The organism is Bacillus cereus group sp. N11 (genome assembly GCF_016483605.1).
Classification (GTDB): Bacteria; Bacillota; Bacilli; order Bacillales; family Bacillaceae_G; genus Bacillus_A; species Bacillus_A toyonensis.
Genome location: NZ_JAEHBN010000012.1, coordinates 57672 through 115342 on the forward strand (window position 1 = coordinate 57672; position 57671 = coordinate 115342).

Below are 57671 nucleotides of genomic sequence, written 5' to 3' on the forward strand. Positions count from 1 at the left end.
TATGTAACCTTTTTAAGCGAATAAAAAAGTGCAGATTTTCATCTGCACTTTTTTTATTCTTTCACTTCAGCTTCTGCACTACTATTTTCAAGATTCTCTTTCTGAGCTTCTTCTTCTATCTCAGCTGAAATCATTCCATAATAAAGTTCTGGATACAATCCAAATATTTGATATACACTTCCTAAAAACGGCATCAGAATCCCTCTTTTCTAAAGTTGTATTGCCACTTTTAAGGATTCCCTTTTCATTCATTATACATTCGTTTTTGGCGTTTCTTCTTCATCTTGAACACTTAATAAATTTTGCCACTTTTTATAAGGAGCACTATTCGGATCCACATACCCTTTTGCATACGAACGATCCCACAATTGTTTAATAAACATTTCTTTCTCTTTCTTCGCAACCATATCGGCACCTGTACCGTAATAGTTTTGAAAGTATAGTTCGATTTCATCAAGGAATAATCTTAATAATTCATCTGACGTTTCTTCTAACGTCGGATCATACTTCGCTTCACGGTCATACATTAAAATCATATCTAAAAGATTGTGAACATGTTCTTTTCTAAGCCATCTTACATCTTGAGCTCCTAATACGAACGGATGTGTATATAAATGTCCACCTTGAATCATTGCCTTTTCTTGCTCTTCTTCAAATCTGGACAAGATGTTTTCATAAATAAACGGATTATGAAGTAATGCTCTGTGTAATTTATAACTTTCACTTGAAATATTTTTCCCCATCGACTGAATTAAGAAGCTACGTCCAACGCCGTTATATTGATACACAAACTGCCCATCAACAGCAACTAAACTAATCCAGCGATACATATACGCATATAGAAGGGCACGATTACATTTATCGTAGTCTAACTTCGTTTGAGTCGCATTCAAGTCGGGCATAAAGGCTGGTAAGTGCCAATACTTATCTAAATGCGGCGTTAAACTAGATTTTTTACTATTTAATTTGTTCACACGGCGATAATATGATTGGAAGTAGTCACCTTTATCATTCATAAAACCGTTCGCAATGTGTCCTGATGATAATTTAGGAAAATCTTGCAATGATAAACCGTAATGTGCCCGGTAACAGATCACTTCAAATGGTGAAAAAGCTTCATGTACTGTATCTTTTTCTTTAAACATTTCTTGAATTAATTCTTCTTGCAGTTCTTTCTTTAAAGTTGGATGTATACCCCAATATTGTAATTCCCTATGGTGAGAAACTTTCGGCACGAATGGACTAGCTAAATGGAACAGATCTTCAATTTTTTCACGAACGTATTCATCACGATCACGCTTCTTATAATCCGCTTCTTTTCGCAATGCCTCTATAATATTAAGTTCTAATTTATCACGATAACGTACTTGTAATTCATCATAACAATAGCTCAATATATGTTCACGATAAAAATCTTCTACCTTTTTCGATTGAATCTCTTCCGTTTTCGCATCCCGACAATATTCCCCATACAAACTCATATAAATTTCTGCTGATATATCTTTCGGCAATACACCTAAATTTAAATGTTGCTGCATATCTTGCCATATTTTTTCTTGCAACTTCTCTTCCGCTAATACGTATACATTCGTTGGGTTTGTTTTCCCTTCAAACTCCTTACTTCTTTTTTGAATTTCAAACAATAAATTTTCACGTGTTTCATGTAAATTATCAAAAAACCTTTCCCAATATTGAATCATTTTATTAACCGCTTGATATAACGATTGATAAACGAGTTCTAACAGCATTTCTTTTCTGTACTCATTTAATTTGTGTACATATTGAGTTACGATATCTTCAAATTCTTTTTTAAATAAACGTTGTTGATTATTCACCATTTTTCCAAACCAACCTTGTTGCTGAGCGATTTCAACGCGGCGTACAGCAGTTACCGTTCCATCTATATTACCTACATTAAATTTTTTATCATAATTTTGAATTACATTACGCTTCTGTTCATTATTTTCATGTAGTCGATTCATTTTTTCTACTAACTGCTTTCGAATTTCATATAACATAAAACGCGCTGCTACTGGATGAACAGGGTCTGTTTTCTTTAAAAACCATGTATTTAATTGATAGGACTGTCCTTCAGACCCACTTGGTGAAAAACGGTCTGATTCAATCATGTCATATAAAAGTGTCGTTACATGTTCATGTACACGGCTCGGAATCGCATACGCATATAAACGAACCGCATGATCTACTCTCGCTACTTCTCCTTTCATTTGTTCCATCATTTTTAGTTTCGCAGCTGAAATTTTACACTCGTGCTGCAAACGATTTAATTCCTCATCTTTTTGCACTGTGCGCTGTACATAGCTTTCTACAGCTTCTAAAAACAGTTTAGATTTCGCAACTCCGAGCTTACCGCCCTCTGCTCCTTCACGCGTTTCATTGTACATTTGTCTATAGAAAATATGGGCTTGTTCTGGACGGGTAGCAAGATGTTCTAAATCCTCTAAATAACTTTTGCCACGCTCTGGCTTTTCACGCTGCATACCACGTTTTACATCTTGGTCGTACCTTTGCTTCTTTTCTTGAAAGAGTTGATCCAAATGAAGCCACGATTCGTCTAAACCTTGCACAGCCCATTTTAAAGCACAATATTTTAACACATGTTCATATGGATAAATGAGCTTTGCTGTTCCTGCCCCGCAATATCGTCCTTTCCCGCTTGATTCTGCCAATTGCTGAATTTGATTATCTTCCTGTGCAAAATGACTTGTGGACATCGGACTAAATAACTGTAAATAAATCGTATTTGCCATCTGCTCCATATAATCCGATAAATTGTGTAAATGGTGTCCATGTAAGTTTTCGTAATCGTATAAGAAACAATAATTGTACGGTAAATGATGTTGTTTAATCGTATGATTCGTTCTTCCATCCTCATCTACTTGATCCGGACGGTATTCTAATTCAATCGTTACACCACCGCGTTTTGATAATTCTCCAGTTGAACCGAGCGTAATGGCATGCAATTCTTTTAAAGACGCATAACCATTTGCTTGCACCGTTTCAAATTCTTTCGCACTAACCGTTCTCGTCTTCACTAACACATCAGGCATTAAAAATGCACCGCGTATTAAAATGTTATGATGCTGCAGTTTTTTCCGAAGCATTTCACGTAAATATAATGCAATTTGCAGAAACATCCCCGAACCTGTTCCGCCTGCTAGTGATGTTACAATAATAACTCGCACACCATATTCCGTTTGATCACTTGTAACCGGAAAAATCTTCTCAATTTCTTGCCAAAAGGACGTCAATTTATCTTCTTTCATCGCAGCACGTAACGCTAAACGTGAAATGACGCGTAACTGTCCTGCTCCTTCTGTTAATGGTTTATCAAGTATAGTTGGATCCATTGGAAACCACTCTGGAATCGTTGGATCTCCTGCAATATACTCTCTAGGCGTTTTACTTGAACTCGTTTGTGTCTTAAACTTTCGAATATGATCAAATTTACTCAATGTATTCACATCTGTATCAAATACGTGCATCGCTACCTTTTTTCGGCGCTCTTCAGGCAGTTTTTCATATATTTGATGCGTCACAGTACTACCGATTCCACCTAATCCAATTAATATCGTTGGAACTTGTAATGTCATGTGAACCACCTTCCTATTCTTGCTTGTTTAAAAAGAAAGGGAAAGAAAGCTAAGACTCCCCTCTTATCCCTACCTACTATTCACATTCATATTTGTAAATCTCCTTACCATATCCTCTATCAATTAATAAAAGTTCATTTGGATATAGTGTCTTATGCTCCATTCCTACTTCTTCCTCTGTTATAAACATCCCATCAATAATCATTCCTACTACTTGTGACTCTTTCGCTACAAAGACAGATTTCGAACCTTTCTTGGCTATAAACGTAACGGATTGCACAGTTTTTCTTTCTGCTCGAAATGGGATACCAAAATAATGTTTCCACCATTTATTTCGAAGTAATTCTGGTTCAGATTGATATAACCAATCTTTCGCTACTTCTTGATCCCATTCGTAATACAATAGCGCTTTCCGGTGAAATCTTGGACGAACAATCCATCCTAAAACGATTATGCCTACTACTAGCAGCAATAAAGTGATAGGAATGACAAACTTAAAAATAAGCGCATACTTTTCATAAAACGGCGCACTTTGAATATGGAGTGATATTTGCTTCTTTACTTCTTGTAATTTCGCATCTTGTATAACGATGGTAGCTTCTACGGTGCCAGTATCTGTGAAATTGAATGTGTCGGAGTAATAAGGACGAGGATAAACGTAAATTTGATTACCACGTTGTTTTATTTCATAGTTGATTGATTGTTTAGATGTGACACCAGTAGATTTTAATAGTTTCTTTACAGCCCCTTCTGTCATCGGCTTACCATCTAACTTTGGTTGTAAAATAAACGGTTTACTATTCTCTAAATTCGTTACTTTTTCTTCATAATCTTTCGTAACAGTTTGAAGTGATAATTTTGGCTTTTCTGTTGTTTCAATTTTGAATTCTTTCGTCTGTCTGTAAAATCCCTTTATATTCATATGAACTTTTCCACGTACTAACCCTTTACCAATCTTCGTTTCGTAATAAAACACATGCCTCTTATCGTTCCACTTCATCGGATATTGTTTTCCGTCTATTTCTACTTCTGCTTGAAAGTAAGAAGACTGAATTGGTAACTCAGTAGGCTTTGCTTCAATAACAGCAGTAACACCTTCGTACATTTGTTCAACATTTTTTTGACTATTATCATCTTTGTCATAAGTAGAAACCGTATAGTTAAGCGCTGGTTCAACAAGTACTTGCAATCCTTCTTTCTCAATATCCCGATCCACTTCTATCGTATATGTTCCTGGTTTAATGACTTCCTGATTTTCCGTGCTTATATGAGCTATATTTCCGAATAATTTCGCTTCTCCGGGTGCATGTATGGAAAAAGAAGACTGTAACTGTAATGGTTTCGAAATTTGTGTGACCTGATAATTAGACAGCGAAGGCGATTGTCGTACAAGCGTCATACGCTTTAATGGGAACGGCGTTGTAATCTCTACTTTCTTTCCTACTACTTTCGTTTTTACAATCGATTCAACGGAGGAGAATGGATCACGATTCGCAACTAATGCTGCCACTTGATTTACACTTTTTACAATGCCATCCTCTCCGCTTGACGGCATCGTAACTCCGTTTATCTCTTTCTTCCATATTTCTTTAAACGTATTTAATTGTTCTTTTTCTTGCTGCCCTAAATCCTCTTCCATCGTAATTAAGATAGGATGTAAAGATATCTTTTTTACATCCATTTCTTTCTTAAAGTCTGTTAGTTTCTTTGTAATTTGTTCTTTTCCGCCAACTTTATCTTTTTCTAGATCATTAAATGCCCCGTCAGTTAATACAATAAGCCAAAATTCACGTTTTCCATCTATATCTGCTTCCTTTTTTATAGATTGCATCGCCGTCTCTACTGCGCTAAAAGGAGTATTTAAATACGTTTTCCACGCTCCAATTCCTTCAATTTCTGTTTGCCTTTTATCCTTCGTTAACGAAATGTTTAACGGATTATTCGGCTTGCTCATTGGAACATAAGAAAATGTATCTTTTTCATCTAATAGCGCAACTAAACTTTGCAAAGCGTAATTGGCATATTTCCAGCGATCGTTATTTCTCATGCTGCCCGAATCATCATATACAAGTGAAACGACCCTTTCCTTTGCCTCCTCTCCTTTTGCAAAAGTCCAATAAGGATGTAACCATATAAATAGAAACAACATGAATGTGGCACAAATTCGAATTTTCATGATGAGGCTTCGCCACCTTTGTAGACAAATTCCTATGTTTAAATTTATGAGAGGAAACAAGATATATGACTTGTATTTTAGGACAACTAACCCACCATAACTTTATTATGTAAACATATATACACACTTGGTAATATTCTTTATAGCATTTTCTATCCAATTATATAGGCAAAAAAGCCTGTCTAAGCTCCATACTTAAAACAGACTTTTCCTACTTTTCATATTAAAAACACACAACAAAAAGTTTGATTTTTTAATTAGCACATTACTTCAATTGTAAATCCACCAGGCGCTTCAACATAAAACGTATACGCATGTGCATGTTTAGGAGGTTCAACCAAAAATCCATCTTCCTTCAATCTTTGATTCATTTTATTTATTAGTTCCTCATTTTCTTGCGGAAATCCTACATGAAATGTTTTAGGATACTGAACTTCTTTCCCTTTCATTAAATTTAGTATAAACCCATCCTTATCACGCATAACTGCAAAGCCATTTCCCCTCGTTCCACTTCAAATTAATCCAAAATATTTTTCTAAAAATTCTCTAGTAGCTACTACATCTGTAACCGTTAAATTAAGATGCCTAATTTTCTAATACTTTATCATATAAAGTAAAACTTTGATCAGTGGGGCGTTTACGGACAGTCTGGCTCCCCCTATTTTTTTTGCTCCAGCCAAATTTTTTGGTAGGAGTTTTACTGCCCAAAAATAGCGGGATAAATAAAAAACACGCCTTTCACAGCGTGTTTCATTGCTTCACATATACTTCAACAATTGGATTATCTTTGTTATCTGCATGTAAGCGTATATTCGCTTCACTCGTATTATAAATGCTGGCTAATAGCATAATCGTTAACAAATTAGGAGTCTTAGCATCACTTCCGTATTTTCTTTCAAGCGCTTCTTTATATTCAAACTCTAAATCCCCCTGTATATATGTATACACTTCAAATCCATCTTCTAAATTGCAAACTACTGTATCAATAATATCCGCTCCTACTTGTTTCTTCATTTCATCTCGCAATGCTTCTATAAATTCTTTCCACGGTACTTCGTATGTTTGAAACTGATCTGTAGATTTCATTGCCTTTCCCTCCTTACTATATCCTTTCTTTATATTTCCCCTTTCATATAACAATTATGATAGGTAGGTCATTCGTACAAGCCGCACTTGTCCCCCTTACATATCGTATTACTGTAAGGGGGAAGGAGGACAGAACATGCATAGACAAAGATGTTATGATACGTGCCGACGTTATTTCGGTAAAGTTGTTCGAATTGAAGATCGTGATGGTCGCATTCATTTAGGCAAAATAATCGATGTGACAAATGAATCTGTATGGATCGAACCAATGCAACAGCGCTCATCTTTTGATACAGGATTCGGATACTATGACGCATATACAAACGGTGGTTGTGATCTTTGCGGCGGCATTAGCAGATGTGATAGTTGCGGATTCGGTTGCGGTGGTGGATTCAGTAGCTGTGGATGTGGCGGTCGTGGTTGCGGTAATTGTGGTGGCGGCGGCTGGGGTGGCGGTTGTGGCTGGGGCGTTGAACTTGGATTTGGTTTCATCTTCGGAATTACTTTAGCTGCATTATTTTTCATTTAACATAGTAAAGAGTTGACTACCTTTAGCCAACTCTTTTTCTCTACTTTTCACATATAAATATACGGTGTCCTAAAACATGTTGGTACATACGTCGTACGTTTTCATGTTGTACCCATGCCTCATATAACTCATTCGGAATATATGTTGATACATTCCATTCCGGCTCTTCTATATAGCTAGATATCGTTTCTGCAATCGTACCACCGCCAGCAATTGTAATTCTTTTGAAATTTGCTTTCTGAAATAGTTGTACCCACTCATTCTCAGTTAATAATTCTTTCATGCCATATAATTGGGCAATTTTTTCTTCCTCACTCTTCTCAATATGTGTATTAATAATCATTTCAATGACAACAAGCTTACCATCCTTCTGTAATACACGATAGCACTCTGATATAACCCTTTCTTTATCTGTAAAAGCGAGTATCGATTCCCCAAGCACAAACTCAAATGAATCATTTAAACAAGGTAATCGCTCTGCATCACCTTGAATCAATTGTACATTCAATCTTTCAAACAACCATCTATCTTTCGCTTTTTGAATCATAATTTCATTCTTTTCAATCGCTGTTACTTTATAACCGAATTCTTTTGTCATGTAAGCCGCTGTTTTCCCCGTACCACAACCTATCTCAAGGACATCCGCTCCTTGTCTAAGAGGCAGTTGTGCTAGCAATTGTTTTGTTAACGTAAAACCACCAGGATGAGCACTTCCTATTCCGTAATAAGCTAAGAAATCGATGTAAGTATTTCGTTCCATGGGATTCTCCCTTTTTTATTTTATATATTCAAGGAAGAATGAAAAGTGCATAAAAAAAGGGCGCATCACGCGCCCCCTCAGCTTATTTTTCCTCACCGATATATGCCCATTTGTAGCTGTAATCTCCACCAACTGGGTGGTGAACAATTCCTTTTACTTTTGCTCTTTGAACAATTGCATCACCACGTTGATATAATGGTGCAATTGCCGCATCTTCAAGTAACATTTTCTCAGCTTTCAGTAAGCTATCCCAACGCTCTTTCGTTTTCGTTAATAGCTCACCTTTACCTTTTTCTACAATTTCATCATATTTCTTATTTGAGTAACCAGTTTGGTTATGAGGTCCATCTGTAACGAACATATCAATGAATGTCATTGGATCTAAGTAGTCAGGTCCCCAACCAGCGTAAGATAAATCATAATCTAGATCTGATTCTAATTTTAATTTTTGTTTAAACGGCTGGTTTTTCAAGTTCACTGTTAAGCCTGGTAAGTTTTTCTCAAGCTCTCCTTTTAAGAACTCCCCTACTTTTTTCGCATTATCGCTATCATAGTTTAGCAGCTCAATTGTTACTTGATCTTTTCCAAGCTCTTTTTTCGCTTTGTCCCAATGCTCTTTTGCCTTTTTCACATCCGTTTTTAAAATATCTCCATTTTCTTTACGGAAGTCTTTTCCATCCGGACTCTTAGCAAATTCTTTTGGTACTAAGTAATCTGCAGGTGTAGATCCGTCATTTAAAATAACATTCGTTAAACCTTTTTTATCATACGCCTTTGCAATTGCTAAACGTAAATCTTTGTTCTTTAACACCGTATCTTGACCACCACGTTTTTGATTTAAACGTAAGAAGAACGTTGATGGTGTTTTTTGTGTATAGAAATCTGGATTCGATTTATATTTGTCAACAAATTCAGATACTAATCCTGAACGGTCAATCTGTCCACTTTCATATAAGTTGACACGTGTACCGCTATCTTTTACTACGTTAAAGTTGATTTCTTCTAACTTAACTGTTTTATTATCCCAGTACTGTGCGTTTTTCTTTAATTTCCAACCTTCTTCATGTTTCCAGTCTGTTAATGTAAATGGTCCGTTGTATAATGTTGTATCTGCTTCTAAACCGAATTTTGCACCTTTTTCATTTACGAATTTTTCATTTTGTGGATAGAATGTTCCGAATGAAGTTAATTCAACAAAGTAAGGAACTGCATTTTCTAATTCTACTTCTAACGTATAGTCATCTACAGCTTTTACACCTAACGTATCAAGCGCTGCTTTTCCTTCATTAATTGCTTTTGCATTTTTTACATCGAACATAATGTATGCATATTCCGCTGCTGTATTTTTATCTACAGCACGTTTCCAAGAAAATACGAAATCTTTCGCTGTTACAGGCTCTCCATTTGACCATTTTGCATTTTTATTTAATGTAAATGTATACTTCTTACCATCATCACTCTTTTTATATGATTCAGCAACCCCTGGTGTTGCTTTATTATCTTTATCCAGTCGATATAAACCTTCCATTACGTTGTTTAAAGCAAGAAACGATACTTGGTCTGTCGCTTTAACAGAATCCATAGATGGAATCTCTTGGCTCTCTGTTAAATTCAACACTTGCTTCGCTGCTAATTTTCCGCCTTCTTTTTCACCGCTTTTTGGTGTTGTGCTTGCCTTATCTTTTTCCCCTGATCCAGAGCAAGCTGTTAATGCCATACTCATTACTAAAACTGGTGCTACGACCGCTGTCAATTTTTTCATCTTTTTTCTCTTCATTTTCTTGTACCCTCCCCAATTATATGTACGATATTAACATTTAGAAATTCTCTATTAACTTTCGTTATCAGAAAATTCTTATTAATTAATATTCTACTATTTTTCTGAGTTTTGTAAAGTATTTTTGTAAATTTTCTAAATATTTATTTTTTTGTGATAGTAACTTGTTGTTTTAACTACTTTATGAATTATCCCCCGTCTACTATATGTAAACATCCCTCCCCTTATTCCACTCTATTACTACGTTCTATATTTTTCTTATTAGCATGAGATCTCTTACTATCATTCATCTGTCTTACTACTTACTGAACTCTCTCTAATGTCCTCCGATAGAATCTTCCTAATTCCCTACCCGTTTCTCAATAGGCTAACGAGATATATTTCCCTTATACATACTAAAAAGCATTTCAAAAGCAGCTCAGCCACTTTTGAAATGCTTTCACTTTATTTTTTTCCGCCATCCTCAGTTACATACGCCCACTTAAAGCTATATTCTGGACTGATGTTATGTTTCACGATTCCTTTTACATTCGGTTTCATTACGTACGATCTTCCTGTTTGATATAAAGGAACTAATCCTGCATCTTCTTCAAGGAATAATTTTTCAGCTTTCCCTAACGTTTCCCAGCGTTTTTTCGCATCACTCATTAATTCATTACCTGCTTTTCCTACCATTTCATCGTATTTTGGATTTGAATAACTCATTTGGTTATACGGGCTCTTCGATTCAAACATATCAATAAATGTCATTGGATCCGCATAATCTGGACTCCAACCTGCATAAGAGATTTCATAATCTTGTGCAGTCTCTAATTTTAATTTTTGTTTGAACGGCTGAATTTTCGTATTAATCGTTACACCTTTTAAATTTTTCTCAATTTGATCTTTAACATAATCAGCAATCTTTTTCGCAGTTCCATCATCATAGCTTAGTAATTCAATTGTAACTTGATCTTTTCCAAGTTCTTTTTTCGCTTCTTCCCAAGCTGCTGCACCTTTTTTCGGATCATATTTCAGACCATTTTTAAATGTATCTTGATAATCTTTTCCATCAGGTCCTGTCGCAAGCCCTTTCGGAACCAATTGATCCGTTGCTTTTGATCCATTATTTAAAATTACATTCGCCAATCCTTTTTTATCGACTGATAATGCAATTGCTTCACGAAGCTTTTTGCTCTTTAATGGCGTATCTTGTCCGTTACGTTTTTGATTTAAACGTAAGAAGAATGTACTTGATTCTGCATACTCACCGTACTCATCTTTATTCGATTTATATTTATCTACAAATTCTCCTGATAGTAATGTAAAGTCAATTGATCCTGTATCATATAAATTTACTTTTGTAGCTACTTCTTTTACAACACTATAATTAATTTCTTCTAATTTCACAGTCTTTTTATCCCAGTACTTATCATTTTTCTTCAGCTGCCAACCTTGTTCATGTTTCCATGAAGACATAACAAATGGCCCATTATACACAGTTGTATCTGCTTCTAAACCGTACTTATCGCCTTTTTCTTTTACGAATTTTTCATTTAATGGATAATATGATGGGAATGCTAATAAATTTAAGAAATACGGTACCGGTTTTTCTAATTCTACTTCTAGCGTGTAATCATCTACCGCCTTCGCTCCTAATTCAGTTACAGGTTTTTCTCCTTTATTAATCGCTTCTGCATTTTTAATATAGTAAGCAATAAACGCATATTCTGCCGCAGTATTTTTATCAAGTAAGCGCTGCCATGCGAAAACAAAATCTTTCGCTGTTACAGGATCACCATTCGACCATTTTGCATCTTTTCGCAGTTTAAAAGTATACTTTTTACCATCTTCACTTTTCGTACTAGATTCTGCCGCAGCAGGAATTGGCTTATTATCTTTATCAAGACGATATAGGCCTTCCATCGTATTTCCTAAAATTTGTGCCCCTAACGTATCAGTAGATTTAGAAGTATCCATCGTCGGAATTTCTTGATTTTCCGTACGATTTAATACTTGCTTCGCTGCATATTTAATATCAGATGTTTTTTCTTCCCCACTATTAGATGTAGTAGTCGTTTTCTTTTCTCCACCTGAACTAGAACACGCTGTCAATGCAACACTCATCGCTAAAACTGGTACTACAACTGCTGTTAGTTTTTTCATTTTTTTTCTCTTCATTTTTTAACCCTCCCTAATTATATGTACATTACCACCCTTGAGAGACTCCTTGTTAAATATTTTTCAGAAAATTACAACTAATGTTATTCTACTCTTTTTTTCACATTTGTAAATAGTTTTATTTTAAATATTCTGATTTTAAACTTCGTAATTTAGTATGATTTATCCCCCATCTACCATATGTACATACTTTACTCCTTATTCTTCTCTATTTTGCTATACTACAAATTTACATTTTAATTTCCAATATACAAAAAAGCATTTCAAGGTAACTAAGCTACTTTGAAATGCTTTTTCAACTCTTTTATTTTTCAGTTACATATGCCCATTTAAAGCTAAATTCTGGACTAATATTATGTTTTACTACACCTTTTACATTTGGTTGTAAAACATAAGAATCTCCACGTTGATATAAAGGTACAATCGCTACATCTTCTTCGAGTAACGTTTTTTCAGCTTTTCCTAACTCTTCCCAACGTTTCTTCGCATCGCTCATTAATTCCGTTCCAGCTTTTTTCACCATGCCGTCATATTTAGGGTCAGAGAAGCTCATTTGGTTATGAGAATGTCCAGTCTCAAACATATCTAAGAACGTCATTGGATCTGCATAATCTGGATTCCATCCGCCATACGAAATATCATATTGTTGCTCAGTTTCTAATTTTAGTTTTTGCTTAAATGGTTGAAGTTTAATATTAACTGTTACACCTTTTAAGTTTTTCTCAATCTGGTCCTTAATATATTCTCCAACTTTTTTCGCATTACCAGTATCATAGTTTAAGAATTCAATTGTAACTTGGTCTTTACCTAGCTCTTTTTTCGCTTCTTCCCAAGCTGCAGCAGCTTTTTTAGCATTTGGTTTTAAACCATTTTTAAACGTTTCTTGGAAATCTTTACCGTCCGGTCCAGTTGCTAAACCTTTTGGCACTAAGAAGTCCGCTTCTTTTGATCCATCATTTAAAATTACGTTTGCTAAATTCTTTTTATCAACTGATAGCGCAATTGCTTCACGTAATTTTTTACTCTTTAATGGTGTATCTTGTCCATCACGTTTTTGGTTCATACGAATGAAATACGTGCTCACTTGTGAATATGTTCCGAATTCACCTTTCTTACTTCTGTATTTATCAACGAACTCTCCATTTAATAATGCAAAGTCAACTTGACCGCTGTCATATAAATTGACTAAAGTCGCAGCCTCTTTAACAACACTGAAGTTAACTTCTTCAAGTTTTACAGTCTTTTTATCCCAATATTGATCATTTTTCTTTAATTGCCATCCTTGTTCATGCTTCCAATCTTTAAGAACGAATGGTCCATTATAAACTGTTGTATCAGACTCTAAACCGAATTTCTCGCCTTTTTCTTTTACGAACTTTTCGTTTAATGGATAGTATGATGGGAATGCTACTAAGTTTAAGAAGTACGGCACCGCTTGCTCTAATTCAACTTCAAGCGTAAGATCATCTACCGCTTTCACTCCTAATTCAGTTACAGGTTTTTCTCCTTTATTAACCACTTCTGCATTTTTAATCGGGAATGCGATAAATGCATACTCAGCAGCTGTTTTTGGATCTAATAGACGTTGCCAAGCATATACGAAATCTTTCGCAGTTACTGGATCACCATTTGACCATTTTGCATCTTTACGTAGTTTAAATGTATATTTTTTACCATCTTCACTTTTCGTACTAGATTCTGCAGCAGCTGGAATAGGCTTATTATCTTTATCAAGACGATATAACCCTTCCATTGTATTCCCTAGCATTTGTGAAGATACTGTATCTGTTGATTTTGAAGAATCCATCGTTGGAATCTCTTGCGTTACTGTACGATTTAGCACTTGTTTCGCTGCTAGTTTTCCTTCAGATTTACTATCTCCACTAGAGCTAGAGTTTGTGCTTGTCTTCTTATCTCCACCTGATGTAGAACATGCTGTTAACGCCATGCTCATTGCTAAAACTGGTGCTACAACTGCTGTTAGTTTTTTAATTTGTTTCTTTTTCATTTTGTACCCTCCCTAATTCTTAACGATAGCTATTAAAGAATTTTCTGATAATTCTGTTTTTCTCTATATATTTATCAGACGATTCTTACTACTTCTTATTCTACTAATTTTTTAATTTTTGTAAAGTATTATTATTGAAAATTTTTAAAAAATTATTTTTTTACAGTAATATTCATAAAAATGCCATATGTTGTTCAAACCTTATTTCTCATTTATACACATTCGTTGATTTAATCACTTTCATCTCATTTACCGCTTGAATACTTGTTAATTATTGCTAATAAATAATGCATATATCTAAAAACATCTTTTCTACAAAAATAAAAAAGTCAGCTAAACTGACTTTTTTTACCCGGCAATTTTTTCTCTTTTCATTTCCTCTACCACTCTCTTATACTTCTCATCATCAAACTCATTTTCACTTTTTGCAACAACTACAGTCGCAATACCGTTACCAATTAAATTAACGATAGCACGTGCTTCTGACATGAAACGATCTCCCCCAAGTAGTAGCGCTAACCCTTCTAATGAGATAACATTCATTACAGATAGAATAGATGCTAATAAAAAAGCAGACATTTCGTCTGCTTTAATTCTCCTCAATCTGCTTCGCACTTAATCCTAGATGTGTTCTAAGAGTATCACTCAAACTTTGTAGGTCTTTTTTATTAGGATTATAGTAATAGACACGTTGTCCATTTGGGCCATTAGGTAAATAAAGATCATCACCAGCTAATTGAGTCTTTTCAACTGAACCATTTAAACCATATTTATAAAAAGATAAAATATCATCCATGGCTAAATTTGTTTTAAAATCACCATCAACCGCCTCAACCATTTTCTCTAGTTTTGTAATCGAACCTGCGCTTTTTAATTTATTTAACATCGCTTCAATAACAAGTTGTTGACGTTGCCCTCTCATTGCATCACTGTCAATATGACGCGTTCTTGCCAGCGCAAGTGCTTCTTCTCCCGTTAATTTTTGTAGTCCTTTTTTCAAATGAATCGCATCAGGTTCATCTTTACTATTTTGTTCTGTAAATTCAACTGGGACATCTATTTCAATACCATCTAATCCATCAACAATTTTAATAAATGAGCTAAAATTAAACTTCACAAAATAATCAACGGGGACTTGTAACAATTTTTCTACTGCTTCAACAGATGCTTGTGGCCCTCCATCTTTACCATTTTTAACAAGCCCTCTTCCATATGCATGCGTTATTTTATCCTTTTTCTTTTCAATCGGGACATATGTATACGTATCACGTGGTATACTTGTTAATTTCACTGTCTTATCATCTTTATTAAAAGTTGCCAGCAATAACGCATCTGTATGAAATGCACCACTATACTCCTTTTGACGTTCTTGATTTTCATCAATGCCCATAATTAAAAGTGAAACATTGTTTGCAATTGGTTTTACTGCTTTCTCACGTAAATTTGATTTTTCACCACGCGCTAAATTCAAATTAGATTTTTGTACAAGATTAGAAGTTTTTATATATACATAGGTGCCATATCCAACCCCGCCAAATAGTAATACTCCTAGTAGTAAACTTATTATCGTTGTCTTTTTATATTTCCGCTTATTTTTCGCTTCTCTTGAAGACGAATGATTCCCCATTTATTCTCCTCCTGTTTCTATTCATCCAATATATTTTTCATTTTTTCATATTTCGTGCTATCCTTTTGAAACATACTTTCTTTCAGCCCTTTATCTATTTGTATCCATTCGGTAGTAACTGAATATTGAATCATACCTTCATGAAAACTAAGAAACTTTAACATAACCCCTGTGTTTTTCTCCACAACCATTTCAAATTTCCCTCTTACATCTTCAGAGGCGCTAATAGGCATCTCTATATTAATTACCCCTTCAATTTTGTAACAATCGAGTCCTAGATATTTCGTTTCTTTATAATTCCAATCTTTATATCGAATTAACAAATCTGCGAATTCTGATTGAATACTATGCTTAGCCAATCCCACATATTCGCCATCATACCGTTTCCTCTCACCTGATTTTCTCAACAATCTTTCCGTAGGATTTAGTTTTAATAGTTCATTATTTCTTTCCTCTGGGCTCCATTTTGTCTCTTTATATGTATAGTTCTCATCATCAAACTCTTTTTTTCTACCCTCGTTATATATAATCGTTCTTTTTTTCAATCGTTTATCTTCTTGAGATGCAATGCCTCTTTGTTTCTCCGTATCAATCGCATACTTGTATGTTGTAGCCATTCTTGTAGAGCTAGAATATTCCTCAAATTGTCCTGAAATATTTTTAAAATGATCAATTGAATCCAACATCTTTATATGAATTTTTTCCTTATCTGGATAATTTACATTCAATTTTATTTCTTCTTCATTTTCATAATCAGAAAACGCCTTTTTCTTCACATATTCAAATACTCCACCATTTTGTGCAAAGCTTTGTATAGAAAATTCAGACATAGAAACAATAGAAAGCGCTAGAACCGCGGCACTAATTACCATCATATGAACTCTGTAACTCTTCTTTTTTACTGGAAGATTACGCAGTGTATCATTAATCTTTCCATTTAACTTTGGCGGTAAAATAACATTTTCATCTTTTATTCTCTTTTTTAATTTCTCATCAAATGATTTTTCACTATCCATTCTATACACCCCCTATTCCATCCTTAATCGCTCTTCTAATAGTTCCCTTGCACGTGACAACCTTGACTTAACCGTCCCTTTTGGAATTTCTAAAAGGGACGCAATACTCTCTTGATTCATATCTTCATAATAATAAAGTACAGTTACAGCTCTTAATTCTTCCGTTAAAGACTGAATGGCATTACAAAGATCAATATCTTTATATCGGTCGAACGCTACCATACTACTATCATGATCCTCGATTATAATTAGTTTTTTATATGACTTAATTATATTGTTACACTCATTTATTAAAATTCGAATTAACCAAGTTTGAAAAAACGCTTCTTTTTTTAGTTTTTTTATATTTTCATAAGCTTTTAAAATTGTTGTCTGTATCGCATCCTCTATGTTTGTCTCATCATGTAACATCGCCTTTGCAATGCGATACATCTTCACTTTCTCCGTATGTATAAGCGCCATAAAGGCTTCATGATCACCTTTTTTCGCTAAGGAAACATCCGTTTCTTCTTTTACAATCATTTTATATAAAGGGATTACTTTCACAATTGCTCCTCCTGTTTCATCCTCACTTCAAATTTAACTTTACACGTATTAGACTGCGTAGCCTATAAAAAGGTTCATTTTTTTGAATATTTTTGTAAATAAAAAGATAAATATCCTTTTTATGGTGGCACACAATGAACATATCGGTTCAAATTTACAAACAAAAAAGTCCACTTTCACAGTGGACTTGCTACTTTATAACGGTAAATCTCTCTTTCTAAACATAACTATTGCTAACAAAAAGATGCAAACTGCCCCAACGGTTAAACCTAAACTTACCGGCCATATATTATATGTTCCTTCAGCAATTTCTTTCGGACGAAACAGCGTAAATAAAGATAGGCTTTTCATCCACTCTAACTTATCACTTAATTTCCCTACCATATCTAGTACGAAAAATAATATAGTTAAACTTGCTGAATAACTAAGTGCCTTTCTTTCATCATTACATATACAAGAAAAGAAAAATGAATACGCACTAACGACTAAAAATATGAGCCCTCCGACTACATTAATCTTCAAAAATAATTCTTTATTTAAATTATTATCTTTTAAAAACCATTCTGCTCCTACTATACCTGCTACATACGTGACAATTACAATGATAAGTAGCCCCAATATGAGAACAATAGCTTGCGTAATGGCAATTTTCACTCTGGATACAGGCGTTGCTAGCAAGTATGCCATCGCTCCTTTATCTACATGACGCGCAATTAAATGTGTCGCAACTGTTACGCAAAAAATTGTTAAAATGATAATAAACAATAGACTGTAATACTCCCCAGCTAAAAAATCCATTACGTTTTGAATCGGACTTTCCATACCAACAATTTTTTTCACACTATCAGGCATAGCACTTATTAATTCATTTAACCCTTTCGCTGATACCATTGATGGGAATATCCAAATTAATAACCATAAATAGAGAGCCGCACCAATCGCATAACTAAAAATACTTTTTTGTGTTTCTTTCAAACTAGCTAAAAACAATTGCTTATTCATGCGTTACCCCTTCTTTCTTATCGTAATAATGCATAAATAAATGTTCTAAATCCATCGCTCTCGTTTGAAGTGCCGTTACATTATAGTTTGAAAGTGTTTGTAAAACAGTTTGATAGTTTCCTTGTACAATAATAGATGCCTCTCTGCCTTTTACCGCTTCAAATTGCAAATTACACTTTGTAAGAGATTCAATTTCTTCTTGCGATGATACAGTTACATCTATTACCTGTCGTCTCATACTTTGTAAATCATGAATATTTTCAACTGTTACGAGTCGACCATCTTTAATAATAGCTACTCTGTCACAAGTTCTCTCAATTTCAGTAAAAATATGTGAAGACATAAGAATCGTTTTTCCTCTTTGTTTTTCCTCTACTATTAGTTCTATAAATACTTGCTGCATCAGTGGATCAAGTCCAGATGTTGGTTCATCTAAAATTAACACCTCTGGATCGTGCATAAATGCAGCGACTATCCCTACTTTTTGCTTCATTCCTTTAGACATTTTGCGAATCGGTGTTTTCACATCAAATTGCAGACGATCTATCAGTTCATCTCGTCTTTTCGTATCCTTTAATCCACGCATTCCTTGCATTAATTTTAAAAACTCTAATCCGTTCATTCCTTCAATAAAAGAAATTTCACCCGGTAAATAACCAACTTCCCTTTGAATTTTCGCTGCTTCATTCCAACAATCTAATCCAAAAATTGTCGCTTTACCAGCTGTCGGTTTTATAAATCCCATTAAATTACGAATTGTCGTTGATTTTCCGGCACCATTCGGTCCTAAATAACCAAATACTTCTCCCTCTTTTACATCAAATGTAATATGAAACAAACCTTTTCCATTCGAAAACTGTTTTGTAACATCTTGAACTGAAATCATAAGTCCACCTCATTTTTTGAAATATTTAATATATGATATTTCAAAATCATTGTACTCCTCATCTTTCATATTCGCAACAACTTTTTGAAATATTCATTAGTCCATATTTCAAAAATATTGTTTTCCATTATTTTTTCTTGTATATTTTAAGTGAGGTGATTACATTGAACGGCTTTGAAAAAGTGAAAGAAAAGAAAAAACGCGCCATTAAAGAGGCGGCCTTCGTATTATTTTCAGAACGTGGATTTAATGAAGTAAAAATAGAACATATTGCAAAAGAAGCAAACGTTTCTCAAGTTACAATTTATAATCATTTCGGAAGTAAAGATGCGTTATTTAGGGAGCTTATACAAGAATTTATCATATCTGAATTTCAATATTATAAAGGGCTTGAAGAAGAAAAATTACCTTTTCATGATATGATGCAAAAAATGATTGTAAGAAAAATGAATACTGGCGGGTTATTTCAACCTGATATGTTACTACAAATGATGCAAAGGGACGAAGAACTCCGTAAGTTTATTTATAGTTATCAAAATGAAAAAATCCTTCCCTGGTATTTAGAAATATTAGAACGAGCTCAGCGCAAAAACGAAATTAATCCACACCTTACGAAAGAAATGATGTTACTTTACATTCAAATGTTTACTAAGTTAGGTGATGATTTCGGGGCACAGCTTCTTGAAGGAGATCGAGAAAAACATATACAAGATATCGTTACGATGTTCTTTTACGGCCTTTCTGTTCCAACAAAATAAAAAAGACACGAAATTCGTGTCTTTTTTATTTTACCGAAATGACTCTACCCGTTTCACTACTTTCAACCGCTAATTGAATTAGTTTAATAACATTTAAACCATCTTGCGCTGTTACAGGTAGTTTCTCACCATTTAATATACTATCTCTTACACCTTTATAGTACATGTCATAGCAACCGACTTCTGTTGAAATACGATTTAAAGTTTCTTCTGTTTCTAAAGTAGCAAAATTCTCTTCAGCATCTACTCCATAACCTATATCGCCTGGCTTCATTCCATTTTTTAATTGTTCTTCCTGCGAATCCATACCGTATTTCACGATAGAACCTTTGTCCCCATGTAATGTAAAATGCGGTCCTGCTTGTTTCACGTAACTGCTACTACGTAAAATGACACGCTTAACTCCATAATGAAGTACTACGTGGAAATAGTCATCAATCTCCGCACCTGGCCTTTGTTTTATTACATCTGCGCTTATCGCATCTGGTTTTCCGAATAATGATAGCGCTTGGTCAATTAAATGCGATCCTAAATCATATAATATACCTGAACCTGGTAAATTCTTTTCTCTCCATCGATCGCGTACATGTGGACGGAAACGATCAAAATGCGCTTCATATGCGTATACATTTCCTATTCTATTTTCTTCTAACAATTTCTTAATTGTTAGGAAATCATTATCAAAACGACGATTATGATATACACTTAACATCACATTATGCTGCTTTGCTAATGAGATAAGTTCTTCCCCTTCTTCAATTGAAACAACAAATGGTTTTTCCACTACAACATGCTTACCATGTAAAATCGCTTCTTTTACATATAGAAAATGAGTTGTATTCGGTGAAGTAATGACAACTAGTTCAATATCAGATCGCTTTACTAATTCATCAATCGTGTCAACAACAGCAGCATTTGGTAAAGTTTGTTTCACTACTTCTTCTTTTGAAGATAAAATAGCTCGAATATCATATTCTTCTATCGTTTGTAATAGCGGGATGTGAAATGTTGTACTAGAAAATCCAAATCCTACAATCCCTACACCTATTTTTTTCATGTTGCCCCTCCAATTATCCCGCACTAACGGACAGTAAGATCCCTCCTCAAAATTCAGCGAAAACTAAGAAGTTAGGTGAGGGCCTTACTGTCCGTAAAAGCCCGATTAGTTCAACTAATAATCAGTAGGGAATAAAGCCCCCCACTGATTAAAGTTTCACTTTATGAGAACGATTTCATTTCACTATTATAACAAGATTATTTTCATATACATAATAATTCGCTTAGAAAAAAGCATCTCGCTATTATTCATAGCAAGATGCTTCCTTTATTCCGGTCTTTTCTTCGTCCACGTTTCTACTACTTCACCAGTATCATTAACATCTAGTACTAAACTACCATTACTATACCGGTCTTTGTTTCGATACGCTTTCGGATCAACCTCTTCTACAATATTTTTCTCTGTCTTCATGTAAACTAGTTCATCGTCTCGTACAATTTCAATACCTACAATACGGTATGGATTACGTTTTAACTCTTTGAAAATAACAAGACCTCGCTTCGCTCTCGTTGACTTTTCAATTTCTGATGCTTTTAAACGCTTTATAGCACCGCGTTGCGTTACGAGAATAAGTTGATCTTTGTCACCATTTAACGGTTTACCAGAAGCGACATAGTCATCTTCTTTTAAATTAATCGCTTTTACACCAGCAGCTCTTACACCAACTGGACTTACTTCATCTTCATGGAAAATCAGTGCATATGCACCATGTGTCGCAAGAACGATATCACTCGTTCCATCTGTCGCAAATATATCAACAACTTCATCATCTTTTTTCAAGTTTACAGCAACGAATGCCCTTGAATAACGCTGAACTTTATATTGATTTAATTCTGTTTTCTTTATCATACCATTTCGCGTTACAAATACGATAAATCGTTTTTCTTCCTCAAAGTTCGGTACAACCGTTGCCCAAATGATTGTTTCATCTCGGTCAAGTGAAACGATATTTGCAACGTGCTGACCTAAATCTTTCCAACGAATATCTGGCATTTCGTATACTGGAAGATATATATAGTTTCCTTTACTTGTGAATAAAAGAACTGTTTCAGTCGTATTCGTATCGAATCGTTCAAGTAAGATGTCACCCTCTTTCATACCGAAGTCTTTGCCGTTTGATGCATTATGTGAGCGCCATCCAGTACGTTTCACATATCCTTCTTTCGTTACAGTAACGATGACATCTTCTTGTGGAATCATCACTTCTACGTCTATTTTAATTTCTTCAATTTGTTCTTCAATAATAGCGCGACGATCATCACTATATGTTTTCTTCACTCTCTTCAAATCAGTTTTAATGACTTGAAGTAATCTTTTTTCACTTTGTAAAATTGACTGTAGCTCTAGAATTTTCTTATTAAGCTCATCGGCTTCTTCTTGTAACGCCGTAATGTCTGTATTCGTTAAGCGATATAATTGCAAGGATACAATTGCTTCTGCTTGTGCTTCTGTAAAGCCAAATTTTGCACTTAAATTATCTTTCGCATTACGTTTATCTTTTGAAGCTCGAATTGTCTCGATTACTTGGTCTAAAATCGATAATGCTTTCTTTAAACCTTCTACAATATGTTGACGATTTTCTGCTTTTCTTAATTCATATTGCGAACGTCTCGTAATAACCTCTTTTTGATGTCCAATATAAGCATCCAAAATTTTCGGTAATGTCATAAGTGTTGGACGGCGTTTATTGATCGCTACCATATTAAAGTTATATGGAATTTGTAAATCTGTATTTTTATATAAATAATTTAAAATACCTTCGGCGTTTACTTCTTTCTTTAATTCAACAACGATTCGTAAACCAGTACGATCTGTCTCATCACGTACTTCAGCAATGCCATCTAACTTTTTATCTAGACGTAATTCATCCATTTTCTTTACAAGGTTTGCCTTATTCACTTCGTAAGGAATTTCAGTGATTACAATTTGTTGTTTCCCACCGCGCACTGTTTCAATTTCTGCTTTTCCGCGAATAATAATTTTACCTTTTCCTGTTTCATACGCCTTTTTAATACCATCAATCCCTTGAATAATACCGCCTGTTGGGAAATCTGGTCCTTTCATAACTGTTAATAAATCATCAACAGTACTATTTGGCTTATCAATACGCATCATTGTAGCGTCAATAACTTCTCCAAGATGATGCGGAGGAATTTCTGTTGCATAACCAGCGGAAATTCCTGTAGATCCGTTTACTAATAAATTCGGGAACGCTGCTGGTAATACAACCGGTTCTTCACTCGTATCATCAAAGTTTGACACGAATTCAACTGTTTCTTTATCAAGATCACGTAATAATTCAGATGCGATTGGTGATAAACGAGCTTCTGTATAACGCATTGCCGCTGCTGGATCACCATCAACACTACCATTATTACCATGCATTTCAACTAAAACATTACGTACTTTCCAAGTTTGACTTAAACGTACCATCGCCTCATATACAGAAGAATCACCATGTGGATGGTAATTACCAATAACGTTACCAACTGTTTTAGCTGATTTACGAAACGCTTTATCATGTACGTTTCCTTCTACATACATAGAATATAATATACGTCTTTGTACTGGCTTTAAACCGTCACGCGCATCTGGAAGCGCGCGGTCTTGGATTATATATTTACTATAACGTGCAAAGCGGTCACCTAACACGTCTTCAAGCGGGAGGTCATGAAACTTCTCTGCCTGCATGTTATTCCACCTCCGTCTCCATAATCATTTCGTTTTCTAAAATATTTCCTTCTTCTTGCATACCAAATTGTACATTACGCTCAATCCATTTACGGCGCGGTTCTACTTTATCGCCCATTAATGTAGTTACACGGCGCTCTGCTCTTGCTGCATCATCAATTTTCACTCGGATTAATGTACGCGTTTCAGGGTTCATCGTCGTTTCCCATAACTGATCTGCATTCATTTCACCAAGTCCTTTATAGCGCTGCAACATATAACCTTTACCGACCTTTTTCGTTACACCATCTAATTCTTCATCAGACCATGCATATTCAATTACTTCACTTTTCCCTTTCCCTTTACTTACTTTATATAAAGGTGGAAGTGCAATAAATACTTTACCAGCTTCGATAAGTGGTTTCATATATCTGTAGAAGAAAGTTAATAACAATACTTGAATATGAGCTCCATCCGTATCTGCATCGGTCATAATAACAACTTTATCGTAGTTAATATCTTCAACAGCGAATTCATTTCCTACACCGCCGCCAATTGCATAAATAATTGTATTAATCTCTTCATTCTTAAAAATATCAGCAAGCTTTGCTTTCTCCGTGTTAATTACTTTACCACGCAATGGTAGTACCGCTTGAAAACGACGATCTCGCCCTTGCTTTGCTGAACCGCCGGCCGAGTCACCCTCTACTAAATACAATTCGTTTTTTTGAGGGTTACGTGATTGTGCAGGTGTTAACTTCCCGCTTAAAGTACCTTCTGATTTTTTCTTTTTCTTACCACTACGTGCTTCTTCTCTCGCTTTACGAGCAGCCTCACGTGCTTGCGCTGCTTTAACTGCCTTTCTCACAAGAAGTGTAGCTACATCCGGGTTTTCTTCTAAAAAGTAAGCTAAATGCTCTGATACAATTGCATCAATAGAAGAACGGGCTTCACTTGTACCAAGTTTCCCTTTTGTTTGTCCTTCAAACTGCAGTACTTCTTCTGGTACACGTACAGAAACGATAGCCGCTACACCTTCACGAATATCTGTACCTTCTAAGTTTTTATCTTTTTCTTTTAATAATGAAACTTTACGAGCATACTCATTAAACACACGTGTCATCGCTGTTTTAAATCCAGCTTCGTGTGTTCCACCATCTTTTGTACGTACGTTGTTTACAAACGAAAGAATATTTTCTGAGTAACCATCATTAAACTGGAATGCTAGTTCTGCTTCAATCCCGTTTTGTTCACCAGTGAAATATACAACTGGATGAATTGAATCTTTTTCTTCGTTTAAGTATGAAACGAAAGCTTCAATTCCTGTTTCATAATGAAATATATCTTCTAAATCATTACGTTCGTCTTTTATCGAGATTTTCATTCCTTTTAATAAGAATGCAGATTCACGTAATCTCTCACATAATGTTTCATAATTGTAATTTGTCGTACTGAAAATCGTTGTATCTGGTTTGAAGTGCATTGTCGTACCAGACTCTTTTGTTTTCCCGATTTTTTCTAACGTCGTTGCAGGAACGCCACCATTTTCAAAGCGTTGTTCATAAATGTTACCATCACGTTTAATTGTTACTACTAACCATTCTGACAAGGCGTTTACAACTGATGCCCCAACACCATGTAAACCACCACTCGTTTTATAGCCACCTTGACCAAACTTACCACCTGCATGAAGTACAGTTAAAATAACTTCAGGTGTAGGTTTCCCAAGTTTATGCATTCCCGTAGGCATTCCTCGCCCTTTATCAATAACGCTAATACTATTATCTTTATGTATTACGACAGAAATTTCGTCGCCAAATCCCGCTAACGCTTCGTCAACGGAGTTATCTACTATTTCATATACTAAATGATGCAATCCACGGCTATCCGTACTCCCGATATACATACCCGGGCGTTTTCGAACGGCTTCAAGTCCTTCTAACACTTGAATTGCATCTTCATTGTATTGGAACTGATGCTTCGCCAAACTCCTTGCCCCTTTCCTAATCAAATCAGAACATATGTTTCTATTATAGAATAACGCCTCGACTATAGTTTTGGCAAGTTATCTTATCTCTTTTATATACCATTTTCAATAGAAAAATCCTTGTTTTTTCACAAGGATTCCTCTAGGCTACTATTTCAGAAAAATAATCGTTTGTCAACGAGAAATGGATATGTATTCCAAGATTACACATTCCAAACCTTTATCATGATCCAAATGATCAATATCCAAAACGGGATAACAAGTAACAATCCCCAAAAACAGCCTTTAAAAAATCTCATGATGAACACCTCGTTCATCGGCCCTACTTATCTATAACGAGGGCTGAATCAATCTTTCTATCTTTAAAATCTATACTATTTTGTCATCGCATGTTCTACTTTAATACAACGGTCCATTATTACAGTATAGTCTTTTTCTTTTAAAAGTTTATATGTATCTTCATCTTGTACTCCTAGTTGTGCCCAAAAAACATCTGCATCAATCTCTACAAACTCTTTCGCAACACCCATTAAAAATTCTGAACGGCGGAATACGTTTACGATATCAACATGTTCTTTAATATCCGCCAGTGAAGGAACTGCCTTTTCTCCAAGTACTTCATCAACTGTTGGATTTACCGGTATAATGCGGTACCCTGCATCTTGCATCGCTTTTGAAACCATATACGATGTACGTTCTGGTTTATCTGATAATCCAACAACCGCAATCGTTTTACTTTTCTTCAATACTTCACCAATTTCCGTACGAGTTGGGTTTTCAATTGTCATAATTAGTCCCTCCTATTCCTTTAGTATATCCGATAAAGAAAGTCTCTTTCAACATGAAAGAGACTTTCTTTTATTCCGATTATTGATTCTTAGTAGCTGAATTATCTGCTAACGTAGCTGATTTCGTCATTTTTTGACCATTGCGATAGAATGTAACTTCTACTTTCTCGCCAACTTTTTTCTTTTCATATAAATATTTACGGAATTGAAGAGCATTCTCTACCTTTTGATTATCTAATGCTACTACAAGATCATATTGCTCTAAACCTGCTTTTTCTGCCGGTGATATTGGATAGATTTTACCTAATACAACGCCATTTGTGACTTCTTTTGGCACTTTCAGCTGATTTACTGCATATGTTTGCACATCTTCTAATGAAACGACACCTACTCCAAGCGCTGGACGTTTCACTACTCCATCTTTTTCAAGCGATTCGATGACTGGTTTTGCAATATTAATCGGAATTGCAAATCCGATTCCTTCAACTTCTTGCTGCGCAATTTTACTCGAGTTAATACCGATTACTTCACCGTTTTGGTTAAATAATGCACCACCACTATTGCCAGGGTTAATCGCTGCATCTGTTTGAATAACTTGTGCTTGCCAATCTGGGCGTTTGTCCCCATCAATATCAACTGGAATTTCGCGTTCTTTACTACTGATTATACCTTCCGTTACACTGCCATCAAATCCAAGTGGGTTTCCGATTGCAATCGCTTTTTCACCAGCACGAAGTTTACTGGAGTCACCTAGACTTGCAACTTTATTTACATTAGATCCGTCAATTTCAACAACAGCTAAGTCTAACCAAGGATCCTTACCAACTAATTTTGCATCAACTTGCTTTCCATCACTTAGTTTCACAGCAAGTTTATTCGCTCCATCTACTACGTGGTTGTTCGTTACGATATATGCTTTATTTCCTGCTTTTTTATAAATAACACCTGATCCTGAACCAGCTTGTTGTTCTTGACCTGTCGGTTGCATTGCAAATGGATCGACACTTTGTTGCATATTAATAACACCTACAACAACATCTTTCGCACCTTCAACCATACCTGGCAAATCAGTTTCGTTTTTTGATTTATTGACAACAGGAACTACAGTACCTTCTACTTGTTTATTAGAATTGAATGATGAAACTGCCGCTCCATTATTTTGCACCCATGGCATATAAGGTGCTGCAAAACTAATCGAAACCGCCCCGACTACAGCTCCCACTAAACCTGTGAAGAAATAACCTTTTTTACTTCCTGATTTTTTCACTTCTCTCGTTTCACTATGCTCTTCATTCAAATTTGGTCCGTCGTAATATCCCATTTTTTATTTCCCCTCTCTGGTGAATTCGTATTTTCAGTATAGTCACGTTTTGTGTCCTTCTTGTGAACTCATCGTGAAATCCAATTAAAAAAATACTCCTATCTACCATTGTAGACAAGAAAATTATTTTTTGAACATTCTACCTTCAAAAAGAGGATATAAAATTGCTAAATTCCCGGGCTAAAGTGCACAATTCATTCCAGATTATTCTTCGAATTTATAACCAACTCGAATAACAGTACCGATATGCTTCGCTTTATCTCCTAGCTTATTTCGCAATTTTTTAATATGCGTATCAACCGTTCGGTCATCACCGTAGTAATCATATCCCCATAACTGATCTAATAAATGTTGACGTGACAACACAATTCCTTTGTTCTCCATTAAATAAACGAGAAGTTCAAATTCTTTATGCGTCAATATAATTTCTTCTCCATCTACTAAAACAGTTCTAGATAGACGATTCACTTCTATTCCAGCTAAAGACATAGCATTTTCTTCCGCTACTCCTACCGCACCATCCGCACGTTTCAATAACGTCTTCGCGCGAGCTACTAACACTTTCGGGCTAAATGGTTTCGTTACATACTCGTCTGCACCTAATTCGAAACCTAGCAATGTATCATCCTCATCCGAACGTGCTGTTAGCATAATAATTGGTACTGCTGATTCTTTTCTAATTCGTCTACAAACAGACCATCCATCTATTTCTGGTAACATAATATCTAACATAATTAAATCAATTTCATGCTCTGCAAATAACTCTAGCGCTTTTTTTCCATCTTCTGCTTCGATTACTTCAAAGCCTTCATTACGAAAATAATCACTAACAATTTCACGTAATCTTCTTTCGTCTTCAACAAGTAATACTGTTTTATTCATATAATCTATCCCGCCTTTTTACTCTTTCAATCGAATAATACATTGATTGGAGCTTCCGCGAAATGGAAGTGTTAAATCTCTTTTCTCGATTTCAAATCTTCCATCGACTAAAACATCCCCATAGTGTAACAACTCTATCATATCATTATTTTGAGAACTCTGTATCTCTTCTAACGTATAACCTGTATACATCCATAGATTTTTTTTCAAATCTTTCACGGCTTTTGCTACTTTTTTCACTTCAACAGCTTGAAAAAACGGATCTCCACCTGAAAATGTTACATCAGTTAATGGATTACTTGCAATCTCTTTCACAACTTCTTCTACCGTCATTTCAGTTCCATTGCAAATATTCCAAGATTTCGGGTTATGACACCCGAAACAACGATGCGGACAGCCCGCAAAAAACACGACTGTCCGCAACCCTTCTCCATCTACTACACTATCATGAATGATATTCATCACTTTCATTTATGCTTCACCCGATCCATCTCTTCGCTACGTTTCGCACTATTCCACTTCGACATATCTCCCACAAGATAGCCAGTTATACGGCGAATTCTTTCTATATTGGCCTCGTCTTCATTTCCGCAGCTTGGACATTCATTTCCAATAACTCCGTGATAGCTGCAGCATGTACAACGATCAACAGGATGATTAATTGAACCGTACCCAACGCCATGCTCTGCCATCGCTTGTACAATTTGTTTTAACGCCTTTTGATTATGCATCGCTGCTCCGTCTAATTCAATATACGTAATATGCCCCCCATTACATAGAGCATGAAAAGGTCCTTCTAAACGGATTTTATTTATCGCTTGAATGTTATAATAAACTGGAATATGGAATGAATTCGTATAGTAATTATTGTTCGTTATACCGCTAATCTCACCAAATTCCTCTCTATCTTTTTTCACAAACTTCCCTGATAAACCTTCTGCAGGAGTTGCAATTATTGAGAAATTCAGTTGATGTTCTTCCGTCGCCTTATCCATTCTCTCCCTCATAAAGGAAATAATTTCATATCCAAGTTTCCATGACTCTTCATCTTCCCCATGATGCTTTCCTGTTAAAGCTACTAAACATTCCGCAAGACCGATAAAACCAATACTTAACGTCCCTTGCTTTAAAATAGGTGCTACAGAATCTTCAGGCTGTAATGTTTCTCCGCCACGCCATACACCTTGTGAATATAAAAATCGAAAATCTCTCGCTCGCTTCGTACATTGATACGCGAATCTCTCTAATAATTGCTTAATTCCTAAATCCAAGTAATAATTTAGCGCTTCAAAAAACGCTTCTTTCGATCCACTAATTAGCCCTAATTTCACTAAATTAATAGAAGTAAACGACAAATTACCTCTTCCTATTGCCGTTTCTTCTCCATGTATATTAGACATAACACGAGTGCGACATCCCATGTAACATACTTCACTTTCAGGTCGTCCATCATAGTGCACTGCATTAAACGACGCATCTAAAAATGAAAAATTAGGGAATAATCGCTCTGCTGTCGTCTCTAGTGCTAATTCAAACAAATCATAGTTCGGGTCACATTCTTCAAAGTTTACACCTTTTTTCATTTTAAAAATTTGAATAGGGAAAATCGGTGTTTCTCCTTTTCCAAGTCCAGCTTGCGTTGCTTTTAACAGCTGTTTAATTAAAAGCCTTCCCTCTCTCGATGTGTCTGTTCCGTAATTAATAGAAATAAACGGTACTTGTCCCCCGCCCCTACTATGCATACTATTTGAATTATGAACGAAAGCTTCACACGCCTGATACGTATCGCTTTCTGTTTCTTTCCATGCGAATTCCTCAATTTGTTCTTTCGTAAGCGGATATGATTGTAGTCGCTTTTTATGTCTCAGTACGGTTTTTCTCACATAGGGAGCTAAATCAATATCAAAGAGTGCAAACGATTGACCACCGTGCTGCATATTTTGATTCGCTTGAAAAATAATAGACGAAAGTGCCAACGCACTTTTAATGTCTTGCGGTTGTCTCATATGTCCATGTCCAGTATGAAAACCGTTAGCAAGCATTTGTGCTAACGGAATTTGCGAACAAGTCGTCGTTCCTGTCGCATAAAAATCTAAATCATGTGGATATAATATATTTTCATTTATCGCTTTTTTCACTTGGTCTGACAATAAATTTTCAACTGCATAATATTTTGCACTCTCAGATGCGAACGTTCCCATTACTCCCATCGGAGAGCGCCCATCTACATTTGCATTCTCTTGCATTAAATCTTGTTCATTGCCGTGGACAATTGTCCCAAACACTTTCATTAATTCTTCTCCACGTGTATTTCGTTGTAACATTTATAACCCTCCATCAATATGTTGTTATCTTTTGATTAAAATGTTACAACATATAGTCTTGTTGTTTCTGTGAGAAATGTAACATTCCTGTGAATTTTTTTTCACGAAATAATGAATTTTTCATTTACAAAAAAGAAATGTGCTCTTTACAAATGTATGGTACAATAAACGGGAAAAACTCTTTTTACCCTTTATCAACACATTTGAATAAAGGAGACTGAACTTATGGTTACTACATATCTTTTATTTATCGTTGCCTACTTACTTGGCTCGATTCCATTTGCATTAGTCGTTGGAAAAATCGGCTATGGAATCGACATTCGTGAGCACGGAAGCGGTAATTTAGGCGGAACAAATACATTCCGCACATTAGGGAAAAAAGCAGGTTTTACCGTTACAATTGCTGACATTTTAAAAGGGACATTAGCAACAGGTCTACCGATAATTTTCGGATTAGATATTCACCCACTATGGTTCGGATTAGCAGCTGTTCTTGGACATGTATATCCGATTTTTGCAAAATTCCGTGGTGGTAAAGCAGTTGCAACTTCTGCCGGGGTGCTATTATGCTACTCACCAGTTGTTTTTGCAATATTAGCTGTTGTATTTTTCACCCTTTTATTTACAACAAGATACGTATCACTTTCTTCTATGGTAACAGCTGTCGTTGCTGTTATTGCATCCATTGTTAGCGGGGATAAAATCTTCATTATTGCGATGTGTTTATTAGCAGGTATGGTTATTTATAAACACCGTGCAAATATCGGACGAATTATAAATAAAACCGAACCGAAAGCAAACTTCTCAAAAAAGCAAAAATAAGGTTGTAACCCACATAACGCAAAAAGAAAACGTGAAGCATATTAATAGCGTCTTTTTGCGTTATTTTTTATACTAAAGAAAAAGCAACATAATTTGGAGGAACTATACATGAATCTTTCCGTAACAAAAGAAGCAGCACAATGGTATAAAAACGAATTAAACTTACAATCAGGTGAAACACTACGCCTTTTCGTACAATACGGCGGTTGCAGTACTGTGCAAAAAGGACTTTCTTTAGGTATTCGTAAAGATGACCCTGCACATCCTGCTGTTCAAACTCAAGAAGAAGGTATTAACTTCTTTATTGAAGGCGATGATGAGTGGTTCTTCGATGGACATAATTTATCTGTTACACTTAACGACGGTGATGATTTCCCTCAATTTAATTATGAGAAGTAAAAAAAGCGTGGCTTCTGCCACGCTTTTTTTATTTCTTTTTAATTTCCTCATATTTCGCATACCACTCAGGATATAATTTTTTAAATGATACAGGGCGGAACCCTTCTTTTTTCGCACAAATATTCGTCGTACTTGCAGTAATGCAAAGCTCACCATCACCGTTATATATTTCATAACCATATACAACACGAAGCGGGCTCACAGTATCAATCCACGTTTTCACAATTGCTTTTTCTCCGTAACGCATCGCTTTACGATATGAAATTTGCAAATCTAATACAGGAGAAATAATTCCCTCTTTCTCCATTTCAACATATGAAAATCCTAATTCTTGTATAAGTTTCGTGCGCCCAAGTTCCAGCCACACTAAATAGTTTGAATGGTAAACAACACCCATCTGGTCTGTTTCCGCATAGCGGATTTCAACTTCATATTCTGCTACAAACATTTCTATTCGCCTTCTTTCACTTCTGCTACCTTGCATACATTTAATCATAATACAGTGGAATCAAAAATAAAATAAAAACAGTGAATCTTTTACCGAAAGGGGCAAACACATGATCCAAATTGTAACTGTTCGTAGCGGTGATAGTGTTTATGGTTTAGCATCAAAGTACGGATCTACACCTGAAGAAATTGTAAAAGACAATGGACTAAATCCTGCTGAAACACTCGTTGTTGGTCAGGCACTTATCGTTAATACAAAAGGAAATAATTATTATGTACAGCCTGGTGACAGCTTATATCGAATTTCTCAAACGTATAACGTTCCTCTCGCTAGCTTAGCTAAAGTTAATAATCTTTCATTAAAATCTATTCTCCATGTCGGACAACAATTATATATACCAAAAGGTACAAAACGAGCAGTAGAATCCATCGCTTATTTACAACCTTCAACAATACCGATAAAAGAAAGTTTAGTAAATGCTACACGTGCTATTAATCCATTTTTAACATATTTAGCCTACTTCAGCTTTGAAGCAAAAAGAGACGGCACTTTAAAAGAACCAACGGAAACAGCGAAAATCGCTAATATTGCAACGCAAGGTAAAACCATCCCTATGCTCGTTATTACAAATATTGAAAATGGAAATTTCAGTGCCGATCTGACATCGGTTATTTTACGCGATGCAACAATCCAAAACAAGTTTATTACTAACATTTTGCAAACAGCTGAAAAATATGGCATGCGAGACATTCATTTCGATTTCGAGAGTGTGGCACCCGAAGACCGCGAGGCATACAATCGCTTTTTACGAAATGTGAAAACACGCTTACCTAGCGGGTACACATTAAGTACAACGCTTGTACCCAAAACAAGTTCCAATCAAAAAGGGAAATTTTTTGAGGCTCACGATTATAAAGCACAAGGACAAATTGTTGATTTCGTCGTCATTATGACATACGACTGGGGTTGGCAAGGCGGGCCACCGATGGCGATTTCTCCTATTGGTCCTGTGAAAGAAGTACTTCAATATGCGAAATCTCAAATGCCACCACAAAAAATTATGATGGGGCAAAATTTATACGGTTTCGATTGGAAACTTCCGTTCAAACAAGGAAATCCACCCGCAAAAGCAATCAGCTCTGTTGCAGCTGTTGCACTAGCTCGTAAATATAATGTTCCTATCCGCTATGATTTCACGGCTCAAGCTCCTCATTTCAATTACTTTGACGAAAACGGCGTACAACACGAAGTTTGGTTTGAAGATTCACGGTCCGTACAAAGTAAATTTAATTTAATGAAAGAACAGGGCATCGGTGGTATTAGTTATTGGAAGATTGGTTTACCATTCCCGCAAAATTGGCGTTTACTCGTTGAAAACTTTACGATTACAAAAAAGGGCTGACTTTTGTCAGCCCTTTTTTCATATTACTGTTACAAAACGTCTTTCATTCCCTCATAAAAAAGAAGAATGATAACATTCTCCTTTTAACCGTTATCAACAATCGGTTGTTTACCAGTTTGGTCTTGCATTTGTTTTCCTTTATTGCCACCAGCTTTTTTCGATTGCGTTCCAATATGATTCGGTGCAAAATCTTTTGAATTCTTTTTCGGATTACCCATTACTATCGCCTCCTTAACACTAGTATCGTACTAGTGTTAAGAATTATTCAGCTTGCTTAAAAAGTTTCATTTCATAACGTTTCTCAATACGCTCTTCAATGCGATCAATTGCATCACGATCGCTTAATAATTGTTGTTTATTTTCATTTACAAGTTCTTCAAACGATTTGCGGCGACTTCTTCTCATGCTGTTCACCCTCTCTCTTTCTCATTCTTACTACATAGTATGAGCAAACAAAAAACTCTTTAATCAGATTTGCAAGAAAATTTTATGTTTTAGTACTCCTAAAAAAAACGCTATGTACAATAATTTGTACATAGCGTTTTTTATACCATAACATTTAAATACTCTTTGAGCTTCTCATCTGCATTCGTTTCATTTTCTCTATACGTATCAAGTGCTTGTAATACAAAATCATACTGTTCTAAAATATAACTTTCTAATTTCAAGACATCCGCTAAGCTATTAAGCATAACTCTTGTATTACCAACTTCACTTTTTAGAGCAGGTTCACATATTAAGCTCGTACATATTTCTTTCACATCATCTTCTACTATTTCTGTTAATACGTATTTCTTTCGTCCTTTTACTTTTAATCTCATAACTGGATAAAAAGCTTTTATATCTAAATAACTTCCTACGTTCATACAACGCAGCCATTCTACATTGCGTTTATTGCGGACAAGTATTTCTTTCACCGCTTCGTATACCGCAGTTTCATCAAGCACAGCCTTATTTACTTTTCGTTTCCCTTTTTCTTCAATAGATGTACATTTTTGATAAACAGCTGCACACGTAATACAGTCGTCAAATGCATTATGAGAACTTAGACGAATTCCAAGCATTCGCTTTAACGTCTCAAGTTTATGATTAGGTGCGTGCTTCATATATTTTTTTGCTAAAAACACAGTGTCAATCACCTTATTTTTAGGTTCAGGAAACCCAAGCATATTTACATTACTTTTCAAAAAGCGCATGTCAAAAGAAGCATTATGAGCCACAATAACATTTTTATGTAAAAATGCTAAAAATAAAGGTAAAACTTCTTCAATCGTGGGTGCATCTGAAACACGATAATTTGTAATACCTGTTAAACTCGTAATTCGGCTCGGAATCTGACGCTCTGGATTCACGTATGAAACAAATTGATCTACCAGTTCATGATTACGATATTTCACAGCTGCAACTTGAATAATTTTATCATTATAAGGGTTAAATCCTGTTGTTTCAAAATCAATTACAACATAATCTAACGGTAAGGATACATTCCCCACTCCATACACTCCTTTATCTCTAAACGTTTATATTTCTTACATCATATCATGAAGTTATGACTACTTGAAAAAGAAAAGGCAGAAATGGGAACTCTCCACCTCTACCTTTTCACCGTTATTTTAATTTAGCAATTCGTTTTTCCATCTCTTTTTGCGTCATCGGTCCAATGAACTTATCCTGAATGACGCCTTTCGTATCTATAAAATACGAAGTTGGGATCGTAATTACTTTATAAGCTGTTGTCACATCAATGTTCTTGTCCAATAAAATAGGAAAAGTAATCCCTTTTTCCTTAGCAAAATTGCTTACTTTTTCTTCTCCCCCACCTTTTTCTGAAGGCGTATAATTTATTGCTAAAATTTCTACGTTTTCTTTATGTTCTTTATAGAAAGCCTCCATATCAGGCATTTCTTGCTGACAAGGCCCACACCACGTTGCCCAAAAATTTAAAATAACTTTCTTTCCTTTTAAATCCGATAGCTTTACATTCGTTCCATCTAACTTAGTTAATTCAAAGTTTGGTGCACTCTTTCCTACTTCAATACCATTACTTGCAATCATCTCTTTCATAGCAGCTTCACTTTTTTCTTGCTTCCCTTGTACCGCCTGATCTTTATTACCGAACTGTTCATAAGCTGCATATCCCGCTAAACAAAGTAACACTACAATAATCGTAAGCTTCCGCCACATTTTATATCACCCTAACGTGTTTATGTACTTTTAACAAATTCATCAAAATACTATATACCTTATTTTAGCTTATACGGACGAGCTTGGAAATATTCACAGTCAAAATAATCGGAATATTTGTAATATACATGAAATATTTACCTTTTTATCATATAATTAGAAATATATACAAAAAATGCGAGGTGATATATATTTTACAATTGCTTATCAACCCTTTCACTTTCATTTTTTTCACTTTACCATTACTATGTATTTGTTTTAGCAGCTTGCTATATAAATTTAAATGGGCTGCTATTATTATTTCTTTTACTGTCCCTATTATATTTTTCATTACCGTCTCTGAATTTGACATACACCTAGCTTTACAAAGCTTTGATGCTTGGATTGTTTTTAGTGCTGTTTATTCTGTACTTTCCTACATAACGGCAGCAGTAATAAGAAGAAAACGGCACATATAGAAATGTCAAAAAGGAGGATATTTTTATGAATTTACTTGAAAAAATACTATTATATATTCTTAGTTTTATATTTTCCCCAATTGGCATTATCACTTGGATTATCTCGCTCTTCAGTAAAGATCCTGAAAAAAAGCAAGTGGGACTTATTTGTCTCTATATCGCTCTTATCTCATTTATCCTATTAGCCGGCCTTGGTGTTCTTAGTTTCTTCACGACGACTACCACCACTACTATACAATAGTTATAGGAGGGATGATTATTTTGGGAGAACATCCTATAAGTAAAGAACTTCGTTATATACGAATATGTTTAGTTGTTTTGGTAATTGTTCTTGTATTTTTCAATGGTGAAAGAGTCGTTGAAATTTCTACAAATCATGATTCTATAGAAAATGTTTCGACCAGTAATATGACACAGATTGCTGAAAATACATTTGCCATTCAAGAATATAATTCATCTCTAAGTAGCGAACATACGGTCAAAATTTTCAAATATAATCCAGATACAAACCAACGGACTCTAATGAAAGAGTTTAGTACTAACGATACTGAGCCTTATACGTATCAACTTAATAAGAATGAATAAAGATAAGAGCATTATATCGCTCTTATCTTTTTATTAACATCTTTTTGAAAAATGACTTATATGTTAATAACTCTCTAGGATCCCCACATTCCACAACAATTCCATTATTCATGACAACAACCCAATCCGCTATCATCGCCCTCTCGACATCATGTGTTGCCACAATTCTCGTGACCTTTCTTCCTAATCCTTCTATCATATTCCAAACAGTTTCTTGATTTCTCGGATCTAATCCCGCGGTTGGTTCATCTAAAATAATAAGATTCGGATTTGAAACAATGGCACGTAATAATGCAAGACGTTTTCTTTCCCCTCCAGAAAATTCTACACCGCTTTTATGTAGTTCAGTTTCAATCCCTTCTGATAAATCTCTAATAATCGGTTTCACATTTACAAGTTCAATATTTTTTTCTAATTGATTTTCTAAATACTCTTCTCCGAAATGCACATTCTCTTTTACTGTCGTCCGAAAGAAACGAGGTTCTTGCCACACTGTAGTCATACGAGCCTCATTACCATAATAAACAATGCTACCGTTAGATGGTTTATACAAACCTGTCATTAATTTTAAAAGCGTCGTCTTTCCTGCGCCACTTTCTCCCACAATAATAACGAGTTCACCAGGGTGAATTTGCAAATCAATATTATGAATTCTGCATTTCTCTCCATCACTTTCCTGAAATGAAACATTTGTTATCGTCATCCCCATCGCTCTTTCTACCTTACTATCTGCCCCTCGTTTATCTAAAAAAGAAAAAACTCTATTTGCCGAAGCAGCTGCAACTTGTGTCATCATTAATAAATCGCCAACGTAACGAACTGGAAAAAAGAGCATTTCAATTGTAGCTAACACGGCAACAAGTGCACCAACCTCCATTTCCCCCTTCATTATTTTCTGCGCGCCTATAATGAGAACAACGATATATGCTCCTGTTTCAATCACTGTTCCAACTACTCCAATACAGTGTTGCATCATCGTCTTCTTTACTTCTGTTTTATAGGATTGTGCTGTTACTCCTTTAAATAAGCGAATGGCCCACTTTTCTTTTTGCAAACTACGTAAATCTTGTACGCCTTTTACAAACTGCGACACCATCTCTACAACACTTGATTGATTGTTTTGAGCGATGCTTGCGATATTCCTGACCTTTTTCCCCATCAACATCGGAACCATTGCACTAAAAAATAAAAACGGAGTTACCCACAATATAAACTTCATATCTATATGTTGTAGTGCTATGAACGCACCTATAAATTGCGCAATAGCGTGTATATATTCTATTAATATAGAACCATATAATCTGACCCAATTCGGAATATCAGACACAACTAGCGTCTCTAACTCTCCTTGCTTAATCTTCTCACTCTCTTCAAATGGTAATAAGAAAAAATGACGCAATACATCTATACGCTTCTTTCGCAATATTCGTTGACTCGCTTTTGAGCTTACATAATCAAATGAAAGATTGTTCACCCACATCAACAAGCGGCTCCCCGCAAACAATGCAATATATACATACGTAGCTTTTAACTCCCGCTGAATCAGGTTATCTACAATTAGCCCCATGAATAGTGGACGGGATAAGTTTAAAATAGCAGCAAAGCATCCACTACATACAGCTGCTATTACTAATAATTTTTCTTTCTGTAACGGTAACAATATTCTTTTATATTCTTTCATGACGTTTCCTCCATTTTTTATAGTAAAAAGAAAGGGATGAAACCAAATGGTTTCATCCCTTTCCATAAAATAAGGAAGCTAACAGTTGTTAGCTTCCTTCTCGTTCATTTCAATTATTTAGTTCGACACTTTAGATTCTTCAATTTTCTCACGAAGAACCATTTGTAAGATACCACCGTGACGGTAGTAGTCAATTTCAACTTCACTATCGAAACGAGCTACTACTTCAAATTGTTTTTCGTTGCCATCTACATCAGTTGCAACTACTTTTACAAGATCGCGTGGTCTAACTGTTTTGTCAATTTGAATTTCAAATGACTCGTTACCAACAAGACCTAACGTTTCAGCACTTTCGCCATCTTTAAATTGAAGTGGTAACACACCCATTAACACTAAGTTACTACGGTGAATACGCTCGAAGCTTTCTGCGATTACTGCTTTAATACCTAATAAGTTTGTACCTTTCGCAGCCCAGTCACGAGAACTTCCCATACCGTAATCTTTACCAGCAACAACTAGAAGGCCTGTGCCATCTTCTTTATATTTCATAGCAGCATCATAGATAGATGTTACTTCCCCAGTTGGCCAATATGTTGTATATCCGCCTTCTGTTCCTGGTGCGATTTGGTTTTTAATACGGATGTTCGCGAATGTACCACGCATCATAACTTCATGGTTACCACGACGAGAACCGTAAGAGTTAAAGTCAACTGGTTGTACGCCGTTTTCTAATAAGTAGCGTCCAGCTGGTGTGTGCTTACCAATTGAACCTGCTGGTGAAATATGGTCTGTCGTTACAGAATCTCCAAATTTACCAACAATGCGTAAACCTGATAATGTTTCAACTTCACCTGGTTCTTTAGATAATCCTTCAAAGAATGGTGGGTTTTGAATGTATGTTGAATCATTATCCCAAGTATATAAAGCTTCATTTGAAGTTTGGATTTCATTCCAACGCTCATTGCTGTTAAATACTTGTGCATATTCTTTCTTGAACAATTCAGATGTAACAACACTTTGAACTACATCTTCAATTTCTTTAGCTGATGGCCAAATATCATTGAAGTATACAGCATTGCCATTTGCATCTTTACCAATTTCATCATTTTTCAGGTCAATATCAACAGTACCTGCAAGTGCATATGCCACAACAAGTGGTGGTGATGCTAAATAGTTTGCTTTTACAAGCGGGTGAATACGACCTTCAAAGTTACGGTTACCAGATAAAACAGATGTTACTAATAAATCGTTTGCTGCGATTGCTTCTTCTAATTCCTCTGCTAGTGGACCAGAGTTACCGATACAAGTCGTACAGCCGTAACCAACTGTTTGGAAACCTAATTGATCTAAATATGTTGTTAAACCTGATTTATCTAAGTACTCAGTAACAACTTTAGATCCTGGTGCTAATGATGTTTTTACGTACTCAGGTACTACAAGCCCTTTTTCAATTGCTTTCTTCGCAACTAGACCTGCCCCAATTAATACGTATGGGTTTGATGTATTTGTACAGCTTGTAATTGCAGCGATTGCAATTGCACCTGTTTTCATCGTTACTTCTTTATCTTCTAATGTAACCTTCACTTCTTTATCGAACTCTTGCGCATTAAATCCAAGTCCTTGTGTTCCAACTGGTGCTACAACAGCTTTGTGGAACGCATCTTTCATATCTGAAAGTGGAATTAAATCTTGTGGGCGTTTCGGTCCAGAAAGGTTAGATTCAATTGTATTTAAATCAATTTCAACAAGATCAGTGTAAATTGGATCTTTGCTGCCTGCTGTATAGAATAAGCCGTTCGCTTTACAATATTCTTCAACAACGCGAATTTGTTCTTCATCTCTACCTGTTAAACGTAAGTATTCTAATGAAATATCGTCAATTGGGAAGAATCCACAAGTTGCACCGTATTCTGGTGCCATGTTTGAAATTGTTGCACGGTCAGCTAAAGGCATGCTCTTTAGTCCATCACCGAAGAACTCAACGAATTTACCAACTACACCTTTTTGACGTAATACTTGTGTTACTTTTAATGCAACGTCAGTTGCTGTAGTACCACTTGGAAGTGTACCAGTTAATTTCACACCGATTACTTCAGGTACTGGGAAGTATGAAGGCTGTCCAAGCATTCCTGCTTCTGCTTCAATACCACCAACGCCCCATCCAAGAACGCCGATACCGTTAATCATCGTTGTATGTGAGTCTGTTCCAACTAATGAATCTGGGTATGCAACTAAATCGCCTTCAGCATTTTTCACCGCGTGAACAACTGGTGCTAAATATTCAAGGTTTACTTGGTGTACGATACCTGTTGCTGGTGGAACTGCACGATAGTTATCAAATGATTTTTGTGCCCAGCTTAAAAATTTATAACGTTCTTCATTACGTTTAAACTCTAAGTCCATGTTGAATGCAAGCGCATCTGCCGTACCCGCTCTATCAACCTGTACAGAGTGATCAATTACAAGGTCTACAGTAATTTCTGGATTAATTTTATCAGGATCTCCGCCCATGTCTGCCATTGCTTTACGAAGCGAAGCCAAATCTACAACAGCTGGAACACCTGTGAAGTCTTGTAAAATTACACGAGATGGTTTAAATGGAACATCGATATCTTGAACATCTTTCGTTCCCCATTTCGCTAAATTTGTAACATGTTCTTCTGTAATTACGCGTCCGTCTACTTGACGCAGTACAGATTCAAGTAAAACTTTCACGGAATATGGTAATTGAGATACGTTGCCAACCCCTGCGTTTTCAAGCGCTTTCAATTGATAATAATGATACGTTTTTCCATCTACTTCGAAAGTTGCGCGTGATTGAAATGGATTATGTTTGACCATTATGTTTCCCCCCTGTTAAACGTGACTAAGTTGTCTGAATATAAAATGTAGACAAACTTTTCAATACCTTACGATAATATCTTATTACAACTTTCTAAATAAGTAAATAATAAGAAACTTATGGATTATCATAAGTTTTCTTTATATTTCTAAATTTGAATAGTGTTCATGCTCCTTATGAATACTATTACCATAAAGTAAAGTACTCTTTCAGCGCTTTACTTTACGTTCATATATGTTATGAACAGCTCATGTTTTATCTATAAAAAAACATTATAGAGGTGAGAAAAATGAGTAAACGAAAAGCAAATCATACTATTTCAGGAATGAATGTTGCATCCGCACAAGGACAAGGTGCTGGTTATAACGAAGAGTTTTCAAATGAGGCGTTAACTCCAGCAGAGCGACAAAATAATAAGAAACGTAAAAAGAATCAGTAACAAAAAAACCAAAAGGTATGTCTGCCTTTTGGTTTTTTTCTAATGTTTATAACGTAATAACTCCGAAACCGTTACAAATCGATATCCTTGCTTTTTAAGCTCAGGTAAAATTTTCGATAACGCTGCCACTGTTTGACTACGATCACTTCCTCCATCGTGCAACAGTACAATATCTCCACTTTTAGCATGTTTCACAACATGATTTACAATGGACTCAGTACCTGGATTCGCCCAATCACGAGGGTCTTGATGCCACGACCATAGAACAGTTTGATAACCAGCTTCTTTAGCTGTTTTAAATACAGCATCGTTAATATATCCGCCTGGAGGACGGAACAACAAAGGTTCTTTCACCCATTTTTTAAAGTATTTCTTTCCATCTAAAATATCATTTTCTAATTTTTCATCAGATGAATTACTCGCATACAAATGATTCATCGTATGATTTCCAATTTCATGCCCCTCTTTTAACACTTGCTTTACTAAATATGGATTACGCTGCACACGGAATCCAATCATAAAAAAAGTCGCTTCTGCTTTATATTGGCGTAATAAATTTAATATTTGTGGTGTATAAGTTGGATCAGGTCCATCGTCAAATGTAATTGCGATAATTTTTTCACTATTAGGTACTTCCCACGTTACATAGCCAGTTGGTTCTAGCTCTTTTCTAAGCAACATTTTCGCTTCCACTTTTTCCACTTGAAATATATGTACTGCACATAGTAAAGAAAAAACTAATAGAAAAACCTTCTGTTTTAACATAGCGTTCGTTAAAGTAATAAGGTTGTCGAATACGCAACAACCTCTTTTACTTTTCTAGTTGATCTACATTTCGCATAATATTTTGAAGACTATTTTCGTATTGCTCAAGTTGTGGACGTTGCGTTTCCGAAGCTACTTCTAGTGCATTTTGAATTTGTTCATACGCTTCCTGAACCTCTTGACGTAACTCTTTTAAATCATGACCGTAGTTCGGATCATTTTTCACGATATTGTTAAATGAATTTTCTGCTTGTGTAACCCCTTGCTGAGCTGCTTGAAAAGCTTGTTGCTTATCTTTATGATATGGCATTATACAATCCCCTTTCCATAATAGTTAGTCCCATTTATCTTTACCCTTTTTTCTAAAAACATTCTCGTATAAATTTACAAACTTCTCTCATTCTAAATAGAAAGAGGAGGTGTCACATACAATGGGAAAAAACAATCGTGAATCGAAAGAAAAAAAAGGACAACCTGAACCATTAAGCGGATCTCATAAAGTAAAAAATCGTAACCATTCACGCCAAAAAAACCATGCGCATCATGATATGTAATAAGAAAATATTCACATACTGTGTATATTCGACATAAAATGTTTATATTTTGCCATTTATTCTTCACCTCTATTTCATTCATGCATAACATGATATGAATTGATATTTTACGGAGGGTGTCTTACATGGGCAAGAAAAAGAAGGATTGTCTTTTTCATGTTGATGGTTTCGAAGAATGGATGGATCAATTTTGTTCTGATTCTTGTAGCAACTTTAGTTTTCCAAATGAAATTCATATCGATCTTTGTGAAACAGAGGAAGAATACATTTTGGAAACAGATGTACCAAATGTGACTGAACAAAATGTACGCATTAAAAAGATGGAGACAGGCCTAAATATATGCATACTTCATAAAAATACTTCTTTACAGCGAACAATCTCTTTACCTACTACTATCATTTATAAGAAGATGCTAGCCTGCTTAGAGAATGGATTTTTAGCCATTCATATTTCCAAAAATGAAGTTGCCAATAAGCATGAAAAGAAGGTTCTTTTTTCAAATTGAGAGTTAACGTAAATACAAAAATAAGCCCCAGCAAGTTGCTGGGGCTTATTTTATTTCACTTGTATTTCTATATTATAATTTCTATCGTACCTTTTTTTCAATAAATCTTTTGTAACTAAAAGTACAGGAAATGCTACAGTTGAAAATAGGGCTAGCGCTAAAAATACTACAAACCCATTTTGATACCCGTAATAATCGAGTAGTACTCCCCCAAACCAAGGACCAATTACTCCTCCAATTCCTGAAAAGCCCATCGCTCCGAAGTATGTTCCTTTCAGGTTGGAATCAGCGATCTCATCAATAAATACATCTGTCATTGAAAACATTAAAACTTCTCCAAATGTGAAAATAATGGTACAAATAGCTGCTCCTAACATAGATTCTACTAGTCCAAATCCAAATAATCCCCCACTCACAAATAACGTTCCAACCATAATTGATGCTAACGGTGTATACTTTTTACACATTTGAATGACAGGGTATTGAATAACCACTACTACAATTGCATTTAAAGCTAGCATATATGAGAACAACTTTACCCCATCCTGAAATATATGTGCATTAGCAAAATATTGAGATACTGTCGTCGTTAAATGTGAAAAACCACTATTACTCAAAATAATACCGACTAACGCAACTAAAAATACTACATCCTTTCGCAATATACGAATTGCATTTAGCATTGTAACAGGATTTTCTGTATTCATTTTCTTTTTACTAAGTGGATATTTCTTAAATTGCAGTGCTAATATAGCTGTATATAGAATGTAAACTCCAGCGGCTACTAAAAAAGGAATTGTTGATTTTGCACTTCCGAGCTGTAATCCAACAATTGGTCCAATCGCAACCCCAACATTTATTGCACCATATCGTAAGTTATAGACGAGTAACCGATACTCTGGCTTTGTTAAATCTGATAATAACGCTCTTGATGTCGGTTCAAAAAAAGAACGACATAATCCATTCAAAGCGTTTAATAAAAAGAAACTCAAAACATGATCTGCAACTGAAAATCCGATAAATACAAACACCCAAACAATCATGGACCATATTATAATCATCTTCCGACCAAATCGATCCGATAAATTGCCCCCAATAAAACTAGCAAACACTCCAACAAGCGCACTCGTTCCAATAATAGCACCCGTCATTCCAGCTGAAACGTCTTTAACAGTTGTTAAATAAATTGCTAAAAAAGGAATACTCATTGAAGTTGCAAACCTTGCAAATAATGTCCCTATTATAATTGTCATGCCAAGTGGATGAATATTTTGTAACTTCCCCTTCATCTTTAAACCTACTCTCCCTTTTCTTACATAAAAAAAGAAAGCAAAGGATCTGCTTTCTTTTTCCTTTTTATACTTGAGATGTTTGCACCCGAGCCGCTCTCGATATGTCCATATCAATGCCATATGTAAACTGTAATTCTTTACAAATATCTTTAATTAAAATTGCTACGTTATACTTTTCATTAAATTGTAAAACAATACTTTCTACTTCTTCATATGTATACTTATATTCGCCAGTAATTACACTTTTTAAATCAAAGCATTCATTCATACAAAGCTGCACAAGTAATTGATCATACTTCTCTATCACATCTTCTTTTTTCCACAGTAACTCTTTTACATATAACCGATCAAATTTCACGCTTTCTCGATTACACTCCGTTAAAATCCGGGCCATTTCATTTAATTCTCGGTATAATTCAGAAATATTTCTGTTTAAACTAAGCAGTTTATCTACGCCGTTTTCATATAGCATTTCATTCCACCCCCGCATTTTCTTTTCCTTATTATAGCAAGAAAATTCTAAAAATAGTTTCTTTCTTCTGAAATATTAGGAAACTTATTTCAATTGTTTTACAATGAAACTAGTGAATACGAAAGGGGAAAGAAAATTGGAGCAAAAATTATATTACATCGACGCTTATACGAAAGACTTTACTACGAAAATTATAAAGCAAGATTATGATAAAGAAGATAACTTATATGTTGTTTTAAATGAAACGGCATTTTACCCAACAGGCGGTGGACAACCATATGATACTGGCACACTAAATGGTACCTTAGTCACTAATGTTGAAGAAGTAAATGGAGAAATCCGCCACTTCATTGCAGAACAATTAGAAACAGCAGAAGTAGAAGGTAAAATTAATTGGGAGCGCCGTTTTGATCATATGCAGCAACATGCAGCTCAGCACATTTTATCTGCTGCTTTTTGGGATCATTTTAACATACCCACTATCGGATTCCACCTTGGAAAAGATACGGTGACAATTGATTTAGAAACAGAAAATCTTCCTGCAGAAACGATTGAAAAAGCAGTGCAAATTGCCAACAATATTGTTTTTGAAAACCACCCAATCCGTATTCAGTGGATGAACTTAGAGGAAGCGAAAACGTTACCTCTTCGTAAAGAACCGACTTTAACCGAAAATATACGCGTTGTTATTATCGAAAACTTTGATTATAACGGCTGTGGTGGAACTCATCCGAGACGTACAGGTGAAGTAGGTCTTATTCAAGTACTTAATTGGGAGCGCAATAAAGGTGGTATTCGATTAACGTTTATCGCTGGCTGGCGCACACTGAAATTAATGGGACAACAGCAACAAATTATGAAAGATGTTTCTAAACAATTAAATAGTAGCGAAACTGATATTCCAGCAAAAGTAGCACAACTTCTTATCTCTCAAAAAGAAAACGAAAAAGCGATACAGACAATGAATGAAAAATTATTATTTGCAGAGGCAAATGAACTATTACAACAGCCTGCAGAAATACATGCTGGATTCCTTATTTCTAAAGTATTTATAAATCGTTCTATGCAAGAAGTTGCCAAACTATCTGCTATCATTATAGAACAACAAGAGCATGCAATTACATATTTCGTCATTGAAAATGATGACAAACTACAATGCATCCTCGCTTGTGGAAAAACAGTAACGCTCGATATGAATGCTCTTTTAAAAGATGCACTTCCTGCAATTGAAGGAAAAGGTGGCGGAAATAAAAAGAGCGCTCGCGGTGGTGGGAAAGCGATTATGAGCGGTGATGAGTTTTTACATCAGCTTATTTCTTCTTTACAATCTGCAGTGTAAAACATTTCTTAAGGAGATGTCGTCTAGCGAAATTTCAAACTAGGGACATCTCCTTATTTTTTGCTTCATACATAGTAATACGATAAATGAAATTTCAGGAACGACATTTTGACTTTATCAATCATAACTTACCATATATCGACAATTCGACAAGAAATATCGATTTACCGAAAAAAGCAATATTCAAAGTAGTTTATATTTACAAGCCAATATTTTGTTTTAAACCTTGGTAACTTCCTGCATTCAGAAATTTTTCAGATGCAAGTTTAGTAAATTTCTCAGAGAAACCATAACTACTTAATTCTTCTATTCGCACCATTTGTACATCCTGAATTGGATTATGATCAAACTCGTTAGAAGGTAAAGTGATTTCACCTTCAATCCTTTCAAGCAGAAATGTAATATGTAATAAAGACGGGAGAGCATCTGGTTTATCACAAACATACAATAAATTCTTAACCTTAACATCTAATCCCGTTTCTTCTTTCATTTCTCGAATCATCGCTTCTTCTAACGTTTCACCATTCTCTACCCTTCCCCCAGGTAAAGACCAATCCCGATTAGCAACTTTTTGCTTTACTAGCAATACCTTTTCGCTTTCAATTAAAATTCCAGTAACACGAACTTGCATTACATTTTCCATATGTAATCTCCTCTTCCTATTACATTTACAAATTAATCCTTCCACAAAAAGAACGTACGTTTTATAATTAAAGAAAATTATGGAAGAAAGAAGTTGTTACATTCATGCGTCCACCTTTAACAAAGTCTATATCTCTTGAAGATTTCCAAAACTATTATTGGTTGAAAGCTGAACTACAAATATTTTGTCGTGAGTATGATTTACCAGCTAGTGGCTCTAAGATCGAAATAAGCGGTTGTATCTCACATTATTTAACTACAGGTAAAGTATTAAAAAACAGTTCTCATCAAAAGGTGAGTAAAGCTTCCCTATCCAATAAAGATCTTTCCCTGCAAACGATTATCACTGAAAATCATCGATGTAGCGAAGATGTACGTGCTTTTTTCAAAGAAAAAATTGGAGAAAACTTCCGCTTTACAGTAGCTCTTCAAAAGTTTTTTAAAGAAAATATCGGAAAAACATATGAAGACGCTATAACGTTTTGGTATGAGGAAAACGAACGTAAAAAAGACCCTACGTATAAAACAACTATTGGTACACAGTTTGAATACAATCGTTTTACTCGCGATTTTTTTGAAGATCCAAATAACAAAGGAAAATCAAAAGCTGACGTTATCGCTGCTTGGAACGAAATAAAAGTAAAACCTGGTAGCAATGCCTATATTCCTCAAAAAGTAGAAAACTAGTTATCTTGCTAGTCTTCTACTTTCTCAAATAATAGAGCAAGTCCTATTCCGCCCCCAATTCCTAATGTCGCCATTCCATATTTCATAGAATCTCTTTTTGCCTGATAAAACAAACGTGTCACAAGCATAGCGCCAGATGCACCGTACGGATGCCCGAGCGCAATTGCACCACCATTCACATTGAGCTTCTCATATGGAATTTGTAATTCCTTTGCACAAGCAACAATTTTCGAAGCGAACGCTTCATTCATCTCAATACAATCAATATCTTCTATTGCTAAATTCATTTCTCTAAGTAGTTTTTGCACAGCAAATATCGGACCAGTTCCCGGGAGGTTTGGATCCACTCCAACTACAGCACTGCGAACGAAACGAAGAACTGGCTTATATCCTAATTTTCGAGCTTGCCCCTCTTCCATTACAAGTACAGCACACGCCCCATCATTTACACCACACGAATTCCCTGCCGTCACCGTTCCATTTTGTAAAAATGCAGGTTTTGTTCTCTTAATCATTCTTTCATACTGCATTTCTCGCTTTATTACTTCATCTAGTAATCCATTAAGTGACAATACTTCATCTTGTATATATCCATTTTCTAATGCTTGTAGCGTCCGCTTATAACTTAAGCAAGCGTACTCATCTTGCATTTCTCTCGTTATGTTATAACGCTCTGCAACAAATTCAGCCGCTACTCCCATATCAGGATCACCTATTGTTTCAGGTGAAAATCGCGCTCTATTTTGAAAAGGTGACGTACTTGTACTCTCTACTCCCCCGGCGATATAGCACTTACCTGCCCCACCTTGAATGAGATGACACGCGGTACGAATCGCTTCTAAACCAGCACCACATTGCCGATCAATCGTTACACCAGGAATATGATAACTAAGTCCTGCTTCTAAAACAGATAATCTTGCAATATTCCCCCCTGGTCCAACAACATTCCCTAATATAACATCGTCTATTTCCCTCTCAATTCCTTTACCTAGAAATGAAAGAAGTGGTGCTACTAATTGCTGAACTTCATAGTCTTTCAATATCCCATTCTTCTTACCAATGGGCGTTCTTTTCGCCTCTACAATAACTGCTCTATTCATGTATCTTCTCCTGATTTCTAACTATACTTTCGGCTGCAATGCGGGCTACTTTCCCGCTATTTGTATAAGGTATTTCATCTACAAAATACCATTCTTTCGGTATTTTAAAAGAGGATAATCTCTGTAAGCAAAAGCTCTTTAATTGTTGCTTCGTAGCACTTCCTTTTACGATAGCGACAGGCTTTTCACCCCAATAACTATCTTTTACACCAACAACAACAATTTCTTCAACAGCTTGATGCGTATATAACACACTTTCTATCTCTTCTGGATAAATATTAATTCCACCAAATAGAATCATATTTTTCTCTCTACCAACTATATATATAAACCCTTCCTCATCTTGATAGCCTACATCATGTACTGTCATCCAGCCCTCTTCATTTAGCTCTGGAACTAAAACACCATCTAATATGTATCCCATAAAAAACTGATCACTTTTCACATAAACTGTTCCTATCTCACCTAGCTGTACTTCTTCTCCTGCTTCATTACATATTCGAACTTGCACATTATGACAGGGTTTCCCTACTGAATTTGGCTTTTTTTCACTCTCATCATCGACTAATGCTGTTACAAAACTTAGTTCCGATGCACCGTAAAATTCGTATTTTTTTGCATAAGGAAATATACTCTTTATTTTTTCTTTCGCTTCAGCTTCCCATTTTGCTCCTGACGAAATAATTTTCATCTTATTTTCTATTATTCTATTTTCTTTATATAAAGACTCCAGCATTGTTGGTACTGTATACATGACCGAAATATTTTCAGTCTCTAACTTATCCAACACTTGATCTGGAATAAACTTTCTCATAACGTGCACCGTTTGTCCTTCATATAATGCACTTATTGCGCCGTATAAGAAAAGAGAGTGAACGAGCGTTCCAGCTATTAAAATAGAATCCTCCTTTCTCATATGAAAGTCATGTACATTACAATCAAAACTATGAACCCACGATTGTTGTGCACGCAAAAATGCTTTTGCCTTTCCAGTCGATCCTGATGTAAACCCCATATAAAAAGGGGCATTTTGTACATTTTCTCCGAGATAATCTCTAGGAAGGTAGTTCTCTATTATTTGTTTCCATTCATCAATTGCAAATACTCTTCTTTCTTCATCTAAAATATCATTTAACTTATACCCTTCCGTCACAACCATATCCGAATTACTAATTGCTAGTCTTTCTTTTAGCTCATCCTTTTTCCATTTCACATCTAATGGTACACAAACCCACCCAGCCATAGCAGCACCCGCAAATAGTTGTAAAAACTCCATACGATTTTCTAATACAATTGCTATTGTTTTATTCTTCGATTCTGTTACGCGCAACCAGTTTGCTACTTTACAAACTGATTCAAACCACTCTTTATATGTTAAAGCTCTATCATTTTCCTTTATCGCTATTTTATTCGGTTGTAAAGAGGCATGCTTTTTATATTCTTTTATAATCCCCATTTGAGATGTCCTTTCTTTACAAAATAACAAAAAGAAACACGTAATGAACGTGTTTCTTCTCTTTATCATCCCGCATTTGTATATTTTTCATTCTTTAAAGCGGGCGTAATAATGTGTTTCAATGAACGATGTAATTTTGTCACAAGAATTGCTGCAATAATTGCTTTTATGCAATCCCCTGGTAAAAACACAGCACTCACTTTCATTGTCTCCCATACAGAAACATCCATTAAGAAAGCTTGTACAGTAATGCCAAATACGTAAACTACGAAAATACCACCAATTATATTAATACATAATACTTTTATAATAGAAACTTCACGTAAACGCTCAATTAAATATCCAATTACAAACGCTCCAACGATATAACCAAGTAAATATCCTGCACTTGGTCCAACAAATACACCTGGACCCCCACGTCCACCCGCAAGTAATGGTGCTCCAACTCCAACTATAAGTAAGAAAACGAGCTGACTTAATGCCCCAAGACGTGATCCTAACAGGCCACCTGCAAGCATAACACCAAGTGATTGTAATGTAATCGGAACTGGTGTGATAGAAAGAGCAATTGGAGGTATTAACCCTAACACTCCCATAATAGAACTAAATAAAGCGACGAAAACTAAATTTTTTGTATTCATATTTGCTTCTCCTATTTGTAAACTTAAAATCGTTTTTAGATAACATATTATAGGAGTTATATTATCTTCCTACTTTTCTTTTGTCAACCATAAATTAATGTAAGTTTACAAATGACAATTCTGTTATTTCTCTTTATGCAAATGCTCAAGTTCTTTTCGAAGTGCCTGTTTTAAAAACTTTCCAACAGATGTTTTCGGTATTTCTTCCATAAATACAATATCATCTGGTAACCACCACTTCGCAAACTGCGGTTTTAAAAACTCATATATTTCTTCTTTTGTAACCGTACTATTTTTCTTTTGAACAACGCAGGCAACTGGGCGTTCTTGCCACTGCGGATGAGGAATTGCAACGACAGCCGCTTCAAATATAGCATCATGTGCCATTAAAGCATTTTCAAGATCGACTGAAGAAATCCACTCGCCCCCGCTTTTAATAACATCCTTCGTACGATCAACAATTTTCACGCAGCCTTCCTCATCAACTGTAACGACATCGCCAGTATATAACCAACCGTCACGGAATCCTTCGACAGTACGATCATCGTTATAATAGCTTTCAGCGATCCAAGGTGCTCGTAAACATAATTCTCCCATCTCCGTACCATCCCACTTCACTTCACCATTTGTACCGACTACTTTCATCTCTACACCAGGTACAAGATATCCTTGTTTGGAGCGGATTTCTAATTGCTCTTCATATGATAATTCTGTTTCATAACTTTTTAAACGTGCAAGCGTTACGAGTGGACTCGTTTCAGTCATACCATATGCATGTACGAAAGGAACATTATATTTTTGCTCAAATGCTTTAATAACGCTTTTCGGTGCAGCTGCACCACCGCATAATATTCTCGTTATACTAGATAAATCGTAACTATTATTTTCTAACTCTTGTAATACACCGAGCCAAATTGTCGGCACACCTGCTGCTATCGTTACTTTTTCAGCTTGAATCATTTCTAATAAAATTTTTGGCGTAAACATCGGTCCTGGAAGAACTTGTTTTGTTCCAAACCAAGTAGCAGCGAAAGGAAGCCCCCAAGCGTTCACATGGAACATCGGTACAATTGCCATCGCCGCATCACTTTCCGATAAAGCAGCTGTATCCGCTAAACCAAGTGCCATACAATGCAATACAGTACTACGATGCGTATATACAACACCTTTTGGGTTTCCTGTAGTCGCTGACGTATAACACATACCAGCAGGTGTATTTTCATCAATATCTTTTACAAATTGGAAATTTGGATCGCCTTCTTCTAATAACTTTTCATAATGATATACAGGTTCTAGCGTAGTATTTGGAAGTTCATCTTTATCAGTCATAATAATGTAGGCTTGTACAGTTGATAATTGTGATTGAATATTTTCAACGAGTGGTACGAGATCTTCATCTATAAGTAGAATGCGATCTTCTGCGTGCTGAATAATGTATGAAATATGTTGAGGAGATAAACGAATATTAATTGTGTGTAAAACGGAAGCAATACCTGGAATAGCAAAATACGCCTCCACATGTCGATGATGATTCCACGCTAACGTTCCTATACGCTCGCCTTCTTTTATTCCTAATTTTTTTAGCGCACTTGAAAGTCTTCTCGTCCTTTCCCCTAACTGCTTATACGTTAACGTTGTAACTGTATCATGTGTCCGTGAAACAATTTCTTTCTTCGAAAACAGTCTCTCTGCTCTTTCCATCATAGAACTAATTGTTAGCGGTACATTCATCATCATATTGTTTACAGCCTCCCTTTAAAGCGTTTTCATTTTCGTATATTATAACAGACTTCTACAAATAATTACGATATTTTTCTGTATTTTCTGAATTATTTCTTTGGAAATAATTCAGAACAATAAAAAACATGTTTTGAATACAATGATCCAAAACACGTTTTTCTCTTGCTTATAAACTATCTACCTTTTTTCTTACTTTCTTTTTGAGTTTAAAGATAAAACGATTACTATATTCTTTATTTTCTACTAAAATTCGATACGTCTCTAACACGCCTAACACACGAACAAAAAGATAAACTCCAATAGCAATAAGTACAACACAATAAGGGTAATACTGCACGAGCTCTCCTGACGTGATTCGTTTTTTCTCAAATAAAAATGGTATTGCTCCTGCTGCGATAAAACAAAATCCAACGATCACTACTGCTGCATACTTCTTCTTAATAGTCGCATATCTTTTTGTCAATTCTTTTAGAAAGTTTTGATCAAACAGTAATTCTTCCTTTTTTAATACATTGTATCGACTCTCTTCTAGTGTTACAGGTGCCATCATTGCTCCAATTCCAAGGACCGCAATGATAATGACAAGGAATGTAGACAGTGTTGCATTTTCTTTAAATAATAAATACGGTATTGTAGATAAAATAAGCAAGCTAAATCCTAATGCGATATATTTAGAAATTTTTTGTCCATACACTACATACCCTTCCGCCATTTCCTTACTTACATAATAACCATTTTCCTTTTCATTACTTTGCTCGGCAGTTTCTTTTAATAAGTAATCAAGAGAGACTTCAAATACATTTCCAATCATTATTAACTTTTCAGTTTCAGGAAAACCTTGACCGTTTTCCCATTTACTAACTGCTTGCCTTGTCGTGTTTAGTTTCTCAGCTAACGCTTCTTGAGAAAGGCCCTTTTCCTTTCTTAATTTAAAAAGCTTTTCACCAAATCCCATATGTGTGTCCCCCTTTATTTTCTTAACTAAATTGTATGTAAACATTGTCTTTATCTCTATCTTCCTGCGGTTGCACTTTGTCAACTTACGGTTGCGATCATGTTATATAGAGGTTTTCTATACGATTTAGCTAGTTTTCTTCTATAATTGTGATATTTAGAAACACAATACCTTTCAATAACCAATTATAACAATTAAAGGTAATTATTGTTACAAAAAAATAAAAACCCCCTTATTAAATTAAAGGAGTTTTCAATATAAAATATTTCATTGATTCATATATCTTTCCCTAGATATACAATATCTTTTCGTATCACGATACTTACCTTTAATGAACAAATCCTTTTGAATTGTACATTCGTATTCCATATTCAAACGTTTCATTAATTTTTCAGATGCTTCATTTTCTGAATTACATCCTGCTTCAATACTATTAAGACGTAACTCATTAAAACCATAGCTAAAAAAAGCTGACGCCGCCTCAGTAGCTAATCCTCTACCCCCATATTTTCGTGATAAGGCGTATGCAATTTCCGCTTTATGTTCAATTACATCATATTTTATAAATCCACAAGTCCCTATGAGTTTTTGTTCCTCTCTTAATACAATTCCAAGGGGGGCTACTTTTTCTTTTTCATATTGACTCACAATTTCTTCTATATATTTTTGTGTGTCATGTAACGATTGATGAGCATCCCATACAGTATACGTTGACATTTCTTTATCTGAGGCATACTCATATATATGTAAAATATCACTCATATTAATTCTCCGTAATATAAGATGTTTCGTATACAACGCTGGATATGACCACCTCTCAACAATCATAACGGCTTCTGCTTAAACTTTTCATAATTCCGTACCTTCAATGAAAGGATATTCCCGCAATCTGTACAAATATAAGCATCTACTGGTGAAGATGTGAACATCGTTTCCTTTTTCCGTATTTGTGCATAACCGATAAACTCACCTTCTCCTATGTTTTGAGAGCCGCAATTAGGGCATGTCTGCACGTCTTTCTGTTTCATGAGAGCACCACCTTTAATCTGTTTCCACTTCCCTTCGACAGTTCACTTCCATTTCCCTTCCAAAAAACCTCTTATTCTCTTACATTTCAACAGGAATCTCAGAATAAAAATCGTATATGTACTATGAACTATATTAATTGACGGAGGAATCTTATGAGTATGATTATGACATTCAATGTAGCACAAGAAATTGAAAACGCAGAAATAGATATGCTCTCTTCTAGATTAGCGCTACTACAAGCAATAAGCGGAAATCCAATGCAAATACAAATGAAAAATTTCGGGAGTGCCACTGCCTTTTCATCAAAAGTAATTACTGGTCCAGCTTTTAATACAGTAAAAGGCATTACATATACAAATACAGATGCGATAGATGAAATCATCTCTTATTATGAATCACTACAAATCCCTTGCCGTTTTGAAATTACACCAGCGCAAGGTACAGCTGAACTATTTCAATACTTATCAAAAAAAGGTTTTTATCAATCTAGCTTCCATACCGCTTTATATAGTATACCGAAAGAAGATCCATCCCTTATTCCTTCTAACATTTCAGTGCGCCAACTAAAAAAAAATGAATTTGATATTTTTGCAGACATATATGTACGCGGATTTAATATGCCTTCCTTTACAAAGGATGGTGTACGTCAAAATAACGAAATTCTTTACAATGAACCAGGCTGGTATTTTTTCATAGCAGAAGTTCAAAATATTCCTGCGGGCATTGGTGTCCTATATATAAATAAGGGAATTGCATCATTAGCTGCTTCTGCTACTTTGCCAGAATTTCAGCGTATAGGCTGTCACACTACATTAATTCAAAAAAGAATTGAGGCAGCTATTAAATCCGATTGTAATTTAATAATTGGACAAGCAAGGTTCGGTAGTAGTAGTCAAAATAATATGGAACGCGCTCATTTGAAAATCGCTTATACAAAATCAATATGGACTGCAAAAGACATGTAATTAACATTCTTTCTCTTTCCATTACAATTTTATACATTGTTTGACAATTCCTTTTCTATCCTATTAATCATTTGAATATTCAAACTAGATTTGTTACGCTATTATTAGATACATCATTCAACTTGCAATATGAAAAGAGAATTCTAATCAAACTACAAGGAGGAGAAATGTATGACAAAGCATGATCATGGTTTAAAAGAAAAAGTAGAAGGTGCCATTGATAAGGTAAAAGGTGAAGTAAAAGAAGTTGTCGGGAAAGTAACGGATAACAAAAAATTACAAGCCGAAGGAAAATGGGATAAAATAAAAGGCAATGCAAAAAGCACTGTCGGTAATGTAAAAGAAAAAGCACACGAGTATAAAGAACATAAAGAAGACAAATAAAAAAAGAGCCATTCGGCTCTTTTTTTATTTCCCTTCATTCTTCTCTAACACATACAAATCTTCTTCAATATTCGTTAATTTCTCGCTTACAAGCTTTCTTGCATCTCCAATTGCTTGATTATAGGCAAATGGACCAACTAATTTTATCATTTCTTCTATTAAACGTTCTGCTTGGAAACGTCCAATTTCATCTAAATCTTCTTCCATGAAGAATTGCTGAATTTGTGCTACAAGCTCTTCTTTTTTATCATTTGGTATTTTTATATTCATCATCATTTGTTACTCCTCTATATTTAAGATACTATTTTTCTTAACTCTACCATAGAAAAACGATTTCCAGGACAACTTTTTGTTACTCCTACTAGCTCCCTATGACCTAGTATATTTTCCTTCTTTATAGCAAACTGTTTCATAAACATTTTACATAAAGAATATAATGCATTCATTTGTGCAGTAGTTGGATCATACTTATCAAAATTACCCGTCATACATATTCCAATTGTATCTCGATTATTGTCTTTCGCATGTGCTCCAATATGTAACCCTCTTCCTTCAATTACCGTTCCGTCCTCTTCAATAAAATAATTGTAACCAATCCCGCTCCACCCTCTTACAGTTTGATGAAATTCATGTGTTTTATACACATCCCATCCATCTTCTGACGTATGGTGAATAATAAGTTTATTTACTTTCCCTAAAGGAACTAACTCATCTTGAAATATTAAATTTACACATTTAATTTCCATATGAACTTCCTCCTCTTAAAAATCGATCATAATAATTGTCTTATCATCTGGCCTTATTCTCTTTTTCCCTTCTAACTCTTCAATGATTGCTACGTATTCGTTTATACTATTCTTTCTTATATATGCAACAGTTTGTTCGAGTGACCAATCTGGATGAAATAACC

57 protein-coding genes and 2 pseudogenes (1 of these 59 only partly in view) are annotated in these 57671 nt (G+C 35.2%); 14 read left to right on the forward strand and 45 right to left on the reverse strand.

The window, feature by feature from the left end:
• Window positions 1-53: 53 nt before the first annotated feature.
• The 5 genes and pseudogenes from JDS98_RS19515 to JDS98_RS19535 all read right to left on the reverse strand — a co-directional run bounded on the left by JDS98_RS19515 (window position 54) and on the right by JDS98_RS19535 (window position 6876).
• Entirely contained in the window at window positions 54-194 is a 141-nt protein-coding gene (locus tag JDS98_RS19515; RefSeq protein WP_001116188.1) for a hypothetical protein, read from the reverse strand.
• A gap of 57 nt (window positions 195-251) precedes the next feature.
• A complete protein-coding gene (locus JDS98_RS19520; protein ID WP_000175115.1) occupies window positions 252-3614 on the reverse strand; it encodes a tubulin-like doman-containing protein in 3363 nt (1120 codons plus the stop codon).
• A gap of 76 nt (window positions 3615-3690) precedes the next feature.
• Window positions 3691-5790: a vWA domain-containing protein gene (locus JDS98_RS19525; RefSeq protein WP_098911798.1), complete on the reverse strand. Its 2100-nt coding sequence runs from the start codon at window positions 5788-5790 to the stop codon at window positions 3691-3693.
• Between the two features lie 257 nt (window positions 5791-6047).
• Window positions 6048-6380: pseudogene (locus JDS98_RS19530) on the reverse strand (VOC family protein).
• 160 nt (window positions 6381-6540) lie between these two features.
• Window positions 6541-6876: a hypothetical protein gene (locus JDS98_RS19535; RefSeq protein ID WP_000842916.1), complete on the reverse strand. Its 336-nt coding sequence runs from the start codon at window positions 6874-6876 to the stop codon at window positions 6541-6543.
• A 136-nt stretch (window positions 6877-7012) separates the two neighbouring features.
• On the opposite strand from JDS98_RS19535, the gene JDS98_RS19540 reads away from it, so the two are divergent.
• Window positions 7013-7405 carry a hypothetical protein gene (locus JDS98_RS19540; protein WP_000555013.1) on the forward strand — a complete coding sequence of 131 codons (393 nt, stop codon included), beginning with the start codon at window positions 7013-7015 and terminating at the stop codon, window positions 7403-7405.
• 40 nt (window positions 7406-7445) lie between these two features.
• Here the strand turns inward: JDS98_RS19540 and JDS98_RS19545 are convergent, their stop codons facing one another.
• The 10 genes and pseudogenes from JDS98_RS19545 to JDS98_RS19590 form a co-directional block, all read right to left on the reverse strand.
• Entirely contained in the window at window positions 7446-8165 is a 720-nt protein-coding gene (locus tag JDS98_RS19545) for a class I SAM-dependent methyltransferase (protein WP_000440863.1), read from the reverse strand.
• Between the two features lie 82 nt (window positions 8166-8247).
• The gene (locus JDS98_RS19550) at window positions 8248-9942 is read right to left on the reverse strand and encodes a peptide ABC transporter substrate-binding protein (protein WP_000823458.1); all 1695 of its coding nucleotides are present in this window, start codon (window positions 9940-9942) and stop codon (window positions 8248-8250) included.
• Between the two features lie 444 nt (window positions 9943-10386).
• Window positions 10387-12102, reverse strand: coding sequence for a peptide ABC transporter substrate-binding protein (locus JDS98_RS19555; RefSeq protein WP_000823480.1), 1716 nt, complete (start codon window positions 12100-12102; stop codon window positions 10387-10389).
• 304 nt (window positions 12103-12406) lie between these two features.
• Window positions 12407-14110: a peptide ABC transporter substrate-binding protein gene (locus tag JDS98_RS19560; RefSeq protein ID WP_199634221.1), complete on the reverse strand. Its 1704-nt coding sequence runs from the start codon at window positions 14108-14110 to the stop codon at window positions 12407-12409.
• A gap of 348 nt (window positions 14111-14458) precedes the next feature.
• Window positions 14459-14677, reverse strand: a pseudogene (locus JDS98_RS19565) (C4-dicarboxylate ABC transporter); the annotation flags it as partial.
• Window positions 14678-14699: 22 nt separating this feature from the next.
• Window positions 14700-15737 carry an LCP family protein gene (locus JDS98_RS19570; RefSeq protein WP_199634222.1) on the reverse strand — a complete coding sequence of 346 codons (1038 nt, stop codon included), beginning with the start codon at window positions 15735-15737 and terminating at the stop codon, window positions 14700-14702.
• A 17-nt stretch (window positions 15738-15754) separates the two neighbouring features.
• Window positions 15755-16753, reverse strand: a complete 999-nt coding sequence (locus JDS98_RS19575; RefSeq protein WP_199634223.1) for an anti-sigma factor — start codon at window positions 16751-16753, stop codon at window positions 15755-15757.
• 12 nt (window positions 16754-16765) lie between these two features.
• Window positions 16766-17299 carry an RNA polymerase sigma factor gene (locus JDS98_RS19580; protein ID WP_199634224.1) on the reverse strand — a complete coding sequence of 178 codons (534 nt, stop codon included), beginning with the start codon at window positions 17297-17299 and terminating at the stop codon, window positions 16766-16768.
• A 195-nt stretch (window positions 17300-17494) separates the two neighbouring features.
• A complete protein-coding gene (locus JDS98_RS19585) occupies window positions 17495-18301 on the reverse strand; it encodes an ABC transporter permease subunit (RefSeq protein WP_097958406.1) in 807 nt (268 codons plus the stop codon).
• Window positions 18294-19187 carry an ABC transporter ATP-binding protein gene (locus JDS98_RS19590; RefSeq protein WP_070173608.1) on the reverse strand — a complete coding sequence of 298 codons (894 nt, stop codon included), beginning with the start codon at window positions 19185-19187 and terminating at the stop codon, window positions 18294-18296. The genes JDS98_RS19585 and JDS98_RS19590 overlap by 8 nt, the downstream gene beginning before the upstream one ends.
• 164 nt (window positions 19188-19351) lie before the next feature.
• On the opposite strand from JDS98_RS19590, the gene JDS98_RS19595 reads away from it, so the two are divergent.
• Window positions 19352-19945 carry a TetR/AcrR family transcriptional regulator gene (locus tag JDS98_RS19595; RefSeq protein ID WP_242480986.1) on the forward strand — a complete coding sequence of 198 codons (594 nt, stop codon included), beginning with the start codon at window positions 19352-19354 and terminating at the stop codon, window positions 19943-19945.
• Between the two features lie 25 nt (window positions 19946-19970).
• Here JDS98_RS19595 and JDS98_RS19600 read toward each other — a convergent pair whose 3' ends face one another.
• The 8 genes from JDS98_RS19600 to JDS98_RS19635 all read right to left on the reverse strand — a co-directional run bounded on the left by JDS98_RS19600 (window position 19971) and on the right by JDS98_RS19635 (window position 30974).
• Window positions 19971-21002, reverse strand: coding sequence for an oxidoreductase (locus JDS98_RS19600; protein ID WP_097958408.1), 1032 nt, complete (start codon window positions 21000-21002; stop codon window positions 19971-19973).
• Window positions 21003-21269: 267 nt separating this feature from the next.
• Complete coding sequence (gene parC, locus JDS98_RS19605; RefSeq protein ID WP_097958409.1) at window positions 21270-23693, reverse strand: DNA topoisomerase IV subunit A; 2424 nt, start codon at window positions 23691-23693, stop codon at window positions 21270-21272.
• Window position 23694: 1 nt separating this feature from the next.
• Entirely contained in the window at window positions 23695-25659 is a 1965-nt protein-coding gene (gene parE / locus JDS98_RS19610; RefSeq protein WP_001062195.1) for a DNA topoisomerase IV subunit B, read from the reverse strand.
• Window positions 25660-26033: 374 nt separating this feature from the next.
• Entirely contained in the window at window positions 26034-26447 is a 414-nt protein-coding gene (locus tag JDS98_RS19615; RefSeq protein ID WP_000151385.1) for a CoA-binding protein, read from the reverse strand.
• 79 nt (window positions 26448-26526) lie between these two features.
• Window positions 26527-27768, reverse strand: coding sequence for a S1C family serine protease (locus JDS98_RS19620; RefSeq protein ID WP_000542629.1), 1242 nt, complete (start codon window positions 27766-27768; stop codon window positions 26527-26529).
• Window positions 27769-27972: 204 nt separating this feature from the next.
• A complete protein-coding gene (locus tag JDS98_RS19625; RefSeq protein WP_001044679.1) occupies window positions 27973-28650 on the reverse strand; it encodes a response regulator transcription factor in 678 nt (225 codons plus the stop codon).
• A gap of 18 nt (window positions 28651-28668) precedes the next feature.
• On the reverse strand, window positions 28669-29121 hold the full coding sequence (nrdG, locus tag JDS98_RS19630) for an anaerobic ribonucleoside-triphosphate reductase activating protein (protein WP_097854488.1): 453 nt from the start codon (window positions 29119-29121) through the stop codon (window positions 28669-28671).
• Window positions 29118-30974, reverse strand: coding sequence for an anaerobic ribonucleoside triphosphate reductase (locus JDS98_RS19635; protein ID WP_199634225.1), 1857 nt, complete (start codon window positions 30972-30974; stop codon window positions 29118-29120). The genes nrdG and JDS98_RS19635 overlap by 4 nt, the downstream gene beginning before the upstream one ends.
• Window positions 30975-31199: 225 nt before the next feature.
• On the opposite strand from JDS98_RS19635, the gene plsY reads away from it, so the two are divergent.
• Window positions 31200-31796, forward strand: coding sequence for a glycerol-3-phosphate 1-O-acyltransferase PlsY (gene plsY / locus JDS98_RS19640; RefSeq protein ID WP_000258971.1), 597 nt, complete (start codon window positions 31200-31202; stop codon window positions 31794-31796).
• A gap of 108 nt (window positions 31797-31904) precedes the next feature.
• Window positions 31905-32195 carry a HesB/YadR/YfhF family protein gene (locus JDS98_RS19645; RefSeq protein ID WP_001054451.1) on the forward strand — a complete coding sequence of 97 codons (291 nt, stop codon included), beginning with the start codon at window positions 31905-31907 and terminating at the stop codon, window positions 32193-32195.
• 28 nt (window positions 32196-32223) lie between these two features.
• Here JDS98_RS19645 and JDS98_RS19650 read toward each other — a convergent pair whose 3' ends face one another.
• The gene (locus JDS98_RS19650; RefSeq protein ID WP_000495823.1) at window positions 32224-32643 is read right to left on the reverse strand and encodes an acyl-CoA thioesterase; all 420 of its coding nucleotides are present in this window, start codon (window positions 32641-32643) and stop codon (window positions 32224-32226) included.
• A 109-nt stretch (window positions 32644-32752) separates the two neighbouring features.
• Here JDS98_RS19650 and JDS98_RS19655 point away from each other — a divergent pair, with 109 nt between their 5' ends.
• A complete protein-coding gene (locus JDS98_RS19655; RefSeq protein WP_000614830.1) occupies window positions 32753-34045 on the forward strand; it encodes a glycoside hydrolase family 18 protein in 1293 nt (430 codons plus the stop codon).
• Between the two features lie 83 nt (window positions 34046-34128).
• On the opposite strand, the gene sspN is transcribed toward JDS98_RS19655, so the two are convergent.
• The 4 genes from sspN to JDS98_RS19675 form a co-directional block, all read right to left on the reverse strand.
• Complete coding sequence (gene sspN / locus JDS98_RS19660; protein WP_000527987.1) at window positions 34129-34263, reverse strand: acid-soluble spore protein SspN; 135 nt, start codon at window positions 34261-34263, stop codon at window positions 34129-34131.
• 43 nt (window positions 34264-34306) lie between these two features.
• Window positions 34307-34450, reverse strand: coding sequence for an FbpB family small basic protein (locus JDS98_RS19665; RefSeq protein ID WP_001254699.1), 144 nt, complete (start codon window positions 34448-34450; stop codon window positions 34307-34309).
• 140 nt (window positions 34451-34590) lie between these two features.
• Window positions 34591-35538, reverse strand: coding sequence for a 3'-5' exonuclease (locus JDS98_RS19670; protein ID WP_098711103.1), 948 nt, complete (start codon window positions 35536-35538; stop codon window positions 34591-34593).
• 115 nt (window positions 35539-35653) lie between these two features.
• The gene (locus tag JDS98_RS19675; RefSeq protein WP_000269081.1) at window positions 35654-36229 is read right to left on the reverse strand and encodes a redoxin domain-containing protein; all 576 of its coding nucleotides are present in this window, start codon (window positions 36227-36229) and stop codon (window positions 35654-35656) included.
• Window positions 36230-36712: 483 nt separating this feature from the next.
• On the opposite strand from JDS98_RS19675, the gene JDS98_RS19680 reads away from it, so the two are divergent.
• Window positions 36713-36928 (forward strand): hypothetical protein, encoded by a 216-nt coding sequence (locus JDS98_RS19680; protein WP_097958413.1) that lies wholly within the window; start codon window positions 36713-36715, stop codon window positions 36926-36928.
• 11 nt (window positions 36929-36939) lie between these two features.
• Window positions 36940-37272, forward strand: a complete 333-nt coding sequence (locus JDS98_RS19685) for a YmzC family protein (protein WP_199634226.1) — start codon at window positions 36940-36942, stop codon at window positions 37270-37272.
• Window positions 37273-37294: 22 nt separating this feature from the next.
• Here JDS98_RS19685 and JDS98_RS19690 read toward each other — a convergent pair whose 3' ends face one another.
• Entirely contained in the window at window positions 37295-38953 is a 1659-nt protein-coding gene (locus JDS98_RS19690) for an ABC transporter ATP-binding protein (RefSeq protein WP_199634227.1), read from the reverse strand.
• Window positions 38954-39070: 117 nt separating this feature from the next.
• Window positions 39071-41794, reverse strand: coding sequence for an aconitate hydratase AcnA (gene acnA, locus JDS98_RS19695; RefSeq protein WP_087968847.1), 2724 nt, complete (start codon window positions 41792-41794; stop codon window positions 39071-39073).
• Between the two features lie 290 nt (window positions 41795-42084).
• Here acnA and sspO point away from each other — a divergent pair, with 290 nt between their 5' ends.
• On the forward strand, window positions 42085-42234 hold the full coding sequence (gene sspO, locus JDS98_RS19700; protein ID WP_000044267.1) for a small acid-soluble spore protein O: 150 nt from the start codon (window positions 42085-42087) through the stop codon (window positions 42232-42234).
• 39 nt (window positions 42235-42273) lie between these two features.
• Here the strand turns inward: sspO and pdaB are convergent, their stop codons facing one another.
• Both pdaB and JDS98_RS19710 read right to left on the reverse strand, forming a co-directional pair.
• Window positions 42274-42999: a polysaccharide deacetylase family sporulation protein PdaB gene (gene pdaB / locus JDS98_RS19705; RefSeq protein ID WP_002039311.1), complete on the reverse strand. Its 726-nt coding sequence runs from the start codon at window positions 42997-42999 to the stop codon at window positions 42274-42276.
• Between the two features lie 46 nt (window positions 43000-43045).
• Window positions 43046-43309 (reverse strand): hypothetical protein, encoded by a 264-nt coding sequence (locus JDS98_RS19710; RefSeq protein WP_199634228.1) that lies wholly within the window; start codon window positions 43307-43309, stop codon window positions 43046-43048.
• A 121-nt stretch (window positions 43310-43430) separates the two neighbouring features.
• Here JDS98_RS19710 and JDS98_RS19715 point away from each other — a divergent pair, with 121 nt between their 5' ends.
• Both JDS98_RS19715 and JDS98_RS19720 read left to right on the forward strand, forming a co-directional pair.
• On the forward strand, window positions 43431-43553 hold the full coding sequence (locus tag JDS98_RS19715; RefSeq protein WP_000517651.1) for a small acid-soluble spore protein P: 123 nt from the start codon (window positions 43431-43433) through the stop codon (window positions 43551-43553).
• A gap of 125 nt (window positions 43554-43678) precedes the next feature.
• On the forward strand, window positions 43679-44059 hold the full coding sequence (locus JDS98_RS19720; protein ID WP_140158427.1) for an Hsp20/alpha crystallin family protein: 381 nt from the start codon (window positions 43679-43681) through the stop codon (window positions 44057-44059).
• A gap of 50 nt (window positions 44060-44109) precedes the next feature.
• Here the strand turns inward: JDS98_RS19720 and JDS98_RS19725 are convergent, their stop codons facing one another.
• Complete coding sequence (locus JDS98_RS19725) at window positions 44110-45348, reverse strand: MDR family MFS transporter (protein ID WP_098711105.1); 1239 nt, start codon at window positions 45346-45348, stop codon at window positions 44110-44112.
• A 67-nt stretch (window positions 45349-45415) separates the two neighbouring features.
• Complete coding sequence (locus JDS98_RS19730; protein WP_097958420.1) at window positions 45416-45823, reverse strand: hypothetical protein; 408 nt, start codon at window positions 45821-45823, stop codon at window positions 45416-45418.
• Window positions 45824-45959: 136 nt separating this feature from the next.
• Here JDS98_RS19730 and JDS98_RS19735 point away from each other — a divergent pair, with 136 nt between their 5' ends.
• On the forward strand, window positions 45960-47162 hold the full coding sequence (locus tag JDS98_RS19735; RefSeq protein WP_180235684.1) for an alanyl-tRNA editing protein: 1203 nt from the start codon (window positions 45960-45962) through the stop codon (window positions 47160-47162).
• Window positions 47163-47361: 199 nt separating this feature from the next.
• Here the strand turns inward: JDS98_RS19735 and JDS98_RS19740 are convergent, their stop codons facing one another.
• Entirely contained in the window at window positions 47362-47805 is a 444-nt protein-coding gene (locus JDS98_RS19740) for an NUDIX hydrolase (protein ID WP_000432589.1), read from the reverse strand.
• A gap of 104 nt (window positions 47806-47909) precedes the next feature.
• Between JDS98_RS19740 and JDS98_RS19745 the strand changes: the two genes are divergently transcribed.
• A complete protein-coding gene (locus JDS98_RS19745; RefSeq protein WP_199634229.1) occupies window positions 47910-48491 on the forward strand; it encodes a DUF6434 domain-containing protein in 582 nt (193 codons plus the stop codon).
• Between the two features lie 8 nt (window positions 48492-48499).
• Here JDS98_RS19745 and JDS98_RS19750 read toward each other — a convergent pair whose 3' ends face one another.
• From JDS98_RS19750 to JDS98_RS19780, 7 genes are all read right to left on the reverse strand, one after another.
• The gene (locus tag JDS98_RS19750) at window positions 48500-49591 is read right to left on the reverse strand and encodes an acetyl-CoA C-acyltransferase (protein ID WP_070189662.1); all 1092 of its coding nucleotides are present in this window, start codon (window positions 49589-49591) and stop codon (window positions 48500-48502) included.
• Complete coding sequence (locus tag JDS98_RS19755; RefSeq protein WP_199634230.1) at window positions 49584-51047, reverse strand: acyl-CoA synthetase; 1464 nt, start codon at window positions 51045-51047, stop codon at window positions 49584-49586. Before JDS98_RS19755 ends, JDS98_RS19750 begins: the two co-directional genes overlap by 8 nt.
• Before the next feature lie 65 nt (window positions 51048-51112).
• Complete coding sequence (locus JDS98_RS19760) at window positions 51113-51688, reverse strand: biotin transporter BioY (protein WP_097958426.1); 576 nt, start codon at window positions 51686-51688, stop codon at window positions 51113-51115.
• 123 nt (window positions 51689-51811) lie between these two features.
• Window positions 51812-53425, reverse strand: a complete 1614-nt coding sequence (locus tag JDS98_RS19765) for a long-chain fatty acid--CoA ligase (RefSeq protein ID WP_097958427.1) — start codon at window positions 53423-53425, stop codon at window positions 51812-51814.
• 169 nt (window positions 53426-53594) lie between these two features.
• Window positions 53595-54383: a helix-turn-helix domain-containing protein gene (locus JDS98_RS19770; RefSeq protein ID WP_307838289.1), complete on the reverse strand. Its 789-nt coding sequence runs from the start codon at window positions 54381-54383 to the stop codon at window positions 53595-53597.
• Between the two features lie 267 nt (window positions 54384-54650).
• Window positions 54651-55211, reverse strand: coding sequence for a GNAT family N-acetyltransferase (locus tag JDS98_RS19775; RefSeq protein ID WP_142313861.1), 561 nt, complete (start codon window positions 55209-55211; stop codon window positions 54651-54653).
• Complete coding sequence (locus JDS98_RS19780; protein WP_000810202.1) at window positions 55208-55411, reverse strand: hypothetical protein; 204 nt, start codon at window positions 55409-55411, stop codon at window positions 55208-55210. Before JDS98_RS19780 ends, JDS98_RS19775 begins: the two co-directional genes overlap by 4 nt.
• A 153-nt stretch (window positions 55412-55564) precedes the next feature.
• Here JDS98_RS19780 and JDS98_RS19785 point away from each other — a divergent pair, with 153 nt between their 5' ends.
• On the forward strand, window positions 55565-56377 hold the full coding sequence (locus JDS98_RS19785) for a hypothetical protein (protein WP_000061814.1): 813 nt from the start codon (window positions 55565-55567) through the stop codon (window positions 56375-56377).
• Between the two features lie 171 nt (window positions 56378-56548).
• Window positions 56549-56761, forward strand: a complete 213-nt coding sequence (locus JDS98_RS19790; protein ID WP_000160404.1) for a CsbD family protein — start codon at window positions 56549-56551, stop codon at window positions 56759-56761.
• 24 nt (window positions 56762-56785) lie between these two features.
• Here JDS98_RS19790 and JDS98_RS19795 read toward each other — a convergent pair whose 3' ends face one another.
• The 3 genes in view from JDS98_RS19795 to JDS98_RS19805 are tightly spaced (at most 17 nt apart) and all read right to left on the reverse strand, a layout consistent with a single transcriptional unit that may run on beyond the window.
• The gene (locus JDS98_RS19795; RefSeq protein WP_002039315.1) at window positions 56786-57037 is read right to left on the reverse strand and encodes a DUF2164 domain-containing protein; all 252 of its coding nucleotides are present in this window, start codon (window positions 57035-57037) and stop codon (window positions 56786-56788) included.
• A gap of 17 nt (window positions 57038-57054) precedes the next feature.
• Window positions 57055-57507, reverse strand: a complete 453-nt coding sequence (locus JDS98_RS19800; RefSeq protein WP_000402959.1) for a peptidoglycan recognition protein family protein — start codon at window positions 57505-57507, stop codon at window positions 57055-57057.
• 15 nt (window positions 57508-57522) lie between these two features.
• Window positions 57523-57671 carry the end of a protein phosphatase 2C domain-containing protein gene (locus JDS98_RS19805; RefSeq protein ID WP_001223366.1) on the reverse strand. It continues 655 nt past the right edge of the window, so 149 of the gene's 804 nt are visible here — the last part of the coding sequence; the start codon falls outside the window, past its right edge — the gene reads right to left on this strand; the stop codon is at window positions 57523-57525.

What these genes read in the sequence shown, in the direction of transcription:
- JDS98_RS19515 (WP_001116188.1), bottom strand. Translation starts at nt 194, where the DNA reads ATGCCGTTTTTAGGAAGTGTATATCAAATATTTGGATTGTATCCAGAA.
- JDS98_RS19520 (WP_000175115.1), bottom strand. Translation starts at nt 3,614, where the DNA reads ATGACATTACAAGTTCCAACGATATTAATTGGATTAGGTGGAATCGGT.
- JDS98_RS19525 (WP_098911798.1), bottom strand. Translation starts at nt 5,790, where the DNA reads ATGAAAATTCGAATTTGTGCCACATTCATGTTGTTTCTATTTATATGG.
- JDS98_RS19535 (WP_000842916.1), bottom strand. Translation starts at nt 6,876, where the DNA reads ATGAAATCTACAGATCAGTTTCAAACATACGAAGTACCGTGGAAAGAA.
- JDS98_RS19540 (WP_000555013.1), top strand. Translation starts at nt 7,013, where the DNA reads ATGCATAGACAAAGATGTTATGATACGTGCCGACGTTATTTCGGTAAA.
- JDS98_RS19545 (WP_000440863.1), bottom strand. Translation starts at nt 8,165, where the DNA reads ATGGAACGAAATACTTACATCGATTTCTTAGCTTATTACGGAATAGGA.
- JDS98_RS19550 (WP_000823458.1), bottom strand. Translation starts at nt 9,942, where the DNA reads ATGAAGAGAAAAAAGATGAAAAAATTGACAGCGGTCGTAGCACCAGTT.
- JDS98_RS19555 (WP_000823480.1), bottom strand. Translation starts at nt 12,102, where the DNA reads ATGAAGAGAAAAAAAATGAAAAAACTAACAGCAGTTGTAGTACCAGTT.
- JDS98_RS19560 (WP_199634221.1), bottom strand. Translation starts at nt 14,110, where the DNA reads ATGAAAAAGAAACAAATTAAAAAACTAACAGCAGTTGTAGCACCAGTT.
- JDS98_RS19570 (WP_199634222.1), bottom strand. Translation starts at nt 15,737, where the DNA reads ATGGGGAATCATTCGTCTTCAAGAGAAGCGAAAAATAAGCGGAAATAT.
- JDS98_RS19575 (WP_199634223.1), bottom strand. Translation starts at nt 16,753, where the DNA reads ATGGATAGTGAAAAATCATTTGATGAGAAATTAAAAAAGAGAATAAAA.
- JDS98_RS19585 (WP_097958406.1), bottom strand. Translation starts at nt 18,301, where the DNA reads ATGAATAAGCAATTGTTTTTAGCTAGTTTGAAAGAAACACAAAAAAGT.
- JDS98_RS19590 (WP_070173608.1), bottom strand. Translation starts at nt 19,187, where the DNA reads ATGATTTCAGTTCAAGATGTTACAAAACAGTTTTCGAATGGAAAAGGT.
- JDS98_RS19600 (WP_097958408.1), bottom strand. Translation starts at nt 21,002, where the DNA reads ATGAAAAAAATAGGTGTAGGGATTGTAGGATTTGGATTTTCTAGTACA.
- parC (WP_097958409.1), bottom strand. Translation starts at nt 23,693, where the DNA reads ATGCAGGCAGAGAAGTTTCATGACCTCCCGCTTGAAGACGTGTTAGGT.
- JDS98_RS19615 (WP_000151385.1), bottom strand. Translation starts at nt 26,447, where the DNA reads ATGACAATTGAAAACCCAACTCGTACGGAAATTGGTGAAGTATTGAAG.
- JDS98_RS19620 (WP_000542629.1), bottom strand. Translation starts at nt 27,768, where the DNA reads ATGGGATATTACGACGGACCAAATTTGAATGAAGAGCATAGTGAAACG.
- JDS98_RS19625 (WP_001044679.1), bottom strand. Translation starts at nt 28,650, where the DNA reads ATGAATAAAACAGTATTACTTGTTGAAGACGAAAGAAGATTACGTGAA.
- nrdG (WP_097854488.1), bottom strand. Translation starts at nt 29,121, where the DNA reads ATGAAAGTGATGAATATCATTCATGATAGTGTAGTAGATGGAGAAGGG.
- JDS98_RS19635 (WP_199634225.1), bottom strand. Translation starts at nt 30,974, where the DNA reads ATGTTACAACGAAATACACGTGGAGAAGAATTAATGAAAGTGTTTGGG.
- plsY (WP_000258971.1), top strand. Translation starts at nt 31,200, where the DNA reads ATGGTTACTACATATCTTTTATTTATCGTTGCCTACTTACTTGGCTCG.
- JDS98_RS19645 (WP_001054451.1), top strand. Translation starts at nt 31,905, where the DNA reads ATGAATCTTTCCGTAACAAAAGAAGCAGCACAATGGTATAAAAACGAA.
- JDS98_RS19650 (WP_000495823.1), bottom strand. Translation starts at nt 32,643, where the DNA reads ATGTTTGTAGCAGAATATGAAGTTGAAATCCGCTATGCGGAAACAGAC.
- JDS98_RS19655 (WP_000614830.1), top strand. Translation starts at nt 32,753, where the DNA reads ATGATCCAAATTGTAACTGTTCGTAGCGGTGATAGTGTTTATGGTTTA.
- sspN (WP_000527987.1), bottom strand. Translation starts at nt 34,263, where the DNA reads ATGGGTAATCCGAAAAAGAATTCAAAAGATTTTGCACCGAATCATATT.
- JDS98_RS19665 (WP_001254699.1), bottom strand. Translation starts at nt 34,450, where the DNA reads ATGAGAAGAAGTCGCCGCAAATCGTTTGAAGAACTTGTAAATGAAAAT.
- JDS98_RS19675 (WP_000269081.1), bottom strand. Translation starts at nt 36,229, where the DNA reads ATGTGGCGGAAGCTTACGATTATTGTAGTGTTACTTTGTTTAGCGGGA.
- JDS98_RS19680 (WP_097958413.1), top strand. Translation starts at nt 36,713, where the DNA reads ATGAATTTACTTGAAAAAATACTATTATATATTCTTAGTTTTATATTT.
- JDS98_RS19685 (WP_199634226.1), top strand. Translation starts at nt 36,940, where the DNA reads ATGATTATTTTGGGAGAACATCCTATAAGTAAAGAACTTCGTTATATA.
- JDS98_RS19690 (WP_199634227.1), bottom strand. Translation starts at nt 38,953, where the DNA reads ATGAAAGAATATAAAAGAATATTGTTACCGTTACAGAAAGAAAAATTA.
- acnA (WP_087968847.1), bottom strand. Translation starts at nt 41,794, where the DNA reads ATGGTCAAACATAATCCATTTCAATCACGCGCAACTTTCGAAGTAGAT.
- sspO (WP_000044267.1), top strand. Translation starts at nt 42,085, where the DNA reads ATGAGTAAACGAAAAGCAAATCATACTATTTCAGGAATGAATGTTGCA.
- pdaB (WP_002039311.1), bottom strand. Translation starts at nt 42,999, where the DNA reads ATGTTAAAACAGAAGGTTTTTCTATTAGTTTTTTCTTTACTATGTGCA.
- JDS98_RS19710 (WP_199634228.1), bottom strand. Translation starts at nt 43,309, where the DNA reads ATGCCATATCATAAAGATAAGCAACAAGCTTTTCAAGCAGCTCAGCAA.
- JDS98_RS19715 (WP_000517651.1), top strand. Translation starts at nt 43,431, where the DNA reads ATGGGAAAAAACAATCGTGAATCGAAAGAAAAAAAAGGACAACCTGAA.
- JDS98_RS19720 (WP_140158427.1), top strand. Translation starts at nt 43,679, where the DNA reads ATGGGCAAGAAAAAGAAGGATTGTCTTTTTCATGTTGATGGTTTCGAA.
- JDS98_RS19725 (WP_098711105.1), bottom strand. Translation starts at nt 45,348, where the DNA reads ATGAAGGGGAAGTTACAAAATATTCATCCACTTGGCATGACAATTATA.
- JDS98_RS19730 (WP_097958420.1), bottom strand. Translation starts at nt 45,823, where the DNA reads ATGCTATATGAAAACGGCGTAGATAAACTGCTTAGTTTAAACAGAAAT.
- JDS98_RS19740 (WP_000432589.1), bottom strand. Translation starts at nt 47,805, where the DNA reads ATGGAAAATGTAATGCAAGTTCGTGTTACTGGAATTTTAATTGAAAGC.
- JDS98_RS19745 (WP_199634229.1), top strand. Translation starts at nt 47,910, where the DNA reads ATGCGTCCACCTTTAACAAAGTCTATATCTCTTGAAGATTTCCAAAAC.
- JDS98_RS19750 (WP_070189662.1), bottom strand. Translation starts at nt 49,591, where the DNA reads ATGAATAGAGCAGTTATTGTAGAGGCGAAAAGAACGCCCATTGGTAAG.
- JDS98_RS19755 (WP_199634230.1), bottom strand. Translation starts at nt 51,047, where the DNA reads ATGGGGATTATAAAAGAATATAAAAAGCATGCCTCTTTACAACCGAAT.
- JDS98_RS19760 (WP_097958426.1), bottom strand. Translation starts at nt 51,688, where the DNA reads ATGAATACAAAAAATTTAGTTTTCGTCGCTTTATTTAGTTCTATTATG.
- JDS98_RS19765 (WP_097958427.1), bottom strand. Translation starts at nt 53,425, where the DNA reads ATGATGATGAATGTACCGCTAACAATTAGTTCTATGATGGAAAGAGCA.
- JDS98_RS19770 (WP_307838289.1), bottom strand. Translation starts at nt 54,383, where the DNA reads ATGGGATTTGGTGAAAAGCTTTTTAAATTAAGAAAGGAAAAGGGCCTT.
- JDS98_RS19775 (WP_142313861.1), bottom strand. Translation starts at nt 55,211, where the DNA reads ATGATTGTTGAGAGGTGGTCATATCCAGCGTTGTATACGAAACATCTT.
- JDS98_RS19780 (WP_000810202.1), bottom strand. Translation starts at nt 55,411, where the DNA reads ATGAAACAGAAAGACGTGCAGACATGCCCTAATTGCGGCTCTCAAAAC.
- JDS98_RS19785 (WP_000061814.1), top strand. Translation starts at nt 55,565, where the DNA reads ATGAGTATGATTATGACATTCAATGTAGCACAAGAAATTGAAAACGCA.
- JDS98_RS19790 (WP_000160404.1), top strand. Translation starts at nt 56,549, where the DNA reads ATGACAAAGCATGATCATGGTTTAAAAGAAAAAGTAGAAGGTGCCATT.
- JDS98_RS19795 (WP_002039315.1), bottom strand. Translation starts at nt 57,037, where the DNA reads ATGATGATGAATATAAAAATACCAAATGATAAAAAAGAAGAGCTTGTA.
- JDS98_RS19800 (WP_000402959.1), bottom strand. Translation starts at nt 57,507, where the DNA reads ATGGAAATTAAATGTGTAAATTTAATATTTCAAGATGAGTTAGTTCCT.